This window comes from Kribbella sp. NPDC048837 (genome assembly GCF_055586945.1).
The window spans coordinates 452,117-507,829 of record NZ_JBVJHF010000003.1 but is presented as its reverse complement, the minus strand read 5'-3'; the positions used below and the strand labels follow the sequence as shown (position 1 = coordinate 507,829).

At 69.6% G+C, this 55,713-nt stretch carries 54 protein-coding genes and 1 riboswitch (1 of these 55 running past the window's edge); of the genes, 35 read left to right on the top strand and 19 right to left on the bottom strand.

What is annotated here, in order from left to right; translation table 11 throughout:
* The first annotated feature begins 695 nt into the window (after positions 1–695).
* A complete protein-coding gene (locus ACZ6O0_RS18030; protein ID WP_465766037.1) occupies positions 696–1,490 on the top strand; it encodes a DinB family protein in 795 nt (264 codons plus the stop codon).
* A 250-nt stretch (positions 1,491–1,740) separates the two neighbouring features.
* Complete coding sequence (locus ACZ6O0_RS18025) at positions 1,741–2,685, top strand: phosphotransferase family protein (protein ID WP_465766036.1); 945 nt, start codon at positions 1,741–1,743, stop codon at positions 2,683–2,685.
* Positions 2,686–2,866: 181 nt separating this feature from the next.
* Here ACZ6O0_RS18025 and ACZ6O0_RS18020 read toward each other — a convergent pair whose 3' ends face one another.
* Entirely contained in the window at positions 2,867–3,481 is a 615-nt protein-coding gene (locus ACZ6O0_RS18020; RefSeq protein ID WP_465766035.1) for a GNAT family N-acetyltransferase, read from the bottom strand.
* 88 nt (positions 3,482–3,569) lie between these two features.
* On the opposite strand from ACZ6O0_RS18020, the gene ACZ6O0_RS18015 reads away from it, so the two are divergent.
* Together ACZ6O0_RS18015 and ACZ6O0_RS18010 are read left to right on the top strand one after the other, a co-directional pair.
* Positions 3,570–3,836 carry a hypothetical protein gene (locus tag ACZ6O0_RS18015; RefSeq protein ID WP_465766034.1) on the top strand — a complete coding sequence of 89 codons (267 nt, stop codon included), beginning with the start codon at positions 3,570–3,572 and terminating at the stop codon, positions 3,834–3,836.
* On the top strand, positions 3,833–4,600 hold the full coding sequence (locus ACZ6O0_RS18010) for a class I SAM-dependent methyltransferase (protein WP_465766033.1): 768 nt from the start codon (positions 3,833–3,835) through the stop codon (positions 4,598–4,600). The genes ACZ6O0_RS18015 and ACZ6O0_RS18010 overlap by 4 nt, the downstream gene beginning before the upstream one ends.
* Here ACZ6O0_RS18010 and ACZ6O0_RS18005 read toward each other — a convergent pair.
* Both ACZ6O0_RS18005 and ACZ6O0_RS18000 read right to left on the bottom strand, forming a co-directional pair.
* On the bottom strand, positions 4,589–5,779 hold the full coding sequence (locus tag ACZ6O0_RS18005) for an RNA polymerase sigma factor (RefSeq protein ID WP_465766032.1): 1,191 nt from the start codon (positions 5,777–5,779) through the stop codon (positions 4,589–4,591). The two genes, ACZ6O0_RS18010 and ACZ6O0_RS18005, sit on opposite strands and share 12 nt — an antisense overlap.
* Complete coding sequence (locus tag ACZ6O0_RS18000; protein WP_465766031.1) at positions 5,779–6,147, bottom strand: YciI family protein; 369 nt, start codon at positions 6,145–6,147, stop codon at positions 5,779–5,781. Before ACZ6O0_RS18000 ends, ACZ6O0_RS18005 begins: the two co-directional genes overlap by 1 nt.
* 374 nt (positions 6,148–6,521) lie before the next feature.
* Between ACZ6O0_RS18000 and ACZ6O0_RS17995 the strand changes: the two genes are divergently transcribed.
* The 11 genes from ACZ6O0_RS17995 (at position 6,522) to ACZ6O0_RS17945 (ending at position 16,816) form a co-directional block, all read left to right on the top strand.
* On the top strand, positions 6,522–7,118 hold the full coding sequence (locus ACZ6O0_RS17995; protein WP_465766030.1) for a CDP-alcohol phosphatidyltransferase family protein: 597 nt from the start codon (positions 6,522–6,524) through the stop codon (positions 7,116–7,118).
* A 4-nt stretch (positions 7,119–7,122) separates the two neighbouring features.
* Entirely contained in the window at positions 7,123–7,968 is an 846-nt protein-coding gene (locus tag ACZ6O0_RS17990) for a DUF881 domain-containing protein (RefSeq protein WP_465766029.1), read from the top strand.
* A complete protein-coding gene (locus ACZ6O0_RS17985) occupies positions 7,965–8,297 on the top strand; it encodes a small basic family protein (protein ID WP_132188286.1) in 333 nt (110 codons plus the stop codon). The genes ACZ6O0_RS17990 and ACZ6O0_RS17985 overlap by 4 nt, the downstream gene beginning before the upstream one ends.
* Before the next feature lies 1 nt (position 8,298).
* A complete protein-coding gene (locus ACZ6O0_RS17980) occupies positions 8,299–9,297 on the top strand; it encodes a DUF881 domain-containing protein (RefSeq protein WP_465766028.1) in 999 nt (332 codons plus the stop codon).
* 30 nt (positions 9,298–9,327) lie between these two features.
* Positions 9,328–9,708, top strand: coding sequence for a glycine cleavage system protein GcvH (gene gcvH, locus ACZ6O0_RS17975; protein WP_465680077.1), 381 nt, complete (start codon positions 9,328–9,330; stop codon positions 9,706–9,708).
* Positions 9,709–9,854: 146 nt separating this feature from the next.
* The gene (locus tag ACZ6O0_RS17970; RefSeq protein WP_465766027.1) at positions 9,855–10,391 is read left to right on the top strand and encodes an FHA domain-containing protein; all 537 of its coding nucleotides are present in this window, start codon (positions 9,855–9,857) and stop codon (positions 10,389–10,391) included.
* Positions 10,378–11,061, top strand: a complete 684-nt coding sequence (gene ftsR / locus ACZ6O0_RS17965; RefSeq protein WP_465766026.1) for a transcriptional regulator FtsR — start codon at positions 10,378–10,380, stop codon at positions 11,059–11,061. The genes ACZ6O0_RS17970 and ftsR overlap by 14 nt, the downstream gene beginning before the upstream one ends.
* 48 nt (positions 11,062–11,109) lie before the next feature.
* On the top strand, positions 11,110–11,604 hold the full coding sequence (locus ACZ6O0_RS17960; protein WP_465766025.1) for a bifunctional nuclease family protein: 495 nt from the start codon (positions 11,110–11,112) through the stop codon (positions 11,602–11,604).
* Positions 11,605–11,812: 208 nt separating this feature from the next.
* Positions 11,813–12,427, top strand: a complete 615-nt coding sequence (locus ACZ6O0_RS17955; protein WP_465766024.1) for a MerR family transcriptional regulator — start codon at positions 11,813–11,815, stop codon at positions 12,425–12,427.
* 77 nt (positions 12,428–12,504) lie between these two features.
* Positions 12,505–12,594, top strand: a riboswitch (glycine riboswitch).
* Between the two features lie 71 nt (positions 12,595–12,665).
* Positions 12,666–15,497 carry an aminomethyl-transferring glycine dehydrogenase gene (gene gcvP / locus ACZ6O0_RS17950; RefSeq protein WP_465766023.1) on the top strand — a complete coding sequence of 944 codons (2,832 nt, stop codon included), beginning with the start codon at positions 12,666–12,668 and terminating at the stop codon, positions 15,495–15,497.
* A complete protein-coding gene (locus ACZ6O0_RS17945; protein WP_465766022.1) occupies positions 15,494–16,816 on the top strand; it encodes a serine hydrolase domain-containing protein in 1,323 nt (440 codons plus the stop codon). Before gcvP ends, ACZ6O0_RS17945 begins: the two co-directional genes overlap by 4 nt.
* Here the strand turns inward: ACZ6O0_RS17945 and ACZ6O0_RS17940 are convergent.
* Positions 16,790–17,530, bottom strand: a complete 741-nt coding sequence (locus ACZ6O0_RS17940) for a hypothetical protein (protein WP_465766021.1) — start codon at positions 17,528–17,530, stop codon at positions 16,790–16,792. The two genes, ACZ6O0_RS17945 and ACZ6O0_RS17940, sit on opposite strands and share 27 nt — an antisense overlap.
* Before the next feature lie 176 nt (positions 17,531–17,706).
* Between ACZ6O0_RS17940 and ACZ6O0_RS17935 the strand changes: the two genes are divergently transcribed.
* From ACZ6O0_RS17935 to ACZ6O0_RS17915, 5 genes are all read left to right on the top strand, one after another.
* Entirely contained in the window at positions 17,707–19,200 is a 1,494-nt protein-coding gene (locus tag ACZ6O0_RS17935; RefSeq protein WP_465766020.1) for a pyridoxal phosphate-dependent decarboxylase family protein, read from the top strand.
* Between the two features lie 62 nt (positions 19,201–19,262).
* The gene (locus tag ACZ6O0_RS17930; RefSeq protein WP_465766019.1) at positions 19,263–20,816 is read left to right on the top strand and encodes an IucA/IucC family protein; all 1,554 of its coding nucleotides are present in this window, start codon (positions 19,263–19,265) and stop codon (positions 20,814–20,816) included.
* A 17-nt stretch (positions 20,817–20,833) separates the two neighbouring features.
* Positions 20,834–21,358 carry a GNAT family N-acetyltransferase gene (locus tag ACZ6O0_RS17925; RefSeq protein ID WP_465766018.1) on the top strand — a complete coding sequence of 175 codons (525 nt, stop codon included), beginning with the start codon at positions 20,834–20,836 and terminating at the stop codon, positions 21,356–21,358.
* Position 21,359: 1 nt separating this feature from the next.
* On the top strand, positions 21,360–22,640 hold the full coding sequence (locus tag ACZ6O0_RS17920; protein ID WP_465766017.1) for a lysine N(6)-hydroxylase/L-ornithine N(5)-oxygenase family protein: 1,281 nt from the start codon (positions 21,360–21,362) through the stop codon (positions 22,638–22,640).
* Entirely contained in the window at positions 22,637–24,355 is a 1,719-nt protein-coding gene (locus ACZ6O0_RS17915; protein WP_465766016.1) for an IucA/IucC family protein, read from the top strand. Before ACZ6O0_RS17920 ends, ACZ6O0_RS17915 begins: the two co-directional genes overlap by 4 nt.
* Here the strand turns inward: ACZ6O0_RS17915 and ACZ6O0_RS17910 are convergent.
* Positions 24,352–25,743, bottom strand: coding sequence for an amidase (locus tag ACZ6O0_RS17910; RefSeq protein ID WP_465766015.1), 1,392 nt, complete (start codon positions 25,741–25,743; stop codon positions 24,352–24,354). The two genes, ACZ6O0_RS17915 and ACZ6O0_RS17910, sit on opposite strands and share 4 nt — an antisense overlap.
* Positions 25,744–25,819: 76 nt before the next feature.
* The gene (locus tag ACZ6O0_RS17905; RefSeq protein WP_165553780.1) at positions 25,820–25,975 is read right to left on the bottom strand and encodes a hypothetical protein; all 156 of its coding nucleotides are present in this window, start codon (positions 25,973–25,975) and stop codon (positions 25,820–25,822) included.
* 412 nt (positions 25,976–26,387) lie between these two features.
* Here ACZ6O0_RS17905 and ACZ6O0_RS17900 point away from each other — a divergent pair, with 412 nt between their 5' ends.
* On the top strand, positions 26,388–27,287 hold the full coding sequence (locus ACZ6O0_RS17900; RefSeq protein WP_465766014.1) for a Mom family adenine methylcarbamoylation protein: 900 nt from the start codon (positions 26,388–26,390) through the stop codon (positions 27,285–27,287).
* 9 nt (positions 27,288–27,296) lie between these two features.
* Here the strand turns inward: ACZ6O0_RS17900 and ACZ6O0_RS17895 are convergent, their stop codons facing one another.
* The 3 genes from ACZ6O0_RS17895 to ACZ6O0_RS17885 all read right to left on the bottom strand — a co-directional run bounded on the left by ACZ6O0_RS17895 (position 27,297) and on the right by ACZ6O0_RS17885 (position 32,232).
* Positions 27,297–28,799: a PfkB family carbohydrate kinase gene (locus tag ACZ6O0_RS17895; RefSeq protein ID WP_465766013.1), complete on the bottom strand. Its 1,503-nt coding sequence runs from the start codon at positions 28,797–28,799 to the stop codon at positions 27,297–27,299.
* A 4-nt stretch (positions 28,800–28,803) separates the two neighbouring features.
* Positions 28,804–30,342, bottom strand: a complete 1,539-nt coding sequence (locus ACZ6O0_RS17890; RefSeq protein ID WP_465766012.1) for a PfkB family carbohydrate kinase — start codon at positions 30,340–30,342, stop codon at positions 28,804–28,806.
* 75 nt (positions 30,343–30,417) lie between these two features.
* Complete coding sequence (locus tag ACZ6O0_RS17885; RefSeq protein WP_465766426.1) at positions 30,418–32,232, bottom strand: SCO7613 C-terminal domain-containing membrane protein; 1,815 nt, start codon at positions 32,230–32,232, stop codon at positions 30,418–30,420.
* Positions 32,233–32,618: 386 nt separating this feature from the next.
* Between ACZ6O0_RS17885 and ACZ6O0_RS17880 the strand changes: the two genes are divergently transcribed.
* Together ACZ6O0_RS17880 and ACZ6O0_RS17875 are read left to right on the top strand one after the other, a co-directional pair.
* Positions 32,619–33,281, top strand: coding sequence for a class I SAM-dependent methyltransferase (locus ACZ6O0_RS17880; protein ID WP_465766011.1), 663 nt, complete (start codon positions 32,619–32,621; stop codon positions 33,279–33,281).
* 162 nt (positions 33,282–33,443) lie between these two features.
* Positions 33,444–33,863 (top strand): DUF805 domain-containing protein, encoded by a 420-nt coding sequence (locus tag ACZ6O0_RS17875; protein WP_465766010.1) that lies wholly within the window; start codon positions 33,444–33,446, stop codon positions 33,861–33,863.
* A 57-nt stretch (positions 33,864–33,920) separates the two neighbouring features.
* Here ACZ6O0_RS17875 and ACZ6O0_RS17870 read toward each other — a convergent pair whose 3' ends face one another.
* The gene (locus tag ACZ6O0_RS17870; RefSeq protein WP_465766009.1) at positions 33,921–35,330 is read right to left on the bottom strand and encodes a metallopeptidase TldD-related protein; all 1,410 of its coding nucleotides are present in this window, start codon (positions 35,328–35,330) and stop codon (positions 33,921–33,923) included.
* Positions 35,327–36,838 carry a TldD/PmbA family protein gene (locus ACZ6O0_RS17865; protein ID WP_465766008.1) on the bottom strand — a complete coding sequence of 504 codons (1,512 nt, stop codon included), beginning with the start codon at positions 36,836–36,838 and terminating at the stop codon, positions 35,327–35,329. Before ACZ6O0_RS17865 ends, ACZ6O0_RS17870 begins: the two co-directional genes overlap by 4 nt.
* A gap of 148 nt (positions 36,839–36,986) precedes the next feature.
* On the opposite strand from ACZ6O0_RS17865, the gene ACZ6O0_RS17860 reads away from it, so the two are divergent.
* From ACZ6O0_RS17860 to ACZ6O0_RS17850, 3 genes are read left to right on the top strand one after another with little or no spacing between them, the layout of a single operon-like run.
* Positions 36,987–37,496 (top strand): RNA polymerase sigma factor, encoded by a 510-nt coding sequence (locus tag ACZ6O0_RS17860; RefSeq protein WP_465766007.1) that lies wholly within the window; start codon positions 36,987–36,989, stop codon positions 37,494–37,496.
* Positions 37,493–38,149 (top strand): hypothetical protein, encoded by a 657-nt coding sequence (locus ACZ6O0_RS17855; RefSeq protein ID WP_465766006.1) that lies wholly within the window; start codon positions 37,493–37,495, stop codon positions 38,147–38,149. The genes ACZ6O0_RS17860 and ACZ6O0_RS17855 overlap by 4 nt, the downstream gene beginning before the upstream one ends.
* Positions 38,150–38,198: 49 nt before the next feature.
* Positions 38,199–38,852, top strand: coding sequence for a hypothetical protein (locus tag ACZ6O0_RS17850; RefSeq protein ID WP_465766005.1), 654 nt, complete (start codon positions 38,199–38,201; stop codon positions 38,850–38,852).
* Here the strand turns inward: ACZ6O0_RS17850 and ACZ6O0_RS17845 are convergent.
* Together ACZ6O0_RS17845 and ACZ6O0_RS17840 are read right to left on the bottom strand one after the other, a co-directional pair.
* Positions 38,849–39,550, bottom strand: a complete 702-nt coding sequence (locus tag ACZ6O0_RS17845) for a nucleotidyltransferase domain-containing protein (RefSeq protein WP_465766004.1) — start codon at positions 39,548–39,550, stop codon at positions 38,849–38,851. The genes ACZ6O0_RS17850 and ACZ6O0_RS17845 overlap by 4 nt on opposite strands.
* Complete coding sequence (locus ACZ6O0_RS17840; protein ID WP_465766003.1) at positions 39,550–40,413, bottom strand: alpha/beta hydrolase; 864 nt, start codon at positions 40,411–40,413, stop codon at positions 39,550–39,552. Before ACZ6O0_RS17840 ends, ACZ6O0_RS17845 begins: the two co-directional genes overlap by 1 nt.
* Before the next feature lie 183 nt (positions 40,414–40,596).
* Between ACZ6O0_RS17840 and ACZ6O0_RS17835 the strand changes: the two genes are divergently transcribed.
* From ACZ6O0_RS17835 to ACZ6O0_RS17815, 5 genes are read left to right on the top strand one after another with little or no spacing between them, the layout of a single operon-like run.
* A complete protein-coding gene (locus ACZ6O0_RS17835) occupies positions 40,597–41,526 on the top strand; it encodes an ABC transporter permease (RefSeq protein ID WP_465766002.1) in 930 nt (309 codons plus the stop codon).
* Positions 41,526–42,524 carry an ABC transporter permease gene (locus ACZ6O0_RS17830; protein WP_465766001.1) on the top strand — a complete coding sequence of 333 codons (999 nt, stop codon included), beginning with the start codon at positions 41,526–41,528 and terminating at the stop codon, positions 42,522–42,524. The genes ACZ6O0_RS17835 and ACZ6O0_RS17830 overlap by 1 nt, the downstream gene beginning before the upstream one ends.
* On the top strand, positions 42,517–43,512 hold the full coding sequence (locus ACZ6O0_RS17825; protein ID WP_465766000.1) for an ABC transporter ATP-binding protein: 996 nt from the start codon (positions 42,517–42,519) through the stop codon (positions 43,510–43,512). Before ACZ6O0_RS17830 ends, ACZ6O0_RS17825 begins: the two co-directional genes overlap by 8 nt.
* Complete coding sequence (locus tag ACZ6O0_RS17820) at positions 43,505–44,479, top strand: ABC transporter ATP-binding protein (protein WP_465765999.1); 975 nt, start codon at positions 43,505–43,507, stop codon at positions 44,477–44,479. The genes ACZ6O0_RS17825 and ACZ6O0_RS17820 overlap by 8 nt, the downstream gene beginning before the upstream one ends.
* A 9-nt stretch (positions 44,480–44,488) precedes the next feature.
* A complete protein-coding gene (locus ACZ6O0_RS17815; protein ID WP_465765998.1) occupies positions 44,489–46,162 on the top strand; it encodes an ABC transporter substrate-binding protein in 1,674 nt (557 codons plus the stop codon).
* 1 nt (position 46,163) lies between these two features.
* Here the strand turns inward: ACZ6O0_RS17815 and ACZ6O0_RS17810 are convergent, their stop codons facing one another.
* A complete protein-coding gene (locus ACZ6O0_RS17810; RefSeq protein ID WP_465765997.1) occupies positions 46,164–46,661 on the bottom strand; it encodes a phosphatase domain-containing protein in 498 nt (165 codons plus the stop codon).
* Positions 46,654–47,199 carry a GNAT family N-acetyltransferase gene (locus tag ACZ6O0_RS17805; protein ID WP_465765996.1) on the bottom strand — a complete coding sequence of 182 codons (546 nt, stop codon included), beginning with the start codon at positions 47,197–47,199 and terminating at the stop codon, positions 46,654–46,656. Before ACZ6O0_RS17805 ends, ACZ6O0_RS17810 begins: the two co-directional genes overlap by 8 nt.
* A gap of 106 nt (positions 47,200–47,305) precedes the next feature.
* On the opposite strand from ACZ6O0_RS17805, the gene ACZ6O0_RS17800 reads away from it, so the two are divergent.
* Together ACZ6O0_RS17800 and ACZ6O0_RS17795 are read left to right on the top strand one after the other, a co-directional pair.
* Positions 47,306–48,433: a metallophosphoesterase family protein gene (locus ACZ6O0_RS17800; RefSeq protein ID WP_465765995.1), complete on the top strand. Its 1,128-nt coding sequence runs from the start codon at positions 47,306–47,308 to the stop codon at positions 48,431–48,433.
* On the top strand, positions 48,430–51,180 hold the full coding sequence (locus ACZ6O0_RS17795; RefSeq protein WP_465765994.1) for an AAA family ATPase: 2,751 nt from the start codon (positions 48,430–48,432) through the stop codon (positions 51,178–51,180). Before ACZ6O0_RS17800 ends, ACZ6O0_RS17795 begins: the two co-directional genes overlap by 4 nt.
* Here the strand turns inward: ACZ6O0_RS17795 and fdhD are convergent.
* Positions 51,164–51,997, bottom strand: a complete 834-nt coding sequence (fdhD, locus tag ACZ6O0_RS17790) for a formate dehydrogenase accessory sulfurtransferase FdhD (protein ID WP_465765993.1) — start codon at positions 51,995–51,997, stop codon at positions 51,164–51,166. The two genes, ACZ6O0_RS17795 and fdhD, sit on opposite strands and share 17 nt — an antisense overlap.
* Before the next feature lie 19 nt (positions 51,998–52,016).
* Positions 52,017–52,991 (bottom strand): phosphotransferase family protein, encoded by a 975-nt coding sequence (locus tag ACZ6O0_RS17785; protein ID WP_465765992.1) that lies wholly within the window; start codon positions 52,989–52,991, stop codon positions 52,017–52,019.
* Positions 52,992–53,047: 56 nt separating this feature from the next.
* Between ACZ6O0_RS17785 and ACZ6O0_RS17780 the strand changes: the two genes are divergently transcribed.
* Positions 53,048–53,659 (top strand): trimeric intracellular cation channel family protein, encoded by a 612-nt coding sequence (locus ACZ6O0_RS17780; protein ID WP_465765991.1) that lies wholly within the window; start codon positions 53,048–53,050, stop codon positions 53,657–53,659.
* On the opposite strand, the gene ACZ6O0_RS17775 is transcribed toward ACZ6O0_RS17780, so the two are convergent.
* Together ACZ6O0_RS17775 and ACZ6O0_RS17770 are read right to left on the bottom strand one after the other, a co-directional pair.
* Entirely contained in the window at positions 53,642–54,370 is a 729-nt protein-coding gene (locus ACZ6O0_RS17775) for a MerR family transcriptional regulator (RefSeq protein ID WP_465765990.1), read from the bottom strand. The genes ACZ6O0_RS17780 and ACZ6O0_RS17775 overlap by 18 nt on opposite strands.
* Before the next feature lie 39 nt (positions 54,371–54,409).
* A complete protein-coding gene (locus tag ACZ6O0_RS17770; RefSeq protein WP_465765989.1) occupies positions 54,410–55,609 on the bottom strand; it encodes an MFS transporter in 1,200 nt (399 codons plus the stop codon).
* Between the two features lie 48 nt (positions 55,610–55,657).
* Here ACZ6O0_RS17770 and ACZ6O0_RS17765 point away from each other — a divergent pair, with 48 nt between their 5' ends.
* Positions 55,658–55,713, top strand: the beginning of a protein-coding gene (locus ACZ6O0_RS17765; RefSeq protein WP_465765988.1) for a ferrochelatase. Its footprint extends 1,024 nt past the window's final position; only the first 56 of its 1,080 coding nucleotides appear in the window; its start codon is at positions 55,658–55,660; the stop codon falls past the right edge of the window.

Below are 55,713 nucleotides of genomic sequence, written 5' to 3'. Positions count from 1 at the left end.
CCCACACGTCCCGCGGACCCCCGCCGACTACCACGTGCGCGGACGCCACCACCGACACGTCCCGCGGACCCCCGCCGACTACCACGTGCGCGGACGCCACCACCGACACGTCCCGCGGACCCCCGCCGAGCACCACGTGCGCGGACGCCACCACCGACACGTCCCGCGGACCCCCGCCGAGCACCACGTGCGCGGACGCCACCGACCGCACGTGCCGCGGCCCCACCCACCCGAGAACCAGGTGCCGCGGTCCCGCCGCCGCACCCCGGCAGCAGCAGCCCCCACCCGCACACAACCCCCCCGAGCCACGCTGCGCCTAGGCGGCACCGGATCCCACAAACCGTTGGAGCGGTGCGTCGGCGGTCTGGGGGTGCTGCGGGTGGGTTGGCCTGAGGTGGGTCTCAGGTGGTGGGTGGCGGGGTGGGGCTGGGGGTTGGGCTTCCGGGGTGCGGGCAGGTGCCGCCGGGGTGCGGGCGGTCGACCGCAGCACGTGGTTCTGGGGTGGGTGGTGTTGGGCGGGTGGGTCTGAGGTGGGTCTCGGATGGTGGTGTGCGGGTGCGGAGGCTGCGTTCGGGGCTGTCCGCGGCGCGTGTGCTCAGGTGGGATCCGCGGCACGTGGTGCCTGGTGCAGCCGCAGAGCGAGTTGTGGGGTGGCGTGGGCGGGAAGTGTCGGTGGTGGGGGTGAGAATGGCGCGATGGATGAAGCTGCGCAGTATGGGCCGCATCGGTGGTCGGCTGGGTATCACGCGGACGGGAACAACGACCGGTTCCGGGGTGCGGCGTTCGTGGTCTCGGATCTGCGGGGGACGAAGTTCGTGGACTGCGATCTGACCGGGGCGCGGATCGTCGACGGGTGTCTGGTGGATGTCGACATCTCCGGGTGGGTGAGCAACCTGGTGGTGAACGGGGTCGACGTGACGGAGTACGTCGAAAGTGAGCTGGATCGGCGGCATCCGGAGCGGGTGCAGCTGCGGGGGATAGGGAGTGCTGACGACTTCCGGGCGATGTGGGGGACGGTTGAGGGGCTGTGGTCGGGGCTGACGGCTCGGGCTGAGCGACTGCCTGAGGCGGTGCGGAATGAGCGGGTCAACGACGAGTGGTCGTTCGTCGAGACGCTGCGGCATCTCGTGTTCATCACCGACTCATGGGTGAGCCGCACGATTCTCGACGAGCCGAATCCGTTCCACCGGCTTGCGCTGCCGCAGACCGCCTACCGGCCGGCGGATGCCGCGGCGCTCGGCATGGAGCTCGACGCACAGCCGACGTACGCCGAGGTGCAGGCGGCGCGGACAGAAAGAGTGGCAGTGGTACGGCGTGTTCTCGACGGACTGGCCGACGCCGAGCTCGGCCGGCCCTGCCTGCGATCACCCGCGCCCGGCTATCCCGAGGAAGCGCGGCCCGTCGGCGAATGCCTCGGCGTGCTCATGGAAGAGGAATGCGAGCACTACCGCTTCGCTGCCCGTGACCTCACCGTCCTGGAAGCCCGCTAGTAGACACCGGAGGGTTCCGCGCGGCCGACCCGGCACTCGACCTGGTTTCAGTCCGGCATCTCCTGGACGCGACCCAGCGCAACGTCGTGCGCGCAAGATTGAACCCCGGTGAGGTGCAGTGGCGGCGCCGCTCGCCTGCTCCATCGCGGACCGTTCCAGATGGTGACGGCCATCCAGCAGCCGGGTCCCTGCATCTGGCGGGTTAGAAAACCCGTATCGCCGCAGGTCCCTGACGAATAGCCTCGCGCTCATGACCGACGGCGACTGGAGGGATGGCGGGTTCAGGCAGCGTCGGCCCTCCGCGGAGACTCTCGCCTGGGTTGCGGCGTCGATGGGTCGGGGCAGTCGCGTCGTTGGCTATCGCCGATTGACCGGTGGCGTCTGCTCCGCCGTGAATCGGCTGACTGTCGAGCGACGTGGAATGCGAACGTTCGTCGTACTGCGGCAGTACCCGGGCGGGCTCGGCCTGCAGGGGAGCTTGGAGAAGGAGATCGCCAACCTTGGTGTGGTGGCGGGAAGCGGGCTCCCGGTTCCGGGCATCCTGGCTACTGATGTTGCTGGTGCTTCGACAGGGGGCGCGCCATCGTTGCTGATGACACGCTTGCAGGGGCATGTGCACCTCAATCCGGCGGAACCTCGGTCGTGGATGACGAGGATCGCGGAGATTGCCGTCTTGCTGCATTCCCTCGATCTCCCCGCGAAGACGTTCAGACCTTGGACGGATTCCTGGATCGCTCCTCTGGACGGGTTTCAGGTGCCGGTCGACGCACAGAAGCCGGCTGTGTGGAAGGCGGCGTTCGGTGTCATGGCGGCGCCGCCGCCAAAGGACACTGCCGTCTTTCTGCACTGCGATCTCCTGCCTGTCAACATGCTGTGGTCGCGCGGGAGGATTACCGGACTGACCGACTGGAACTCCATCCATCGGGGGCCGCGCGCGATTGACGTCGGGCACTGCCGGCGATACTTGGCGGCGCTCTACTCGCCCGAGTGGTCGGAGCAGCTTCGGTCGCTCTATGAGTCGATCGCCGGGGTGACTCTCGATCCGTGGTGGGACCTGTATGCCCTGCTGCACTATGACGACAGCGGGCCGAAGTGGATCCGTGGTCAGGTCGCTGGGCGCCGTCCCGTCGATGTGCCCGGCATGACTTCCCGGGTCGAGGTCGCTATCGAGACAGCGCTACGGCGCCTCGGATGACTGCGGGTTCCCTGCTGGTCGCCCTTCCGATTCTGGCATGCCGCACAGACCCCTGCACGACGGCCGGAAGCGCGCTCGCGGAAGCCCGGAAGCGCGCGCGGGGGCGCGGAGCGCGCGAGCGGGGGCGCGGGCGCAGAGGCGCGCACGAGCGGTAGCCCGGAAGCGCGCGAGCGGGAGGGGGCTAGCGGAAGTCGATGCGCATTACGGTGCGGCGGAGGGTGGGGTGGGTGACCTGGCGGAAGCCGGCCTCTTCGAAGGCCTGGTGTGGGCCGACGTGGAGCTCGCCCCACGTGATGGTTTTGCCGGGTTGGGTGAACATCGGGTAGGCCTCGAGGGCCCGGGCGCCGCGGCTGCGGGCGTGGTCGACGGTGGCGCGGGCGAGCAGGTAGCTGAGGCCGCGGCCGCGGTAGCCCTTGCGGACGACCATGCAGGTGACGGCCCAGACGCTGTCGTCGTCCTTGTCCTCGGAGCGGTCGGTCCACGGTACGCGCGACGTCCGGAGCTTCACGTACGCCGTGCGTGGTTCGACCGCAACCCAGCCCGCCGGTTCGCCGTCGACGTACGCGATCACTCCGCTCGTGGACGGCGAGTCCGGGGTCCCGCACGCGGTCTGGTCCTGCAGCATCCCCATCCGCTCGTCCAGGGTCGAGACGGTCCAGATCCACCCGCGGATCTTGTACCGCTGGCACTGGCACTGCCCGGCATCGACGGTCCCGAAGATCTTCTGGATGTCCTCCCATGACGCCTCGTTCGCCGGCGCGAACGTCACCTGGGTGTCCTCGATCACCTGCCTCATGCCCGCAGATTAACCCCGGTTCCGGACGATCCCCGTCCGGAACAAAATCCCGAGGCCCGCGCGACGCACCCCGACTAGGTTGGGTCGCATGCATCGCAGCCGCGTGTCCACGTTCCTGATCGACGTACGCCGCGATGACACGGACCGAGCCGCCACCTTCTGGGCCGAGGCCCTGGGCGTGCGCACGTCGTCGCCGGAGGTCGAGCGCCTCCAAGGCCTGGGCGCCGTCGAGGTCTCCAGCTGGCAGGGCTGCCACACTCTCCGAGCGCCCGGCGGTCATCTCCTCTGCGTCATCCCGGTCCACAGCTACCCGGCCGACTTCACCGAACACGCGACCACCTGGGGGATCGGATGACGGATCTTGCACGCACGTTCCAGCACGAAGCGGTGGCGGAGGCGTACCAGCACCGGCCGCCGTACCCGGACGAGGTCTTCGGCCGGCTCGAGGCCCTGATCACCGACGAGCCGCGGCGGGTGCTCGACATCGGCGCCGGTGAGGGCGCGATCGCTCGGCCGCTCGCGTCCCGGGTCGAGCGCGTCGACGCGATCGACATCTCACCGGCGATGGTCGACGCGGGGAAGCGCCGGCCCGGCGGCGACCAGGAGAACATCCGCTGGCAGGTGAGCAGCATCGAGACGGCCGAGCTGGACGGGCCGTACGCGCTCGTCACCGCCGGCGCCAGCATCCACTGGATGCCGTGGGAGGAGACGTTCGCCCGGATCGTCCCGCACCTGGCACCGGCCGCGCAGCTCGTCGTGATCGAGCACGGTCCGGTGGACGAGCCGTGGTGGGACGAGCTCGTCACGGTCATCGAGCGCCACTCCCGCAAGCAGAACCACGATCCGAAGTTCAGTGTGGTGGACGCGATCCGCGAGCGCGGTCTGCTCGATCTGACCGGTACGGCGAGGACCGCGCCGGTGACGTACCGCCAGCGGGTCGCCGACTACATCGAGCAGTTCCACTCGACGTCGAGCCTGGCCCGGGACCTGATGCCCGCTGCCGAGGCCGCCGAGTTCGATGCGGGTGTCGAGGCGGCCGTGCGGCCTTACGCGCAGGACGGCGTACTCGAGCTGCAGATCCAGGCCGAGCTCAGCTGGGGCCGACCGCTAAGTCTCTAGCGCGTCGGCGCGGGACTGGAGGTAGCGCTGCTCCGGCGCGCTCTCTGTCAGCCGTGCCGCGAGCCGATAGGCATCACGAGCGGCCTCATGATCGCCGGACAGCTCGAGCAGGTGCGCGCGTACGGCGGCCAGCCGGTGGTGATCCGTCAACGCGGGATCGACGTCGTCGAGCAGCGCCAGCCCGGCCGCCGGACCATGCACCATGGCGACCGCGACGATCCGGTTGAGCGTGACCATCGGACCGGGCGCGGTCGACTCGAGCAGTTCGTACAGCATCAGGATCTCGCGCCAGTCGGTGTCCTCGGCCCGCTGCGCCTCGTCGTGGACCGCGGCGATCGCGGCCTGCAGCTGGTACGCGCCGACCGGTGCCGACCTGAGCGTCGACGCGATCAACTCGGTGCCCTCGGCAATCGCCTGCGCGTCCCACAACGTCCGGTCCTGCTCCGGCAACGGCACCAGTGCACCGTCGGCCGTCGTCCGCGCGGGCCGACGGGCGTCCGTCAGCAACATCAGCGCGAGCAACCCGGCGACCTCGCCCTCAGCCGGCAACTCCGAGTGCAGCTGCCGGGTGAGCCGGATCGCTTCCGTGCTCAGCTCGACCCGATGCAGCGACGAGCCGGACGACGCCGTGTAGCCCTCGTTGAAGATCAGATACAGCACATGCAGTACGGCGGCCAGCCGCTCGGGCTGCTCGGCCGCCGGTGGCAACGCGAACCGTGCCCCCCGCAACTTCGCCTTCGCCCGGCTGATCCGCTGCCCGATCGTTGCCTCCGGCACCAGAAAGGCCCGGGCGATCTCGCTCGTGGTCAGTCCGCCGACGGCCCGCAGGGTGAGCGCGACCTGCGACTGGGAGGTGAGCGACGGATGACAGCAGAGCATCAGCAGCGTCAGCGAGTCGTCGACCGAGGACGCGGGCTCCGGCTCCGGAGCGGCGGCGATCGTCTCCTCCCGCCGTTGCCTGGCCGCCTCGCTGCGTAGCACCTCGATCCGCCGCCGCGACGCGACCGTGATCAGCCAGCTCCGCGGATTGTCCGGTACGCCGTCGCCCGGCCACTGCAGAGACGCGGCCAGCAGCGCCTCCTGGACGGCGTCCTCGCACGCGTCGAAGTCGCCGTACCGGCGGACCAGCGCGCTGAGCACCTGCGGCGCCTGCTCCCGCAGCAGCTCGTCGAGCTGCATCAGGTGTACGCCGACAAGTCGCGGACCGGTCGTACTTCGACGACGCTGAACGGAGCCTCCGGGATCTGCGCGACGATCTCGACCGCCCGGTCCATCGAGTCGCAGTCGAGCAGGTAGAACCCGGCCAGCTGCTCCTTGACCTCGGCGAACGGACCGTCGGTCGTCATCGGCCGGCCGTCACGAACGAGCACTTGCTTGGTCAGCCCGGGATCGTCCAGCGACTCCGACGCGACCAGCTCCCCGCGTGCGTCGAGTGCCTCGTGCAGCGCGGCGTACCCGGCCATGCCCTCCTTCTTCTGCTCGTCGGTCAGCGAGTCCCACACCGCCCGTGACTCCGGGTTGCCGTAGATCAGCACCAGGAACTTCATCGCCACCCCTCCCGTTCAACAACCTAAGGTCGTGTCTGATGGTCCCGCGCCTACTGCGCGGCACTCTGCACGGCACCTCGCCGCACTGGCGCAAAGGCCACGATGCTCCGCATCGAGACCTTCGCTCCAGCACGCCGATGCACCGCACCGAGCACCTGCTCGCTACGGCGCGGGACCATCAGACACGACCTAGCATCACCCTTGCGTATCGATCGGGTCACCGGTTCGTCGCGGGCGTAGCGGGAACGGGGACGGCGCGTTCAGGTATCAGGGGGAAGGCCGGGCCTGCCCCGGGATGGCCGGGGGTAAACGTGTCGACGTGCCCAAGTACAGTTACGACCGGTATTTCAGGGTGAGAGAGAGGGAGGGGTCGCGTGCCGGAGCTGGAAGTGTCCGACCGGGTGCTCACGATCCCGAACGCGCTCAGCTTCCTCCGGTTGCTGGGAGTGCCGCTGTTCCTCTGGCTGATCCTCGGCCCGCAGGAGGACGGCTGGGCGCTGCTGGTGCTGGCCGTCTCCGGGTTCACCGACTGGGCGGACGGCCAGATCGCCCGCCGGATGAACCAGACCACCCGGCTCGGTCAGATGCTCGACCCGGTCGCGGACCGGCTGTACATCTTCGCCACCGTGATCGGCCTTGCGCTGCGCGACATCATCCCATGGTGGCTGGCGATCGCGCTGCCGCTGCGTGACCTGCTGCTCACGTTCACCCTGCCGGCGCTGCACCGCCGCGGCTTCAACGCGCTGCCGGTGCACTTCCTCGGCAAGTCGGCCACGTTCTGCCTGCTGTACGCGTTTCCGCTGCTCCTGCTCGGCGACGGCGACAGCACCCTCAACCTGCTGGCCCGCGTGTTCGGCTGGGCGTTCGCGATCTGGGGGACCGGGCTGTACTACTGGGCCGGCGCTCTGTACTTCGCCCAGCTGCGCCACCTCGTCCAGACGGTGAAACCGATCAACGACCCGGCCGGGTAGACCCGTGACTCAGTCTGCTCCACCGAAGGAAGGCCCGCCGAAGCGACGCGTCGACGCATCGATGTCGCTGCTGAACAATCTGATGGCGCACCCCCTCGACGAGGGGTACGCCGTCGCCGCCCGGACCCGCCCGAAGACCGGCGGAAAGCCGTTCCGGTCCCGGCACCGGGTGATGCTGGTGGCGGCCACGCTCGTCCTGGGCTTCCTGCTCGCGGTCGCCGCCGCGCAGAACTACCGCAGCGCGCCCGCGGCGGAGAAGCAGCGCGACGAGCTGATCACCCGGATCAACCAGGCCGACTCCCGGCTGAACGGCCTGCGCACCCAGCAGACCCAGCTGGCCGACGAGGTACGCCGGTTGCAGGCGAGCGGACTGAGCAACACCAGTTCGGGCGCGACGCTGCAGCAGCAGCTGGACGACCTCGAGCTGCGCACCGGCGCGATCGCGGTCACCGGCCCCGGCCTCAAGGCGGTGGTCGACGACGCGAAGGACGCCGACAAAGAGGGCCGGCTGCTCGACGTCGACCTCCAGCAGCTGGTCAACGGTCTGTGGACCGCGGGCGCGGAGGCGATCTCGGTGAACGGTCACCGGCTCACCTCGCTGACCGCGATCCGGGGCGCGGGCAGTGCCATCACGGTCGACTACAGTTCGCTGACCCCGCCGTACACAGTGCTCGCGATCGGGGACACCGCGACCATGCCGGCCCGGTTCGCGCAGAGCTCGGGCGGCCAGTGGGTGCAGTACCTGGTCAGCAATTTCGATGTCCGGATGACGATCACGACGGAGGATTCCGTGCTGGTGCCGGCCGATGCGACCATCGCGTTGCGCTACGCGAAGGTGGGACCGAGATGATCGCCGTACTCGGGCTGGTGATCGGCGTGGTGCTCGGCCTGCTGGTCGCGCCCGACGTCCCGGAGTGGGCCCAGCCGTACCTGCCGATCGCCGTCGTCGCCGCCCTCGACGCGGTGTTCGGGGCGCTGCGGGCGTTCCTGGACGGGATCTTCGACGACAAGGTGTTCGTCGTCTCGTTCGTGTCGAACGTCCTGATCGCGGCGCTGATCGTCTACCTGGGTGACCAGCTGGGCGTCGGCTCGCAGCTGTCCACCGGCGTGGTCGTCGTCCTGGGGATCCGGATCTTCACCAACATGGCCGCCATCCGCCGCCACATCTTCAGGGCCTGACATGAGCGACGACAAACCCGATCCGAAGCCCGACCCGGTCGACCCGGTCGAGCCGCAGCCATCCGACTCGCAGCCGGCCGAGCCGCGGCCGGTCGAGCGAGCGGTCGACCTGCAGCCGTCCGACGCGCAGCCGGTCGAGCGAGCGGTCGAGCCGAAAGCGGCCGAGTCCGAGCCGCCAGCGGCCGAGTCGGAGCCGAAAGCGGCCGAGTCGGAGCCGCCGCAGCCGGACGAGCCGACGCCGATGCCGCGGCCGAAGAAGCCGCGGACGCCGAACCTGGCGTTGCGCCGGCTCAAGGCGGGGTTCAAGCCGTCCCGCGGCCAGGCCATCGTCGCCGTCGTGCTCGCGCTGGTCGCCTGCATGGCCGTCGTCCAGGTCCGGGTGAACCGGGCCGACGACGGCTACCAGAACGCCCGCCGCGAGGACCTGATCGCGATCCTCGACGGCCTCGGCCAGAACACCCGCCGGCTGGAGAGCGAGATCGCCGAGCTGGAGGAGCGGAAGAACTCGCTGTCCTCCAGCGCCGACAAGGCCCAGACCGCCCGCGAGCAGGCCGAGGCCCAGGTCCGGGTGCTCGGCATCCTGGCCGGCACGCTGCCCGCGCAGGGACCCGGCGTCCGGATCACGCTGAACGACCCCGAGGGCAAGATGACGTCGAGCAACCTGCTGGACGCGATCGAGGAACTGCGCGACGCCGGTGCCGAGGCGATCCAGATCAACGGGTCCGCCCGGGTGGTCGCGAGTACGGACTTCGTCGACGACGCGCCGGGGATCCGGATCGACGGTCAGAAGGTGAATTCGCCGTACGTTGTCGAGGCGATCGGGGAGTCGCACAACCTCGCCGAGGCGGCGAACTTCCCGGGCGGTCTGGTCAGCGAGGTGACCGGTCCGCAGGTGGGTGGTACGGCCGAGGTGACCGAGCTCGACTCGGTCCAGATCACCGCCTTGCACGCGCCGGAGGAGCATCGCTACGCTCGCCCGGCGCCCAGCCCGACCAAGTAGGCCAGCCGTTCCAGTAGAAAGAGGACCGAGGTGTACCCCGAAGACCTGAAGTACACGGCCGAGCACGAGTGGGTGAAGGCCGGCGAGGGCCCGGTGCGGGTCGGTATCACCGACTTCGCGCAGGACGCGCTCGGTGACATCGTGTACGTGCAGCTGCCCGAGGTCGGCAGCGCGGTGCGGGCCGGCGACGCCTGTGGCGAGCTGGAGTCCACCAAGAGCGTCAGCGACCTGTTCGCGCCGGTCAACGGCACCGTGACCGCCGTCAACGAGGCGCTCGCCGACCAGCCGGACCTGGTCAACAGCGACCCGTACGGCGAGGGCTGGCTGCTCGACATCGAGCTCGAGGACACCGCCGAGGTGGAGGCGCTGATGGACGCCGAGACCTACCAGGGACAGCTCGACCAGAGCTGAGGAGTGGGCGGCTTGTCCGCTCCTGATAGGTTGGCCGGACCTCAACCGCTGGTCGAGGGTTGAGGTCCGCGAATCCGCGTCCACACTTGTTCATACGGGGTCTACGAAAACGTCGCCGGACCGCCGGCGATCGGGAGGATCACAGCATGCCGTTCTGCAACCAGTGCGGGCACGAGAACTCCGAGGGCAGCCGGTTCTGCTCGCAGTGCGGAGCGATGCTCCCTGGCGCGGACCGCCCGGCGGCAGCCCCGGCGACGCCGCCGGCGACTCCTGGTGTCACCGACACCGCGATGCTGACCCCGATCGGCGTCGAGCCCGAGCCCGAGCGCACCGGTGAGCCGCTGTCGCCCGACGACGAGGCCGCGGTCGGCGCGCTTCCGGCCGGGTCGGCCCTGCTGATCGTCCAGCGCGGCCCGAACGCGGGCAGCCGGTTCCTGCTCGACGTCGACGTGGTCACCGCGGGCCGGCACCCGGACAGCGACATCTTCCTCGACGACGTGACGGTGTCCCGCCGGCACGCCGAGTTCCGCCGCGACGCGTACGGCGTGAAGGTCCGCGACGTCGGCAGCCTGAACGGCACGTACGTGAACCGCGACCGGATCGACGAGGTCCAGCTGACCAACGGCGACGAGGTCCAGATCGGCAAGTACCGGTTGGTGTACTACGCCAGTGGCCAAGCCTGATCCGACCGCCGAGGGCCGCGGCATCGGAGCGGTGCTGCAGCTGCTGCAGGCCGAGTTCGCCGACGTCACCATCTCCAAGATCCGCTTCCTCGAGGCCGAGGGACTGGTGACGCCGGCCCGGACCGCCTCCGGCTACCGCAAATTCAGCGCCGCGGACGTCGAGCGGTTGCGCTACGTGCTGACCGCGCAACGCGACCAGTACCTGCCGCTGAAGGTGATCAAGGAGCATCTCGGTGCGATCGACCGCGGTCTGCGCCCGGCGGCCGGTGGTCCACCGGTCGCCCCGAGCTCGTTGCCGCAGACCCCGGGACAGCCGGTCGCCGAGGACTTCGGTGCCGACGGCATCGAGCTGCGGCTGACCCGGGCGGAGCTCCGCGCCGCCGCGGAGATCTCGGCCGAGCTGCTGGACCAGTTGGAGAGCCACGGCCTGGTGGTGGCCCGTGGCAACCACTACGACGGTGACGCGATCGTCGTCGCGCGGGTGGCCGCCGAGTTCGCGCCGTACGGGATCGAGCCGCGGCACCTGCGGCTGTTCCGGACGGCGGCCGATCGCGAGGCCGGCCTGATCGAGCAGGTCACCGGACCCCGCCGGACCGAACAGACCGAGGAGCTGGCCGCACTGGCGGTCCGGTTGCACACCGCGCTGGTCCGTTCCCGGCTGCCTCGCTAGCCACCCCGAGGGCCTACCGGTCCCGGCACCTCGGAGTAGGCTGAAGGGGTGCGCGAAGTCGACGTGGTCGGAGTCCGGGTAGAGATGCCCTCGAGTCAGCCGATCGTGCTGCTCCGGGAGGTCGGCGGAGAGCGGTACCTGCCGATCTGGATCGGCGCGGCCGAGGCGAGTGCGATCGCGTTCGCCCAGCAGGGCATGGAGCCGCCCCGGCCGCTCACCCACGACCTGTTCGCCGAGACCATCCGCGTGCTCGGGCACACGCTCAGCCAGGTCCGGATCGTGAACCTGACCGACGGTGTGTTCGAGGCGATCCTGGTGTTCGACGACAAGACCGAGATCTCGGCGCGGCCGTCGGACTCGATCGCCCTCGCGCTGCGCACCGGCACCCCGGTGTTCTGCACCGAGGAGATTCTGGCCGAGGCCGGCATCCCGGTTCCGGACAGTGAGGACGCCGGCGCCGACGAGGTGGAGGAGGAAGAGGAGGTCGAGCGCTTCCGCGAGTTCCTCGACCAGGTGACTCCGGAGGATTTCGACAAGAGCTGACACCCCGTAGGCAGGGCGGGGACGCCCGGCGGACCGGAGTGGTACAAGACCAGATAGGTAACGATTCGGGCGGCGGTCGCGACACGCTCTCCGCTCGGTGCGGTTGTCGTTGACCCTCCCAGGTCGGCGGCTTACCTTGAAGGAGTCGTGGGGTGTTGTCACTCCACGGATGTGACCCGTTCCAGTCGGTACCCAGGGAGGCTCAGGCGTGACACGCACCGGCGACACGGATCTGACGGCGCAGTCGACGTCCGAAGCACACGCCGAGGCGGCCGCTACCGCCGGCGTGCAGGGTCTGCTCTTCGACGACGACCTGCGGCCGATGCCGGAGGACGTCGGGTTCCGCGGTCCGACGGCGTGCGCCGCGGCCGGGATCACCTACCGTCAGCTCGACTACTGGGCCCGCACCGGTCTGGTCTCGCCGTCCGTCCGCCCGGCGACGGGCTCCGGCACGCAGCGGTTGTACGGGTTCCGCGACGTTCTCTTGCTGAAAGTGATCAAGCGGCTGCTCGACGCCGGGATCTCGCTGCAGCAGATCCGGACCGCGATCGCGCATCTGAGCAAGCGGGGCATCGACGACCTGACCCAGATCACGCTGATGAGCGACGGTGCCTCGGTGTACATGTGCACCTCGCCGGACGAGGTGATCGACCTGCTGGCCGGCGGCCAGGGGGTGTTCGGGATCGCCCTCGGCGGTGTCTGGCGCGAGGTCGAGGGTTCGCTGTCCGAGCTGCCGACCGAGCGCGCCGACGGTCACGAGGACGCCGACGGTCACGCGAACGACGAGCTCGCCGCCCGTCGCCGCGCCCGTATGACCGGCTGACCTCCGACTGGCGGCTGACCTCCGGCTGGCTGCCGACCGAACTGTTCGGGGATTCCTGGTAGCCTCGGTGCAGCCGTACACAGCACTCGGGAGAGACCCGTGCAACCGGGCGCCGAAGGGGCAATTCCTCCCCGGAACCTCTCAGGCCCATGGACCGAGTGCCACAGGCGACTCTGGAGCGCGCAGCGCGTGACAGAGGGGGAGGCGACCGGAAGCACGTCAGCAACGGAGCCTCTTGATGACCGAACTCTCTGCAATCTTCGCCGACCGACACATCGGGCCGCGCCCGGACGAGGTCGCCCGCATGGTCCAGCTCCTCGGGTACGACGACGTCGACGCGCTGGTGGACGCCGCGGTCCCCGCGTCGATCCGGTCCGCCGAGGCGCTCCGGCTGCCCGAACCGGCCTCCGAGGTGGACGCGCTGCACGAGCTGCGTCAGCTCGCCGCCCGGAACACCGTCGCCACCTCGATGATCGGCCAGGGGTACTACGGCACCTTCACACCGAGCGTGATCGTCCGGCGCCTGGTCGAGAACCCGGCCTGGTACACGGCCTACACGCCGTACCAGCCGGAGATCTCGCAGGGCCGCCTCGAGGCACTGCTGAACTTCCAGACCGCGGTCTCCGACCTGACCGGTCTGCCGACCGCGAACGCGTCGCTGCTCGACGAGGGCACCGCGGCCGCCGAGGCGATGACGCTGGCCCATCGGTCGAACAAGAAGAGCAAGTCCGACCGCTTCCTGGTCGACGCCGACTGCTTCGCGCAGACCATCGCGGTGGTCCGGACCCGGGCCGAGGCGCTCGGCATCGAGGTCGTCGTCGCCGACACCACCGACGGCCTACCCGAGGGTGACTTCTTCGGCTTCCTGGTGCAGTACCCGGGCTCCGGTGGCGTCGTCCGTGACCTCAAGCCGCTGATCGCCGCCGCGCACGAGCGCGACACCCTGGTCGCGGTCGCCTCCGACCTGCTCGCGCTGACGTTGCTCGAGGCACCGGGGGAGGCCGGCGCCGACATCGTGATCGGGTCCTCCCAGCGCTTCGGCGTACCGCTGTTCTACGGCGGTCCGCACGCCGGCTTCATGTCCGTGCGTTCCGGTCTGGAGCGGTCGTTGCCCGGTCGCCTGGTCGGGGTCTCGGTCGACGCCGACGGCGCCCCGGCGTACCGGCTGGCGCTGCAGACCCGGGAGCAGCACATCCGTCGCGAGAAGGCGACCTCCAACATCTGTACGGCGCAGGTCCTGCTGGCCGTGGTCGCGTCGATGTACGCCGTCTACCACGGGCCGGACGGGCTGCGGGCGATCGCCGAGCGGGTCCACGGGTACGCCGGCAAGCTCGCCGCGTCGCTGCGCGCGGGTGGTGTCGAGGTCGTGCACGGCGACTTCTTCGACACCGTGCTCGCCCGGGTCCCCGGCCAGGCCGCGGACGTGGTCGACGCCGCCCGGCAGAACGGCATCTGGCTGCGGCAGGTCGACGCGGACCACGTCGGCATCTCCTGCGACGAGAAGACCGACGTCGTCGCGCTGACCCGGGTCTGCGATGCCTTCGGCGTCCGGTACGACGGTTCGCTCGAGGCGCCCGCTGTCGCGGTGCCGCGGACCACGGACTACCTGACGCACCCGGTGTTCAACACGCACCGCTCCGAGACCGCCATGCTGCGGTACCTGCGCAAGCTGTCCGACTACGACTACGCGCTGGACCGCGGGATGATCCCGCTCGGGTCCTGCACGATGAAGCTGAACGCGACCACCGAGATGGAGCCGGTCACCTGGCCGGAGTTCGCCGACCTGCACCCGTTCGCGCCGATCGAGGACGCCGCCGGGTACGTGAAGCTGATCGGTCAGTTGGAGCGCTGGCTGGCCGAAGTGACCGGGTACGCGAAGGTCTCGATCCAGCCGAACGCGGGCTCGCAGGGTGAGCTGGCCGGCCTGCTCGCGATCCGCGGGTACCACCACGCGCAGGGCGACTTCGAGCGGAACGTCTGCCTGATCCCGGCGAGCGCGCACGGCACGAACGCCGCCTCCGCGGTGATGGCCGGCATGAAGGTGGTCGTTGTCAAGGGCAACGACGACGGCACGATCGACCTGGACGACCTGCGGGCGAAGGCGTCCGAGCACGCCGGCAGGCTCGCGGCGATCATGATCACCTACCCGTCCACCCACGGGGTGTACGAGGAGAGCGTCACCGAGGTCTGCCGGATCGTCCACGACCACGGCGGTCAGGTGTACGTCGACGGCGCGAACCTGAACGCCCTGCTCGGTCTGGCCAAGCCGGGCGAGTTCGGCGGCGACGTCAGCCACCTGAACCTGCACAAGACCTTCTGCATCCCGCACGGTGGCGGTGGCCCGGGTGTCGGTCCGGTGGCCGTGGCCGCGCACCTGGCTCCGTACCTGCCGAACCACCCGCTGCTGGACCAGGCCGGTCCGGAGTCCGGGGTCGGCCCGATCAGCGCGGCGCCGTTCGGTTCGGCCGGGGTGCTGGCGATCTCGTGGGCGTACATCCGGATGATGGGTGCCGAGGGTCTGACGGCTGCCACGAAGGCCGCCGTCCTGACCGCGAACTATGTGGCGAAGCGGCTCGAGGGCGCGTTCCCGGTGCTCTACACCGGCGAGAACGGCCTGGTCGCGCACGAGTGCATCCTGGATCTGCGGCCGATGACCAAGGAGACCGGGATCAGCGTCGACGACGTCGCGAAGCGGCTGATCGACTACGGGTTCCACGCGCCGACGATGTCGTTCCCGGTCGCGGGCACGCTGATGGTGGAGCCGACCGAGTCCGAGGACCTCGGTGAGCTCGACCGGTTCTGCGACGCGATGATCGCGATCCGGCACGAGATCGACCGGGTCGCGGCGGGGGAGTGGCCGGCCGCCGACAACCCGCTGGTTAACGCGCCGCACACCGCCGAGTCGGTGATCAACGACAAGTGGGAGCACGCCTACACTCGCGAGGAGGCGGCGTTCCCGCGCTCGGTCGACCGGACCTCGAAGTACTGGCCCCCGGTCCGGCGTATCGACGGAGCCTACGGCGACCGCAACCTCATCTGCTCCTGCCCATCCCCGGAGGCCTTTGAGTGACCCTGGTTCGACCCGATACCGCCGCCGCGCTCCTCACCGGGATCGCGGCGGCGCAGAGCGAAGGAAAGTTGCCGTCGGTGAACGCCGGCGTGGTCCGGGACGGTGCGCTGGTCTGGACCGGGTCGCGGGGACAGTTCGCCACTGCCGACGGTGGTGCACCGGGGCCGGACGTGCAGTACCGGATCGGGTCGATCACGAAGACGCTGACCGCTGTGTTGGTGATGCAGTGCCGCGACGACGGGTTGCTCGCGCTGAACGATGCCGTGGGCAAGCATCTGCCGGGGATCGCGTTCGGTGACCGGACGATCCGGCACCTGCTGGCGCACAGCGGCGGGATGAACGCCGAGCCCGAGGGCCCGTGGTGGGAGCGGAACCCCGGTGTCACGTTCGACCAGTTGGCGGCGGCGATGGACGAGTCGCAGGCGGTCGGTCCGGCCGACCGTCGCCACCACTACTCGAACCTCGGGTACGGGCTGCTCGGTGAGGTCGTGGCCCGGTTGCGCGGCGCGTCCTGGCTGGAGCTGGTGCAGGAGCGGATCCTCGATCCGCTCGAGATGCGTCGTACGACGTACTTCCCGTCGGGCCCGTCGGCGCAAGGGTTCTCCGTGCACCCGTTCAGCGGTCAACTGGTGGAGGAACCGGCGTACGACGCGGGGGCGATGGCGCCGGCCGGGCAGTTGTGGAGCACGATCGAGGACCTGGCGAAGTACGCGATGTTCTGGATCGACCCGATCTACGAGGTGCTGCACCGGGACACGGTCGAGGAGATGGCGGCGCCGGTGGCCGCGGATCCACGGGAAGGACTGACCGCGTCGTACGGTCTGGGCCTGCGGCTGATCGCCGACGATCCGCACCTGCTCGTGGGCCACACCGGCTCGATGCCCGGCTTCCTGGCCGGCCTGTTCGTCGACCGCGCCCGCCGCCTCGGCGCCGTCACCCTCGGCAACGCCACCTTCGGCAGAGTCGCCTCACTGCCCCCTGACCTGATCGAAACGCTGGCCACCTACGAGCCCAGCCTTCCGCCGGAGTGGCTCCCAGAGGCGCCCCTGGCCCAAGGTTCGGAGCTCCTCGGCCATTGGTACTGGGGTAACACACCCCTCACCATGTCCGTCTCCGCCGGCATCCTCCAGCTCACCGGCGGCCTCACCACCCGCTTCTCCCCACTGGGCCCGGATCTGTACCAAGGCCGCGACGGCTACCTCGCCGGCGAGAAACTCCGCGTCGTCCGCAACGGCCCCACCATCACCCACCTCAACGTCGCCACCTTCGTGCTGACGAGAACGCCGTACGGGCTAGGAGATGATCTCGACCAGACGTAAGCCTTCGGTCGGACCGGTGACGGACAGCTCCGCGACCTGGCCGATCCCTTTGACGTAGTACTTGTTGTCCAGCACGTCCGGTTCGAGCGCGGTCGTCTCCGCCGTCCGGAGGGCGTGCCGGAACGTGCCGAGCGGGACGGTCACCGTGGCGTTGCGGCCGACGACCCAGAAGATGTCCTCGGCGTGGCCGGCGTACCACTCCTGGCGGAACTTGCGGCCGAGTTGTGGATGAGCCTGCATGAAGACACCGGGCTGCGCGCCGTCGACGCCCGCGTGGAAGCTGCCCTCGCGGCTGACGACACGACCGCGGCTGTCCAGTTCGGCAGTGTCCTCACCGAAGTACCAGACGTTGCCGCAGCGGTCCTGGGCGTAGTAGTCGCTGGTCCGCTCCTGGAGCACGTTGTCCAGATAGAGGCGGTCCTCGACGACTCGGGTCCGGACGCCCGCGATCACCCTGGTCCGAGATGTCGTGACGACCAGATCGAGGGCCTTCTCGCCGTCCTTGACGCCGGTGGAGACCAGCGTGCGGCCGGGCTTGAGCGGGAACCACGGGTTGGTCACGTTCGGCGAGAAGTCGGCGGGATCGATCTTCGGGTGGTACTGACTGCCTGGACCGAACACCGGGAGTCTGCACGTCGACGGGTGCGCGGAGCTTGTGGTGGGGATGGCGCCGACGAGCAGGGCGGCGACGGCGAGCAGGACGACGGACTTCATGGGCTGTGCTCCTCTCGTTCATCGTTCAGCGTGCGACCGAGGGGCTGAACGAGGCCTGAACGGGTGAGGCTCGCCACTCCGGGGGTGGCCGAGTTGACACGATGAGTCAGCGGGACAAAAGTTAGGGCTGCCTTAGTAAGGCTTGCCTTACTCGACAACATCTCCTGGGAGTCTGGATGTCGCAGCCCGCGCGTCTGACCGCGCTGCCCGCACCCGTTCGCGACCCGTTCGCCGCACGGTGGCCGCTCGCCTCGACGGTGCCGGACCGTGCGCGTGGACCGTTGCCGCACGGTTCGCCGGTGGAGGTGCTGCGGCGTACGGCGGAAGTCCTGGGCGAGCCGCGGGTTCCGTCGACCGGGGTCGGGGAGTCCGCGGCGCTGGACCTGATCGCCGGGCTGCTCGAGGAGAACGGGATCGACCTGAGCCACCCGCACGCGGCCGCGCACCTGCAGCCGCCGGTCCTGCAGGTCGCTGTGGACGCGGACGCGCTGGCGTCGGCGAGCAACGCGTCGATGGACACCTACGACTCCGGTCCCGCGACGCTCGCGATCGAGCAGTGGGTGGTGAAGGCGCTGGCCGGCCTGGCCGGGTTCGGTCCGGCGGCGGACGGCGTACTCACGCCCGGCGGCTCGATCTCGAACCTGCTCGCCGTACTGATCGCCCGCGACGCCGCGGCCGCTTCCGCGGGGATCGACGTACGGCGGCACGGCCTGCAGGGACTGGATCACCCGGTGGTGTTCTGCTCCGAGCTCGCCCACTTCTCGGTCCAGCGAGCCTGTGCCGCCCTCGGGCTCGGTGAGGAGGCCGCGATCACGATCGCCTCCGACGAGAACTTCCGGATGCGCACCGACGTACTCGCCGACGAGCTGGCCAGACCCGGCCGGACGCCGGTCGCGGTGATCGCCACGGCCGGTACGACGGACTTCGGGTCGGTGGATCCGATCGCGCCGATCGCCGAGCTGGCCCGGCGGTACGGCGCCTGGGTACACGTCGACGCGGCGTACGGGTTCGGGGCGCTGTTCTCGGACCGGCTCGCGCCGCTGCTGGCGGACCTGCCGCACGCGGACTCGGTCACGCTGGACCTGCACAAGATCGGCTGGCAGCCGGCCGCGACCAGCGTGCTGCTGGTGGCCGACCGGAACCGGTTCTCCGCCTTCGACCGCTCGGTCGACTACCTGAACCCGGCCGACGACATCGACTCCGGGCTGGACGGTCTGCTCGGCCGGAGCCTGCAGACCACCCGCCGTCCGGATGCGGTCAAGGTCGCCACCACACTGACGGCATACGGGCGGGCCGGACTGGGCACGATGCTCGACACCTGCCACGAGCTCGCGCATGCCGCCGCGGCCCGGGTCGTTGCCGACAGCAACCTCGAGTTGCTGGCGCCGGTGACCCTGACCACGGTGGTGTTCCGGGTCGCCGGGCAGGGGCTGGAGCCGGTTGCTTCGGACGCGCTCCAGGGTGAGGTCCGGCGCCGGTTGCTGACCTCCGGACGGGTGCTGATCGGCCGGACGAAGGTCCCGGCCCGCGGCGGCCGCCCGGCGGCGGTCGCGTTGAAGCTGACGCTGCTGAACCCGAATGCCACCGCGACGGACATCGAGGATCTGCTCGATCAGGTCGTCGCCACCGGCCTGGACGTGCTGGCGGAGAGTGGCGAAGGAGCGGCGTGACATCTCTCGCAATTACGGCTCATCTCAACGCGATCCTGCGCTGCTATACCCGTGAGACTGCAGTGCCTGTTGCTCTGGGTCCGTTGAGCTTCCAGGTCGGCGACCTCACGGTGACGGCGCGGGTCGAGCACGCGTCACGGACCGGCCTGCATCAGTTCACCGACGTACGAGTGGACGGTGTGGAGCCGGCGCCGGAGGAGCTGGTGCGGCTCCTGTCCGCGGACGCGGATCCGGCGGAGGTCGACGACCTGGCGGCGCGGACCGCGGAGTCGGTGCGCAACGTCTCGCTGTTCTGGGACCAGGCCGATGGCGAGCGGGGGCCGGGGCGCTTTCTCGAGGTCGAGCAGGCGTTGCTGCTCGGGCACCTGAATCATCCCGCGCCGAAGAGCCGGGACGGACTGAGCGGTGACGAGCTGGCGGCCTACTCGCCGGAGCTCGGTGGCCGCTTCGCAGTGCACTGGTTCGAAGCCGACGCCGAACTGGTGTCGTCGGACCAGGTGGCCGGTGCGCCCTCGCTGCAGGGACTGGACGCTGTGCAGCTGATGGGCGCGTTGGCCGGCATCACTCCGTCTGCCGGCCGCGTGCTGATCCCGGCGCACCCGTGGCAGGCGGCGTCCGTGCTGCAGCGTCCGCGGGTGGCCGCGCTCGTCAAGGAGGGCCGGGTGAAGGCTCTCGGTCCGCAGGGCACTCAGTGGTACCCGACGTCGAGTCTGCGGACCGTCTTCCACCCGGAGATGTCAGTGATGCTCAAGCTGTCGCTCGGCCTGCGCATCACCAACTCCCGGCGCGAGTCGACGCCGACCGAGCTGCGCCGCGGGCTGGAGATCAACCGGCTGCTCGACGCCGCGTACAACGCCGGTACGGCGACCTCCCACCCGCGATTCACCATCGTCCGCGACCCGGCCTGGGTTGCTCTTGACGAGGGTGGACCAACATTGACGGGTCTTGACGTTGCTGTCCGAGAAGCGCCGGCAGACGTCAACAGTTATGCCTGTTTGGCCGGTCTGGTCGCACCGCGTCCGGGGGGCGTCAGCCGTCTGAGTGCGTACGCCGCGGAGGACCCGGCCGGCTGGGTGGCGGCGTACATCGACAACGTGCTGATCCCGATGCTGCATCTGTACGCCGAGACCGGCATCGGGCTCGAGGCCCACCAGCAGAACACGCTCGTCCGGCTGGACGGGCTCGGGCGGATCAAGGGCGGCGCGTATCGCGACAACCAGGGGTACTACCTGGCTTCGTCGTACCTGCGCGGTCTGCTGGCCGTGACCGGTCTGCAGGACTCGACGCTGGCTGTTGTCGATGATCCGATTGTCGACGATCGACTGACCTACTACCTGCTGCACAACCAAGCGCTGGCCGTTGTCGGCTGCCTGGCTGTGGACGGGGTTGCGGACGAGTCCCAGCTACTGCAAGTGGTACGTGACCGGCTGACCCTGGCGCTGCCCTTGCTGAAGGCGGCCGGGCCGGACGGCGATCGGCTCGCGCGGCGCTGGCTCGAGGCGGAGACGCTGCCGTGCAAGGCCAACATGATGACCCGGCTGCGCGGCATCGACGAGGTCGTCGCACCGCTGGACGCGCAGTCGGTCTACCTCGACATCCCGAACCCGCTGCGATGAGGTGTGACATCAGGCCGATGCTTCACCTGGACAACGGCTTCGACCTCCGCCCGGCCGGTGCCGAGGATGCCGCCAGGATCGCGTTGTGGATGGCGCAGCCGCACATCCGGCAGTGGTGGCACCAGGACTGGTCGGTGGAGCGCTGGGCCCAGGAGATCAGTCGGCAGGCGGCGGGGGAGCACTCCGTCCCGTGCGTGGCCGCGGTCGACGCCGAGGACTTCGGGTACGTCGAGCTGTACCGCGTGCGGCACGACCGGCTGGCGGAGTACTACCCCTCTGACGAGCACGACTGGGGAGTGCACGTCGCCATCGGGGACATCACCCGGGTCGGCCGCGGACTCGGGCGCGGGCTGCTCCGGGCTCTCGCGGAGGCGTTGCTGCGAGCCGATCCGGCCTGTCAGCGGGTCGTGGCCGAGCCGGACATCGAGAACACCCCGTCCGTCCGCGCGTTCGGCGCGGCGGGCTTCGCGCAGCAAGGGGAGCTACAGCTGCCCGACAAGACAGCACTACTGATGGTTCGCACTCGGACCGTGGAGGCATGACATGTACGACGTGATCGCGATCGGCTGTGGCCCGTTCAACCTCGGACTGGCCGCGCTGGCCTCCGGTGTGGACGACGTACAACTGGCTGTGCTGGACAGCCGGCCGGAGTTCGCCTGGCACCGTGGGCTGATGTTCGACGACGCGATGCTGCAGGTGTCGTTCCTGGCGGACCTGGTCAGCCTGGTGGAGCCGGCGCATCCGTTGTCGTTCCTGTCGTACCTGCGGGACAACGACCGCTTGTACCAGTTCTATGTGAGGGAGAAGTTCCATCCGACGCGGCGTGAGTACGAGACGTACCTGCGGTGGTGTGCGGCGCAGCTGGACTCGCTGCACTTCGGTCACCACGTTCGGGAGGCTGTCTGGAACGGGTCGTGCTTCGAGCTGACCGTAGAGCGTGGCGAGGCTGTCGAGACGTTCGAGGCGCGGCATCTGGTGGTCGGCGTGGGCACTGAGCCTGCTGTACCGGCCGCATTGGCAGGGCTGCCCGAGGAGCGGTTCCTGCACTCGGCGGACTACCTGTTCCGGCGGGAGGACCTGCTGCGGACAGGTCGGGTCACGGTCGTCGGGTCCGGTCAGTCCGGTGCTGAGTGCGCTCTGGACCTGCTGCGAGCCAACGTCGACGGTGGGCCCGCGGTGTCGTGGCTGACCCGGACTTCGGCGTACACGCCGCTGGACTACTCGAAGCTCGTGCTGGAGATGACGACACCGTCGTACGTCGACTACTTCCACGCACTGGACGAGCCGGCCCGCGACAAGCTGGTCAAGGACCAGTGGCGGCACTACAAGGGCATCTCGTCGGACACGCTCGACGACATCCACGACGTTCTCTACCAACGCGATCTGAGTGCTGCGCCCGTTGCACCGGTGGAGTTGCAGGTTGGTGTGGCCGTGGTGTCCGCGGTGGCTCGTGCAGACGGCATTGAGCTGACGCTGCAACATGCTGACAGCGGCCGGACGTTCCAGCACGTCACTGACGCAGTGGTCGCTGCTACTGGCTACCGCAACCGGCCACTGCCGTTCCTGGCGTCGTTGGAGGATCGGATCCGGCGTGACGCCGCCGGGCGCTGGGTGATCAACCGGGACCACAGCGCTCTCGCTGACGATGAGCTGGCCGGGCGCATCTTCGTGGCAAACGCCGATCTGCACAGCCATGGTGTCGCTGCGCCGGACCTGGGCATCGGGGCGATTCGCAATGCGACCATCCTGAACAGCGTGGCCGGGCGTGAGGTGTTCCGGTTGCCCAAGTCCACGGCCTTCACGACGTTCGCCATTCCCGGATGAACGAGTGGACCAGGTGTTCGTCAGAGCTGCTGGCGAAGCTGATCTCGCAGTTCTGCACGGAGAACCTGCTGCAGCCGGTGGACAATCGGCTGGATCTGGGTGGTGTGTCGTACACGTTCGAGGCGACGCGTGGTGGGTTCGGCAGCTGGCGGGTCGCTCCTGAGTCGATCCGCCGTACTACTGCCGGGATCCTGGGCAACGACGAGAGCGAGGTGGCGACGGACCCGATCCAGTTCTTCGTCGAGGCAGCCGGCGTACTCGGCCTCGACGGGTCGACGGTGGCCGGGTATGTCGCGGAGCTGACCAGCACGCTGGCGGCCGACGTACGCATGGCTTCCAGTGCTGTGCCGGCTTCTGAGTTGTTGGAGTTGCACCACAGCCGCTTGGAAGGGCATCTGACCGGGCATCCGTTGCTCGTGGCCAACAAGGGCCGGTTGGGGTTCTCCGCGGAGGACAGTCTGCGGTACGCGCCGGAGGCACGGACTCCGCTGCGTTTGGTGTGGCTCGCCGTACGGCGTGGGCTGGCGGAGTTCCGCGGTACGCCGGACTTGTCGGAGCACTCGGTGGTCGGGCGTGAGCTGGGTCCGTCGGTGTTGGAGACGTTCCGGGATCAACTGGTGGATCCGGACTCCTATGTGTGGCTCCCGTGTCATCCGTGGCAGTTGGACCACGTCGTACGAACGCAGTGGGCGCGCGAGCTCGCCACCGGGGAGATCGTCGTACTGGGGGAGGGGCCGGACGAGTACCTGCCCACGCAGTCGATCCGGACGATGGTGAACATCTCCTCGCCACTGCGCTACCAGGTGAAGCTGCCGTTGAAGATCCTCAACACGTCGGTCTACCGCGGCATCCCCGAACACTGCACTCTCGCGGCGCCGATGATCACGCAGTGGCTCCGCGGCCTCTGGTACCGCGACGAGGTCTTCGGCCGCCTAGGTACTGAGCTCCTGGGTGAGGTTGCCTCCGTCACCGTTCGCCACCCGCAACTCTCCACCGCTCCCGGAATCCCTTACCAGTGGACGGAAACCCTCGGCTGCATCTGGCGCGATCCCGTCGACCCGCGCCTCCGCCCCGGCGAAACCGTCTGGCCACTGGCCGCCGTTCTCCACCCCGGTCTCGCCTCCGAGATGATCACCCGCTCCGGCACCGACGCCCGCACCTGGATCAGCCACCTCCTGGCCTCCCTCCTCCGCCCGCTCCTCCACCTCATGCACCACTACGGCATCACCGTGAACCCCCATGGCGAGAACCTCGCCATCATCTGCACCCCCGAAGGCCTCCCGTCCCGCCTCGTCATCAAAGACCTGGTCGACGACATCAACATCTCCACCGCCCCCGTCCCCGCCCGGGGCCTGGAACCCGACTCCCACGCCCGAGTCCTCCCCCGCAAGCCCTGGCCCATCCTCCGCCAATACCTCGTAGACGCCCTCCTCCTAGGCGTCCTCAACCCCCTGTCCGCCCTCACCCTCATCCCCGAAGAAACCTTCTGGGGCCTAACCCGAGGCGAAATAGACCTCTACGCCGACTCCCACCCCGAGTACGCCGACCGCCTCGCCGCCACCGCCCTCCTAGGTCCAACCTTCGCCCGCTACCCCCTCAACGGCTACCGCCTAACCCTCGGCTACGCAGACCTAGACACCCGCCCACCCATCCCCACCACCGGCACCATCCCCAACCCGCTGTCGAATGTGCAGCCGATCTCACCCACTGCCTAGACGGTCGGTGGTCCGTGGCGCCAGAGGTGGATGTCTTCGTCTATGGATATGCCTAGGGAGAGGAGGTCGGCTTCGTGTTCGGGGAGGGTGGCTAGGGAGAGGCCTACGGGGAGGCCTCGGGGGTCTTTGCCGGCGGGGACGTTGAGGGCGGGGAAGTCGGCGATGGACCAGGGGACGGAGAGGCGGATGCGGGGGCCTTTGGGTGGACGGGTGTGGTCGATGAGGGGCGGGGCGGCGTCGATGGTGGGGTGGGCCAGGGCGTCGAGGCGGTGGGTGGTCATGATCTCGCGCCAGTCGTGGGTCCACTGGGCGCGCAGGCGGAGGGCTTCGGCGTACCGTTCGGCGCTGATGCGTTCGCCTTTGCGGACGCGTTCGCGGACCTGAGGTGTGTAGAGGTGGCTGTGCGGGACGAGGGCGTCGTGGATCTGGTGGGCTTCGCTCTCGTTGACGGTGTCGAAGACGCCGGTGGACTTCTCCAGGACGGCCTTGGTGTTGGGCGGGTTGTCGATCTCGATCAGCTGGGCGCCGCGGGCGACGAGGAGGTCGAGGGCGTCGCGGCAGACGGTGGCGATGCGGTCGTCGACCTGCTGCCAGGACATCTCTGTCGGCAGGCCGATCCGGACACCGCTCAGGTCGGTCGGGGCTTTCAGCGGGTACGGCGGAATCGGCTCGACCCGCGTCGCCGGGTCGCGGGCGTCCGGTCCGGCCAGCACCCGCATCAGGATCGAGATGTCGAGCATCCGCCGCGCCATCGGCCCGGCCACGTCGAACGACGGACTCAGCGGGATCACGCCGTACCGGGAGATCCGACCGCGGGCGCTGCGGAGGGTCGAGACCCCGCACGCGGCGGCCGGGATGCGGAGCGAACCGCCGGTGTCGGTGCCGGTGGCGATCGGCACCATCCGGCCGGCCAGTGCGGCCGCTGATCCGCCGGACGATCCACCGGGGGTACGGCGTAGGTCCCAAGGGTTGGCCGTCGGCGTCGACGCCGTACCGTAGGCGAACTCGTGGGTCGTGGTCTTGCCGAGCAGCCCGGCCCCCGCGGCCGACAGGCGCTCCCAGACGGCCGCGTCCTCGGCCGGGACGTAGTTGGCCAGCACCTGACTGCCCGCGGTCGTGAGCACGCCCTTGGTCAGGAACACGTCCTTGAGCGCGACGGGTACGCCGGCCAGCGGGCCGACCGGCTCGCCCGTGGCCCGGGCCTGGTCGACGCGGTCGGCGGCCTCCAGCGCGAGATCGGGCGTACGCGTGACGAATGCGCGAATCGTTGATTCGGACAGGTCGATGCGGCGCAGGCAATCCTCGACGAGTTCACGCGCGGAGAGTTTGCGCTGCCGCAATAACGGCAGCACCTCGGTCAGGCTGAGATCCGCGGCGGAGTCACTCACGAATGCGAGCCTACGAAAAATACCCGCCCGGGGAGTCCCGGGCGGGTGTCGAGAGGTGCCGGCGCAGCGCTGCGGCCTAGCGCCCCATGGCGGTTGCGACGTTGTAGAGGCCGAAGCAGAAGACCATGACCACCCCGAAGAGCAGAATGAACAGAATCTGTTTCCAGAAGGAGATCAGGAGCACCGCACTGGCCAGCACGACGACGGTCGCGACGAATTCGTTGGGAGGCATGGCGTTTCCTCTTTCCTTCGATTCACTTCCCTTGAGTTCTTGTCTTTCGCCGCTCACTGGTTAGAGTTGGGCGGCGGCTCGGCGTTACTGGTTACGCTCTCAGTGAACGCCGCGACAATCGGTTGTCAATCCAGATAAATTGGCACGGCTATCTATGTCCGGACATGATTTTGGCACGGCCGTGCCGGGCGTTGGCAGGCGGCGGCGATACGCTGGCGGCTTTTCGCGTATCGCTTTCGCCAGTTGGCAGCATCGGCCTGCCAATTGGCAGTCGGCGGGCCAACGCGCCGCCAAAACTCGTTTGATTGGACGTTGCGGCGTCGCGGCAACCGTCCGCTAACATTTCGGTGTGGTGATCAGCGCCGTCGGCCCGGCGGTCCCCGCGGTCGTCCCACCGCCTCCCGTTCCAGCAGTGCCAGCACCCGCAGCCAGGCTCACGCTCGATGATTGCCGTGGGCACGCTCCGGGGTTCGCCGAACTGCTGGCCGATGCTGCCCGCCGGTACGAGATCTCGCCGCGGGCGCTGAGCGTCCGCGTCCTGCTGCACCTGCCGCGGCTGGCCCGCTACAACGGGACCGTCGGCCGGGCCCAGATCCTCGCCGAGGTGAAGCGCAACGCGGCCCGGCTGCAACGTGACCAGCGGAGTATCGAACATCTCATTCCGCAGCACGAATTCGGGCTGTACGACTTACGTTTCGTGCGGCTCCGGAACAGTGAGGCGGATCCGATCTTCAGCCGTCTGCATTACCTGCGCAGCGCCCGGCGCGGATCACTCAACTTTGCCCTGGTCGATCCGGTGAGTCAGCGCCCGGTGACCCTTTGCAGTGTTTCTTCGCTGGAATGGCGACAGGTCGGGCGGCAACTCCAGACCCAATTCGGCGTACCGTTCGGCGCGGCCTGGGACGTCTCCCGGGTGTATTCCTTCGACGTCGCGCCGCCGAATGCGATCTCGTATCTGCTGGCGAAGGTCCGGCAGGTGATGCGCCAAGAGATTCCCGATGCGGAACTGCTCACCACGGCGGTCGATCCGAATCTCGGGTTCGTCGGCTCGAGTTATCGGGCCGCCAACTGGCAGCAGTGGATGTCGATCGAGGCGCGCCCGTATCTGTACGTCGACGGCCTCTATGCCAGCCCCCGCCAGCTCCGCACCCGTTTCGGCGGCGCGAATCTCACCGAGCTCCGGCTGGCACACCCGGACGGCCGCTTCGAGAAGAGCCGGGCGACGCTCCTGGACTCGGTGATCTACTGCTGCCGCCTGCGCGGGGAGACCGAGGCGGTTCCGCTCGAGGACCAGCGCCGACTGCGCCGGTGAAGACCCACCTCAGCGGCTGCTGCGCAAGGTGATCTCCCGCTCGACGCGTTCCCACGTCGGTGTGGGCGGCGTCGAGCCTGAACGGTAGTCCTCGGCGAAGCTGGTCATCGCCATGCTGATCCAGTCGATCACCGCGTCGGTCACGGGTTTCCGGTCGGCGACCTTGAGTGCGAGCGCGGCGCAGAAGACGTCGCGCGTGATCGACGACTCCTTCAGGTTGGCGGTCGGGGGAGTCGAGATCGGCCGGACGGATCCGCGTTGATAGATCGCCCCGTCGTGGTTCTCCAGGACGCAGAGCGCCTTGACGCCCTGGTCGAGGAGCTCCTGGCTGAGCAGTTGCGGGTCGTACCGCGCCTCCGGGGAGCGGGGGAACTTCGCCAGTTCCCAGAGGTGTGCGACGAGGTAGTCGATCTGACTCAGGTGCTCGATGGACACGACACCGTCGGGATAGGGCTGCCCGGACGTCACGATGATGGTCGGCGATCGCTCACGGGCGGATCGTGCGATGTCCAGCGTGTGGTACAGAACGCGCTTGGGGATCTCGAAGGTGACCATCAGGACATCGCAGTCCGCGATCGCGGCGGCGTGCTCCACCAGGTGCGCGACGTCGAGCTGGGCGGTGCTGCGCCAGGCGGCGGCGTTGCTCTCCCCGCGAGGCCGCTCGTGAATGCCGGTTTGTCCCGTTCGCTTCCCGGGGATCCGTTGCAGCCGGCTCGTGTCGACACCCGCGGTATCGAGGTGGTCGACGATCTCTTGGGCGTCGGGATCACCGGCGACGGCGGCGATGAGGCAGACATCGAGTCCCATCCGGGCTGCCGCCACCGCCTGACTGAGGCCCTTGCCGCCGGGTGCTCGGACATAGCTGCTCGCCAGCGTCGACGTCTCGACCTCGGGAATCTGTTCGACGCGCCAGATGTGATCGATCGCCACACCACCGACCACGACGACCTTCCGCCGGGCCGGCGCCGTGACACTCCGCGGCGGGGGAGCGGTGACGGCAGCCGCCGAGGCTCTGGCCGTCGGCGGATCCACGAGGAGATTCGCAAGCTTCTTGAAGGCCTGAGGCTCGAGCGTGCCACGGAGATAGCGGTCGCTGGGCCGCGGCGGGGCGGTCACGCCCAGACTCGCGTGCAACCGGGTCCAATGGTCCCGGAGCGCTCTCCGACGCGTCCCCAACGCGCTGCTGCGGAGATTGCGGAGTACCTGGTCCGGAATCTGCGCCTTCGCATACGTCTCGCTGTGGATGCCCAGCCCCAGTGCGACGTCGACGACCAGCTGGTCCGTCAGATCGGGCAGCGTCTGAACAGCTTCGGTGATGACCTCGAGCGCGGTGACCTCGAGAGCGTCCACGGACACCGCCCGGCGGGTGACACTCGGGAGAGCGAGCAGCGGTGCGGCGCGTTTGTCCTCGGACAACCGGTTGGCGCTGAGGCCGGCACCTTTCCTGCAGTGTTCGAAGATCGACACGAGGTACGAAGGATCCGGTGAGCCTGGCGGCAACTGGTCGACCATCGCGCTATCCGACCCCGCTGTCCACCGAGTACGGCGAACGGGCCAGCAGGGCGTCGATGCGCTGACGGTCGGGCATCGAGTTGGACACCGGGAAGTCGGCGGACGCGCACGACATCGCGGCGGCGGCCCACAGGGCCACGTCAGGGGTGAACTTCCGGTTCCTTTCGATCAGCCGTGCGGCCAGGGCCGCGCAGAAGGCGTCGCGGGCGGCCGAAGACTCCTTGTAGATCGAAGGGAACGACGGGACGCCGAGGACGTCGTGTGCAGGCCCTGAGTAGATGGTGCAGCCGCCGTTCACGAGCATGCAGAGCGCTTCGACACCGAAGGCGAGGAGGTTTCGCGCGACCGGGTCCGGGTCGAAGGGGCCCTGGCCCGCGGGGGTGAAGGGCTCGAGCTCCCACGGGTGGGCGACCATGTAATCGATGCGGGGAAAGGTGTCTCTGGAGATGCGTTCGTCGACGTACGGCTGACCCGGCGTGACGATCACCAGCGGGCGGTTGTCGGGGTCGCGATGGACGAGGGCGAGCGTCTGCTGCATCGTTTCCCGCGGGACCTCGAAGGTCATCAACAAGGCGTCACACCCGGCGAGCTGGTCATGGCGGTCGTCCATGTCCTCCGTGGACAGGAAGACCTCTTTCTCGTTCCGCCAGTTGACCGCGATGCTGTCGCCGAGCTCCCGCTCGAACACCCCGGTGAACGGCGTACGGCGTCCGTGCACCAGCTTGACCAGCGAGGTGTCGACGCCCTCGTCCTCCAGGTACTGCAGGATCTCTTCGCCGAAGCGGTCGTCGGTCACCGCGGCGATCAACGAGGTCTGCAGGCCGAGGCGCGCGGCGGCGACCGCCTGGTTCAAACCTTTGCCACCGGGGGAGAGGTCGAAGCCGTAGGCCTCGCTGGAGGTCTCCGGCGCGGGCAGTGCCTTCGTCCGGAACGTTGCGTCCATGACGGCGCCGCCGACGACGATGACGCGGCCGGCCGGGGTGGTATCCGCGGCCGGGGTGGCATCGAGCATGACCACGGTCTTCGAGCCGACGGAGTAGATGTCTCGGCGGATCAGCTGGTTGGCCAGCTCTCGCAGGACGACGGGCTCGGTGGTGCCGCGGAGGGCGCGGTCACTGGGAGCTTCGCCGGGTTGCTGGCCCAGGGCCTGGTGGAGGCGGTGCCAGTGGTTGAGCAGGGTTTCGCGGCGACGGCCCAGGGACGTGCTGTACAGGGAGTGGGCGATGCGGTCGTCGATGCCGGCGCGGGCGTAGGTCTCGGCGTGCAGACCGAGGGCGAGGATGGCGTCAGCTACCAACTGTTGGGTGCCGTGGAGGTCGTCCCGGACGCAGGTGGCTACCAGGTCCAGGGCTGCGGAGGCGGGGTCCAGTTCGTGGACGGTGGCGAAGCGGCGGGTCGCGGCTAGTTCGACGAGGGGGGCGGCGATGCCGGAGCGGCTGGCGTGGAGGCGGGCGATGGTGAGGCCGTCGTGGGTGCGGAGCTTCTCGAGCACGCTGGCGAGCAGCAGCACGTCCGCCGTCTGCTTGTCGCTGCGATTCGTCATCCGGCCCCCGGGTCGTGATTCTCCTCGAACCAAGTATGCGGACCCGGGGGCCACGGGGGAAACCGGGAGAGCGCGTCACCGCAACGCCGACAGCCAGCGGGCGGCTTGTTTGGCTTGGGTGAGGCGGCGTTCGTAGGTGGCGCCGACAGTGAGCAGGATGGCGCCGGCGAGGCCGAGCGTGATCCAGCGGGGGATCAGCGGGGCGACCTGGACGAACTGCCAGACGGCGACCTTGGCGAGCACGGCGGCGCCGATCACGAAGGGGGCCTGGAGCCCGCGCTGGGTGCCGACCAGGATGATGGCGAGCGCGGCGGCGACGACCAGGGTGACACGGATCCAATTGTCGTTGCTGTCAGCAAGCAATGTCGACGGGACCAGGCCGAGCAGCAGGCCGGGGCCGAGGTAGACCCAGCTCGATTCGTTGCGCCACGCAAGGATGCCGATACCGAGCAGGATGAGCGCGGGCGGAACCGTGAACCACTCGACCGTGGTGGTGCCGGACGCCAGGACGAAGGCGGTGTTGGCGATGATCAGCAGCAGTCCGGCCACCAGCAGGCCCGCCCGCCGGGCCGGGTTCATGCCGTACGCAACCAACGGGGCGGCGGCGATCGTGAGGACGACGCCGGTCGCGGGGTCGGCGTCGACCATCACCGCCATGACCACGGCGAGCAGTACGGCGAACGCCGCCGTCGGAATCAGCATCCGCTCCAACGGCTGACCGACGTACCGGCAGGTGAGGGCGATGCCGGCCGCACCGACGAGGGCGAGGCTGACCGCGCCGGCCCACAGGCCGATGTACTCGTCGACCGCGAACAGCACGATGGCGAACTGGGCGCCGAGCGATGCCACTCCTGCGGCCGGTACGGCGTCCACGACCTTGCGCAGCGCCGCGAAGACGGCCAGTGCGGCGACGATCGCGGCGAAGTAGCCGAGTTGCCGGATGTCCTCGGTCAGCAGGCAGAAGATGAGGTCGACCGCGGCGACGGTGATGGTGGAGACGTGCAGGACCAGCGCGAGCCGGCCGGTACGGCGGGCCACGAGCACCTCGGTGATCCCGAGCGCCGTGGCGACGCCCGTGGTCAGCCAGCGGCCGGGACCGGGGAGTTGCGGAAGGCAAGTGGCGACGGCGAAGCCGGCCGCTGCCGCGCAGACGGCTTCACCGAGCCCCCACTGGACCGAGGCGGGAAGCGGGCGCCTGCGCAGGATGACGAGACCGGTCGCGGCGGCGACGCAGACGACAGCGGCCGTGGCGACCGTCTTCGAGAGGTCGGGCACCGGGGCGATCAGCGACGAGTAGGTGGCCAGCAGACCGGCGAGGGTCCGCGTCATGCCGGCGACGAGGATGCCGCAGAAGACCACGGCCGAAGTGATGGCTCCGGTACGGCGGACGATCGTGGTGCCCTTGGCCGACAGGATCAGCGTGATCACGACCTGCGCCAGCAGGGCCGCGAGCAGCACGGGCAAGCTGGTCCGGTCGACCAGGACCAGCGGCAGCGGGAGCTGACCGGCGATGACGGTGGTGACACCGTACGTGACGACCTTCGGTGCGAGCCGGGTCATCAGCAGGTTGATCAGGGCAAGGGATCCGAAGACGATCGCGCTGTAGGTGAACCAGTCGACGGCTTCCAGGGAGCCGAGGCTGAGGGCGCGGGCGCCGTACAGGTCGACGGTGAGCAGGCCGCAGCCGAGGATCGCGAGCGCCTCGGCGGTGCCGGCGAGGGAACGCCGGCTGGCGGGGACGGAGCCGGCGAACGCGAGGGCAGCGAGGGTGCCGATGATGCCGGCCTGGAGCGCGACCGGGAGGCTGTCCCAGTTGACCGCGAGGAAGGTGACGGTGGCGGCGAGGAGAAGGAGGACGCCCAGACTCAGCAATGTGGCCTGCGGACTCAGGTGGTGCGTCTTGTGGGCGGGTTTAGGCGGTCTGGGCGGCTGCGGGACGGGCTGAGGTTTGTCCAGTGATGGGTACGGCGGACGCACACCAGTAGTCCGCGCGGCAACAGGTGGTGCCTGAACCCCTCTGGGCGGCGGCGGTGGGTACGCGGGTGCCACCGGAGGCGGGGGAGCCACGATGGGAGCTGGGGCGGGCTCGATGGTGAGGTGCAACGGGCTGTGACACGTAGGGCAGGTGATCGCGGCGGTAGGCATCGAGTCCTCCTAGGTTCACCTCACTATCGCGACGAGGAACGGGTAACCGCGTGAGTACGTCTACTCATTTCTGACGTAGGCTGCTGCGGTCAGCTTGTCGTCCAGACCCGCTGACGACCACGGGGAGCACCATGAACACTGGACATGTCGAGCTCGCGCGAGCTCAGCAGGAACGCTGGCAGACGGCGTACGCACAGCATCCGCAACTGCACGGATCGGAGCCGTCGGCCGCGGCGCGATGGGCGGCCGGGGCATTCGGTGCCGCGGGCATCGATGACGTGCTGGAGCTCGGTGCCGGGCACGGGCGGGACGCGCTCTTCCTGGCCAGACAGGGATTCAGCGTGCACGCCACCGACTTCAGCGAGTCGGCGCTGGATCAGCTGCGGCTGGAAGCACAGCGTGAGGGTCTCGACGACCGCGTCACGGCAGCGCTGCACGACGTCCGCGATCCGTTGCCGCCGGCCGACGCCACCGTCAACGCCGTGTTCGCGAATCTCCTGCTGAACATGGCGTTCTCCCGCGCCGAGCTGCGCTCCCTGGTCGCCGAGATCCACCGTGTCCTCTGCCCCGGCGGGCTTTTCGTGTATGCCGTCTGGTCGGCGGAGGACGCGTGTTCGGGTCATTGGCAGCAACTCGAGGACGGGCTGTCCGTGCACGACGGCTTCGTCGGGCGGTTCTTCGACGAGCAGCTGGTGACCGAGCTCGCCGATCAGTGGGACTTCGACGGCGCGACGCCGTACGACGAGGGCCGGCGCCGGCTGTGGCGGGTCGCGCTCACGAAGCCCGAAAGCTGAAGCCGGCTCTAGCTGCCGGGATTCCGAAAGGGTGAAGTTGGCTCTGGTTCCGGCGCGGCAGATTGCGGTGTGGTCACCAAAGCGAAAAGTTGCATTGACGAACCCCGACCGGTTCCGACAGGCTCTGTCCGCGTCACACCTTCGACCATCGGAGAAACAGCAATGCAGTGGTACATCGACGTTCTCAAGAAGTACGCCGTGTTCAGTGGCCGAGCCCGGCGCAAAGAGTACTGGATGTTCGTACTCTTCAACGTGATCGTGTCCATCATCCTGAGCATCGTGGACCGGATCATCGGCACGGACTACGCCAACGGGAGCAGCGGCGTCCTCTCGACGATCTACAGCCTGGCTGTCCTGCTGCCGTCGATCGGTGTGGGTATCCGCCGCATGCACGACACGAACCGCAGCGGCTGGTGGATCCTGATCAACCTGGTTCCCTGCATCGGCTGGATCTGGTTCATCGTTCTGGCGGCCCAGGAGGGCACCGTCGGCGACAACCAGCACGGCCCGGACCCGAAGGCGGCCGAGCGGTTCGGCCAGCCGGGTGCCGGTCCGGCCGAGCCGGGCTACCCGACCGTCTGATCGCAGACGCGCAGAACGCCCCGCGAACCCACCGAGGGTTCGCGGGGCGTTCCGCGTTCAGCTGGCCTGGCTGACGCTGGACATGTTGAAGTCCGGCACCAGCAGCGGGGGAGTCGCGGTCCGGGAGAAGTCGTCGCCCCACTCCCGCGAGAACGACGGGACCGTGGCGCCGGCGGCGGTGAAGCGGTCGAGCAGGTCGACCGGGCTCTCGTTGAAGCGGAAGTTGTTCACGGCACCGGTCACCTCGCCGTTCTCGACCAGGTAGACGCCGTCGCGGGTCAGCCCGGTGAGCAGCAGCGTCTGCGGGTCGACCATCCGGATGTACCACAGGCAGGTGAGCAACAGGCCGTGCTCGAGCCCGGCCACGAGGTCGTCGGTCGATCCGGAGGCGCCGTCGACCGACAGCACGTAGTTGTCGACGGCCGGGGTCGCGGTCTGTGCGCCGATCAGCGAGGCGGTGTGCCGGCTGGTCATCAGGTTCTCCAGCTTGCCGCCGCGGATCCAGTCCGTCGGCGTCAGCGTGAGTCCGTTGTCGAAGACGCTCGACGATCCGCCGGACGATCGAGCGACTGCGAACGGGAACGTTTCGAGCCCTGGCAACTTCGGGTCGGACAGCAGGTTCACCGGCTGCGACGACAGCGCGTCACCGATCCGGGTGCCGCCTCCGGCCTTCGAGAAGACGGTCCGCCCCTCGAAGGCCTCCCGCCCGTCGAGGTACCAGTACAGGTACGTCATCAGGTCCGCCACGGCCGCCGGTGGGAGCACCGTCGCGTGCCGGCCCGGCTCGACCGAGACGGACCGTGAGGCCCAGCCGAGACGCCGGGTGAGCTCGGCGTCGAGCGCGAGCGCGTCGATGTCGGTGAAGTCGCGGGTGGCCGCGCCGACCCAGGCCGACTGGCTCAGGTCACCGGACTTGCCGGTCGCGGTGACGTGACCGCGGGGGAGCGCCTGCCGCAATCGCAGTCCGGTGGACGAACCGACGTACAGCGTGACGACCTCGTGGTCGGCGAAGCCGTACAGCCAACGGCTCTCCTTCGACGCCTTCTGCAGTGTCTCGCCGAGCGCCGGGGCGAACGACGAGTAGATGCTGACCGACGTCTCGTCCGGCTCGGCGTCCCAGTCCGCGCCGACGGTGCCGTCGACGAGCGTACGGGCGTCCTCCGCCGGGCTGGACGCCCGCGCGGTCGCGATCGCGGCGGACACCACGTCACGCAGCGAGTCGTCCGTCACCGACGAGCGGCCGACCACTCCGGCCGCCGTACCCTCGCCGGCTCCGACGGTGGCGATCACGGTCACGCTGGAGCCGCGCATCGCGCCGTTGGTGGTGAGGGTGTTGTTCGCCCAGCGCAGGTTGGCGCTGGAGGTCTCCGCGACGATCACGACGCAGCCGTCGGCGCCGCCGGCCGCGGCCAGGGTGAGTCCCCGCTCGATGGTGTCCTGCGGGGTGAGCTGAATGGCGGTCGTCACCGGCCTGCCTCCTGCGTGGTGTTGAGAATGCGGACGCTGCGGAACAGGGCGGACGGGCAGCCGTGGCTGACCGCACCCGACTGGGCGGGCTGGGCCTTGCCGCAGTTCAGCGCGCCGCCGAGGACGTAGGTCTGCGGGCCGCCGACCGCTTCCATCGAGCCCCAGAAATCCGTGGTGGTGGCCTGGTATGCCACGTCGCGCAGCTGGCCGTCGAGCTTGCCGTCGGTGATCTTGTAGAACCGCTGCCCGGTGAACTGGAAGTTGTACCGCTGCATGTCGATCGACCAGGACTTGTCGCCGACGATGTAGATGCCGTTCTTCACCCGGCTGATCAGCTCCTCGGTGGACGGGCCGCCGGCCGCGGGCTGCAGGGACACGTTGGCCATCCGCTGGATGGGGATGTGACCGGACGAATCGGCGTACGCGCAGCCGTTGGAGCGCGGCGTACCGAGCAGGTCCTCGTTCACCTTGGCCATCCGGCGGTCGACCTGGTAGCCGACCAGTACGCCGTCCTTGACCAGGTCCCACTGCTGACCGGCCACACCCTCGTCGTCGTACCCGATGGTGGACAGGCCGTGCTCGGCGGTGCGGTCACCGGTGACGTGCATGACCGGCGAGCCGTACTTCAGGGTGCCGAGCTTGTCCGTGGTGGCGAAGCTGGTGCCGGCGTAGTTCGCCTCGTAGCCGAGGGCGCGGTCCAGCTCGGTGGCGTGGCCGATCGACTCGTGGATGGTCAGCCAGAGGTTGGACGGGTCGATCACCAGGTCGTACGCGCCCGGCTCGACGCTCGGCGCGGCCATCTTCTCGGCCAGCCAGCCGGGGATCCGGGCGAGCTCCTCGTCCCAGTTCCAGCCGGTGCCGGTCATGTACTCCCAGCCGCGGCCGGCCGGCGGCGCGACGCTGGACATGGAGTCGAACCGGTCCTCGGCGACCGCGTGGGCGGTGATGTCCGGACCGATCCGGACCCGCTGCTGGGTGTACGACGTCCCGTCGGAATTCGCGTAGAACTTGCACTCGTGGATGGTGGCGACCCGGACGCTCACGTGCGCGACACCCTCGGCCTTGAGCAGCCGGTCGCTGTAGTCGGTGAGCAGCCCGACCTTCTCGGCGCGCGGCACGCTGAACGGGTCGATCTCATACGACGACACCCAGGTGACGTCGTCGTACACCGGCTCGTCGGCGAGCTCGATCGGCTCGGCGTTGATCGGCCGGGACACCTGGGCCATGTTCACCGCCTGCTCGGCGACCTGGACCGCCTGGTCCTCGGTGAGCGCGACGCCGGCGGCGAAACCCCAGGTCCCGTCGTGGATGACGCGGACCGCGAGACCGAGGTCCTCGTCGTCCTTGGCGCTCTCCAGCACGCTGTCACGCAGGGCGATGGACTCGGACCGGATCCGCTCCAGCCGGAACTCGGCGAAGGTGGCACCGAGGTCGCGGGCGCGCTGCAGCGCGGCCTGGGCGAGCTCGTGACGGGGCAGGGCGAGGAAGGACGCATCGACTTCTGGCACGGTGTCGACCTTATACACGGAACCCCGCAAAGCCCGGCGGTGTAAGCACAATGACAGGAAACCGCCTCGCTCCGGTCGGCGGGCGGGGGAAAGCAGTTGACAGGAGGCGTGGATCAGCCAGGGCGATGAGGCGGAGATCCTGGCTCGGGTGCGCGGTGGGGAGTCGGCCGCGTACGGCGAGCTGGTGCTGTTGCACGCCCAGGTCGCGAAGCGTACGGCGGTGTTCCTGGGCGCGGGCGCGGATGCGGACGACGTGGTGCAGGAGGCGTTCGTCAAGGCCTACCGGGCGCTCGGGAGCTTCCGCGCCGGTTCGGCGTTCCGGCCGTGGTTCCTGCGGATCGTCGCCAACGAGACCCGGAACGTCGTGCGGTCGCGCGGCCGGCGATCCCGTCGTGAGGAGCTGGCCGCCCCGCTGGACGTCGTACTGGATCCGGCGGAGCAGGCGGTGTCACTGGAGCGGCGGACCGAGCTGCTGGCCGCCGTACGGGCGCTGCCGGACCCCATGCGTCTCGTTGTGACCTGTCGCTACCTGTTGGACCTGGACGAGCAGGAGACGGCCGTGGTGCTCGGCTGGCCTCGGGGGACGGTCAAGTCCCGGCTGCATCGGGCACTGGGCCGGCTACGGGACGCGCTACCGGACAAGGAGGTGCAGCGATGAACTTGGACGACGAACTGCGAGTCCTTGGACGTTCTGCCGTCGTACCTCCGGTCGACGAGGAGCTGACCGCCGCAGTGCTCACGCGGGTCGCGGATCTGCCCGTCCGGCGGCGGCTGCGGGACAGATGGCGTGCGTTCCTGGCCGGCTTCCTGATTCTGCTCGCCGGTGTGGCTCTGACACCACCGGTCCGCGCGACCGTCGCGGAGTGGCTGCGGATCGGGGGAGTGCAGGCCCAGCCGGTCGGCACCGGTCCGAGCACCGCGCCTCCGGTGCCCGGAGTCACCGGGCGTCTGTCGCTGGAGGAGGCGGAGCGGACCGCCGGGTTCAAGCCTGCTCTGCCGCGGGACCTGGGCGCCCCGGTCGGTGTGGAGGCGTCCAAGGGGTTCGTGGCGATGAGCTGGGACGGCGTGCGGCTGGAGCAGTTCCAGTCGGAGGTGTCGCCGCTGTACTTCAAGAAGTACTACCAGAGCCTGGAGTTCGTGCCGGACCTCGACGCGTTCTGGTTCAAGACGCCGCACGAGCTCGTGCTGGCTGATCAGCGAGTGGTCCGCATTGCCGGGCCAACGCTCGTCTGGGTGCGCGGAGGGGTCACCTTCCGGCTGGAAGTGGCCGACAAGGCCCGTGCGGTCGAGCTGGCGCGCGGAACCTTCTAGCCGGTCGCGGTGTATCCGGGGTGAGTCCTCGTCTTCAGGGAGAGCCACCATGGTCCGCCGTACGCTCACACTGCTCGCCGCCCTGTTCGCCGTCCTCGCCCTCGGCACCACCCCCGCGCACGCGGGCGGTCCGACCAGCGTCCTGCTCAGCGCGCCACCGCACGTCCTCGCCGTCGGCTACCAGGATCCTGCGTACGGCGAACTCCAGCGGGTGACCGAGAACGGCGGATCAACCAGCGCCGGGAGCTCGGGCGACGTCGAAGAGCACGCCTCGGGTCACTTCGTCCGCGCCACGTGGCTGATCCACGACATGTCGGTCTGGCGGATCGACATCATCTACCCGGACGCTCCCGGCGGGCCCTGGATCGCGACCACCGAGTCGCTGACGACCGGCAGCATGCCCGAGACGCCGACGTGGCACAAAGCCGCCGATCCGGCCGGCTTGGCGAAGCTCCTCGGCTCCCTCAAGCTCCTGGACGGCCAGACCTTCGACGGTGGCCCCACGACCCTCGACTTCGTCCCCGCTCCGGCCACCGAGCCCACGCAGGCGCCGGCCCCGGCGCAGGCTCAGGTCGACTCGACCGGCTTCTTCACCGGCTGGCGCTGGACCATCCCCGGCTTCCTCGTCGGCGCGGTAGCGGCTGTACTCGCCATCCGCCTGATCCCGAAACGCCGCTGGGACCTGGTGGACGTCGAGCCCTAGACGTCGGCCGCCAGTTCGAAGCCGTCGAAGAGTCTCCCGCCGTACGCGGCGAGGATGTCGTCCACGGCCTCGGCCAGATTGTCGCCGTCCGCTCTGACCCCGTCCATCAGCGCCTGGGCGTGAGTCGTCCCGTGCGTGGAGTCGTAGGCGACGACCTCTCGCAGAAGACCCTTGCCGGTGCCGGACCACTGGCCGGCGCCGGTGAGGAGGAGACGGGCGGCGTCCTGCCAGAGGACCGAGGCGATCGCCGTACGTTCGTTGCCTGAGGCGTCGGACAGGTCGTCCAGGAGGTTGGTGATCGTGTAGCGGAGGAGATCCCGCTCGGTGGTGGTCAAGGGCTTGGGCCCGGCTGCCACCTCGGCCGAGCACGCCTCCTGCAATCGCGCTCCGGAGCCGTCGGTGTCCAGGAGGACGAGGGACTCGCCGACGAGCCGCATCATGGTCGGCTGACGACGGTCCTGGTCCTTGGCGCTGAAGTGAGCCAGCGACTTCTCGGTGTGCACGAACAGCTCCACCGGCCACCCGCCGTACTCCAACGACTTCCGCATCGGGGCGGGCCGGCCGTCCAGCAGCACGGTGATGTCCAGGTCGGACGTCGGTGAGGCGTTGCCGCGCGCCACGCTTCCGCCGAGCCACGCCGCGCGTGCGGCGGGGAACTGCTCGGTCACGAGTCGCAGGGCGATGTCTTTCGGCTCCATCAGGTCAGTTTCAGCCAGTGCAACAGGTCGCGATAGGCATTTTCCGGCTGGATGTGGCCGCCGCGGTACGGCATCCGTTCGGCGTGAGCGATCTCGGCCGCGAGGATGTCGGCGTACTTGTGCGCACGCTCGTCGGCCGAGCCGTACCAGATGCTGACCGGGACCCGGATGTCGCCGAGCTGGAAGCCCCAGTCGGTGGCGAACGCGACATGGTCGTCGGTCCAGCCGTCGTGGCTGGTGACGAAGGTGGCGGTGAGCCGCGCCATCGCCGCGGGATCGTCCCGGGCCGGGGGAGCCGGCGGGGCGGGGGAGTGCGGGTCGGGCGGGAACTCCGGCCCACCGGCGTCGACGCGCGCCATGATCTGCCGGGCGGTGTCCTCGAGCAGCGGCCGGATGTGCTGCTCGCCACGTGCCGCCAGCCAGGACGTGCGGTTGCGTCGCGGGTCGTCCTTCTCGTCGTCCTCGGTCGGCTCAGGCCCGTCCACGATCGGCGGCGCGTTGCTCCCAATCACAGCGCACCGGGTCACGCGGTCGGGGATGAGTGCGGCACACGCGAGAGCATGCGGTCCGCCGCCGGATCCGCCGGTGACGGCGAAGCGGTCCCAACCGAGGGAATCCGCCAGCGCCACGGCGTCCGCCACCACAGAAGCCACCGTCCGACCCGGCTGCCGCGTCGAGCCGCCGTACCCGGGCCGGTCCGGCATCACCATCCACAGACCCGATCCCTCGATCGCGCGGACGGCGTCCGGCCGTTTCCACCGGGTGCTCGGCGTCCCGCCGAACGACATCACCGGCGGACCGCCGACGCTGCCGTAGACGGAGTACCGCACCGCTCGCTCGCCGACCCGCACCTCGCCATCCACGAGCGGAGCGTAACCGGGCCTGAACAGCTATCCGAATGTGGAGTTCCCGAGTCGGGATTCTCGGGATTCGAGATGACTCCAGCGTGGTGGGAGGATGCGGCCTTAGTGTCCCGTGAGCGCTGCAGCGCTCACGGAACGCTGACGTTTGTCGGCTGCGTCATTCGAACCCTGTCGGGAGTGCTTGTGAGTTCCTCGGTCGCCGGGACCGTTTCGCCGACCCGGCAGGCGTTGCGCCGGCTACGGCGGGATCGCAGTGCGCGGGTGGGCGCCGTACTGGTCACCCTGCTGATCCTCATCGCGGTGGCCGCGCCGTTGCTGGTGAAACTGTCGGGACAGGACGCGTACACGTACCACATCGACCTGCTCGATCCGGCCCGTGGCAACGCCCCGAAGGGCGCCCTCGGCGGTGTCAGCGCCGACCACTGGTTCGGCGTCGAGCCGTTGACCGGCCGCGATCTGTTCTCGATCACGGTGCTCGGCCTGCGGACGTCGCTGTTCATCGCGATCGTGGTCACGCTGATCACGACCGTCGTCGGCACGCTGGTCGGCATCAGCGCGGCCTACTTCGGCGGCTGGTACGACGCGATCGCGTCCCGGCTGCTCGACTTCCTCTTCGGCTTCCCGCAGCTCGTCTTCATGATTGCCCTGGGCATCATTATCCCGGCCCGCTTCCCGCGCTGGCTGCTGCTGATCCTGGTCCTCAGCGTGTTCGGCTGGGCCGGCCTGGCCCGGCTGATCCGCAACCAGGCGAAGTCCCTGGTCGCCCGCGAGTTCGTCGAGGCGGCCCGCAGCGTCGGCTCGTCCGGCTGGCACGTGATCACCCGCGAACTGCTGCCGAACCTGCTCGGCCCGGTCCTCGTCATCGCGACGCTGGCCATCCCGGGCTACATCGGCGCCGAGGCCGCGCTGTCCTTCCTCGGCGTTGGCGTACCACCGCCGACACCCAGCCTCGGCCGGTCCATCTCCGACTCGATCGCCTGGGTCTACACCGGCGCGGATCCGTGGTTCCTGGTCTTCCCCGGCACCATGCTCTTCGTCGCCGTCCTCGGCTTCACGCTGCTCGGCGACGGGGTCCGCGACGCGTTCGACGTCCGGCTGCGGAGGACGAGCTGATGCCCGACCTCGCCTGGTTCGTGACCCGCCGCCTGTTCGCGGCCCTGCTGGTGATGCTCGCGCTCAGCCTCGCCGTCTACCTGATCTTCTACGCGATCCCCGCCGACCCGGCCCACCTGGCCTGCGGCAAGCCCTGTACGCCGGACCGCCTCGAGCAGGCCCGGCACTTCATGCAGCTGGATCAGAGCACGCTGCAGCAGTACCTGAACTTCCTCAAGGGCGTCTTCGCCGGCCGCACGTTCGGCGACGGGGCGGCGGCCGTGCATTGCAACGCACCGTGCTTCGGCTACTCGTTCCCGCTGGCGCGGCCGGTCACCACGCTGATCCTCGACCGGCTGCCGGTCACCGCGTCGATCGCGATCGGCGCCGCCATCCTCTGGCTGATCTTCGGGGTGTCGCTCGGCGTGATCGCCGCGCTCAACCGCGGCCGGTTCCTCGACCGGTTCGCCGTCGGGATCGCGCTGATCGGGGTGTCCACGCCGTCGTTCCTGCTCGGCCTGCTGGCGATCCTGGTCTTCGGGTTCTGGCTGAACATGGTCCCGGTCAACGGCTACGTCCCGCTGACCGAGAGCCCGGTCGACTGGGCCTGGCACCTGATCACGCCGTGGCTCGTGCTCGCGGTCCTGCAGGCGGCGGCGTACATCCGGCTGACCCGGGCGCAGATGCTCGAGGAGCTCAACCTCGACTACATCACCACCGCCCGGGCGAAGGGTGCCGGTGAGCGGCGGGTGGTGATGACGCACGGACTGCGCGGCGTCATGGTGCCGATCATCACGCTCTTCGGCCTCGACCTCGGTGCTCTGCTCGGCGGCGCGATCCTGACCGAGAAGGTGTTCAGCATGCAGGGCCTCGGCGACTTGCTGATCAGCGCGGTCGCCCAGCTGGACGTGGCCGTGGTCGTCGGCGTGACGCTGTTCTCGGCCTTCCTGATCATCCTGGCGAACCTGGTGGTGGACATAGTGCACGGTGTGCTCGACCCGAGGGTGAGCCATGGCTGAGCCGGTGCTGGAAGTGCACGACCTGCACGTCACCTTCACGACCGAGGGCGGCCTCGTCCCGGCCGTCGACGGGATCGACTTCTCGGTCGCGCCCGGCGAGACGCTCGCGATCGTCGGTGAGTCCGGCTCCGGCAAGAGCGTCAGCTCGGCGGCCGTGATGGGCATCCTGCCGTCGAACGCCGAGATCACCGGAGAGGTGCTGCTCGACGGCCGCGAGCTCATCGGCCTGCCGAACGACGAGCTCCGCAAGGTCCGCGGCAACGACATCGCCCTGGTCTTCCAGGACGCGCTGTCCGCCCTGAATCCGTACTACAGCGTCGGCTGGCAGGTCGCCGAGGCGTACCGGCTGCACCACGACGTCTCGAAGAAGGTGGCGCGTCTGCGCGCGGTCGAGATGCTGGACAAGGTCGGCATCCCGGACGCGGCCCGCCGGGTCGACAGTTACCCGCACGAGTTCTCCGGGGGAATGCGGCAGCGGGTCGTGATTGCTATGGCTCTGGTGAACGACCCCAGAGTGCTGATCGCGGACGAGCCGACGACCGCACTCGACGTGACCGTGCAGGCACAGATCATGCGTTTGCTGGCCGACGTCCAGGCGGAGTTCGGTACGGCGCTCGTCCTGATCTCGCACGACCTCGGAGTGGTCGCGGAGGTCGCCGACGACGTCCTGGTGATGTACGCCGGGCGCGCGGCCGAGCGGGGCACGGTCCGGGACCTGTTCTCCCGGGCGGCCCATCCGTACAGCCTGGGGCTGCTCGGTGCCATGCCGCGGGTCGACGTACCGCCGAAGCCGCGGCTGACCACGATCCCCGGCAGCCCGCCGTCACCCGGGTCGATCACCACCGGCTGCCCGTTCCAGCCGCGCTGCGCCTACACACACCTGGTCGGTGAACGCTGCATCACCGAGCGTCCCGAGCTCACCCCGCGCCCCGGCGAGGGTGATCACGAAGCCGCCTGCCACCTGGGCCGGAGGCCGGCCGATGTCTGACGAACTGCTCCACCTCAAGAACGTGAAGAAGTACTTCGGTCTGCGCGGTGTGCCGTGGCGCGAGACCCAGGCGGTCCGCGCGGTCGACGGCGTGAGCTTCGTCGTCCGCAAGGGCGAGACGGTCGGCCTGGTGGGCGAGTCCGGCTCCGGCAAGTCCACGCTGGCCCGGGTGGCGACCCGGCTGCTGGACCCGACCCAGGGCCGGGTCGAGATCGGTGGTGCCGACGTCACGACGGTCCGCGGCCGCAGGCTCCGGCCGGTCCGGCGGAAGATCCAGATGGTCTTCCAGGACCCGCAGGCGTCGCTGAACCCGCGGCAGTCCGTCGGCACCATCCTGAGTACGCCGTTCCGCGCGCAGGGGATCAAGCCGACCCGGGCGCAGCTCGTCGAGCTGCTCGAGCAGGTGGGGCTGGCCGAGCAGCACCTGGAGCGCTACCCCCACGAGTTCTCCGGTGGTCAGCGGCAGCGGATCGGGATCGCCCGAGCGCTGTCGGTGAAGCCGGAGCTGCTGGTCTGCGACGAGCCGGTGTCCGCGCTGGACGTGTCCGTCCAGGCCCAGGTGCTGAACCTGCTCGCCGACCTCCGCGACGAGCTCGGCCTGTCGTATGTGCTCGTCGCTCACGACCTGGCCGTCGTACGGCAGGTGGCCAACCGGCTGGCCGTGATGTACCTCGGCACGATCGTCGAGGAGGGACCGGCCGACCAGGTGTACTCGGCGCCGGCCCATCCGTACACGAAGGCGCTGCTGTCCGCGGTCCCGGTGCCTGAGCCGGGCGTGGTCCGCGAGCGGATCGTGCTGACCGGCGATGTGCCCACGCCGATCGCGCCGCCGTCGGGCTGCCCGTTCCGGACCCGGTGTTACAAGGCCGAGGACGTGTGTGCCACCGAGCGACCGGTCCTCGAGCCGGTCCACGGCAGCGCCGAGCACCGGGCCGCCTGCTACTTCCCTGAGCCCCCCACCTCCTGAGAGGACACAATGAAACACCTAACCCGAGCGGTCGCGGTTGCGGCCGCGTTGGTGCTGGCGGCGGCCGCCTGCAACGCCAACGACAAGTCCACTGCCGGCAGTGGCAGCACGGCGGCCGCGGAGCAGGGCGGCACCTTCCATGTGCTCAGCACGAGCAAGGAGATCAGCCTCGACCCGGCCAAGAGCCAGAACCTGGGCACCAGTTCGATCCACCTGGTGCTGCGCGGCCTGACCTCGTGGAAGACCGACCCGGGCAAGGCGGCCGAGCTGGTCCCCGACCTGGCCACCGACACCGGTCAGGTCAGCGACGGCGGCAAGACCTGGACCTACAAGCTGAAGCCGGGCCTGAAGTACGCCGACGGGTCGACGATCGTTGCCGCTGACATCAAGTACGGCATCGAGCGGTCGTTCGCGCCGGAGCTGTCCGGCGGCCTCGGCTACCACAAGTCGCTGCTGGTCGGCGGCGACAAGTACCAGGGCCCGTACAAGGGCGGCGAGCTGGCCTCGATCGAGACGCCGGACGACACCACAATCGTCTTCAAGCTGAACAAGCCGTACGGCGACTGGCCGTGGATCGTCAGCATGCCGGCCTTCTCGCCGGTGCCGAAGAAGGCCGACACCGACCCGGCACACTACGGCGAGAAGCCGATGGCCAGCGGCCCGTACCAGGTCGAGTCGTACACCCCGGGCTCGAAGCTCGTGCTGGTCCGCAACCCGAACTGGGACAAGTCGACCGACCAGGCCCGGACCGGTCTGCCGGACTCGATCGTCACCGACATGGGCCTGCAGCCCGACGTGGTCAACCAGCGGCTGATCGCCGACTCCGGCGACGACCAGTTCTCCGCCGCCACCGGCGTCTCGGTGCCGGCCGCGCTGATCCCGACGATCACCGGCAACCCGGCGGTCAAGGCCCGGGTGGCGACGTCGCCGGCCGGCGCTCTGCAGTACCTGGCGATGAACACCAAGCGCCCGGCGCTGGCCAACGTCGAGGTCCGCAAGGCGATCCAGTACGCCGTCGACAAGCAGGCCGTCCAGGTCGCCGAGGGCGGTCCGGAGTACGGCGGTGAGATCGCGACGACCCTGATCACGCCGGGGATCGACGGCTACACGAAGTACGACCTGTACCAGGCGCCGCCGGCCGGCGACCCGGAGAAGGCCAAGCAGATGCTCGCGGCCGCGGGCGTCAGCAACCTCAACCTGGTGCTGGCCGCCGACAACACGACCGGTCTCGGCGTGGCGCAGGCGATCCAGCAAGGCCTGAAGCGGGCCGGGATCACGGTCACCATCAAGCCGCTCGACTCCGAGCCGCTGACCGACCTGATTACGGGGAACAAGCCGGACTTCGACCTGACCGTGTCGAGCTGGCTGCCGGACTTCCCGAGCGCGATCGGCAACATCCAGCCGCTGTTCGCCTCGTCGGAGATCGGCAACGGCGGGTACAACATCTCGCGCTACTCCAACCCGGCGGTGGACTCGGCGATCGCCGCGGCCACGGCCGAGTCGGACCGGACCAAGGCGGCCGGGATGTGGGGCGCGGTGGACCAGCAGATCATGGCCGACGCGCCGATCGTCCCGCTGATCTACGCCCGCAACGCGTTCCTGCACGGGTCGAAGGTGCAGAACTTCTACCTGCCGCCGTACCCGCCGTACCCGAACGTGCTGATCGTCGGTCTGAGCAAGTAACTCAGGTCCGTCCGTCGGATTCCTGAGCTTCGAAGAGGGTCGGCTGGGTCTCGTCATCGAGTCCCCAGTCGGCCCTCATCACCGTGTAGCCGGCCTTCTCCGCGGCCGCGCAGACCTTGACGTCGTCGTCGACCAGGACGGCGACCGGGCGCTCCTCGGCGAGGCGCTTCAGCCGGCCGAGCTTCATCAGCACCGACGGGCGGCGGTCGGTGTTGCCGCGCATGTACACCTTGCCGTCGGGGAAGCCGTTGGCCTCCAGCCACTTCAGCGTGTCCCGGCGCAGTCGCTCGGGCCGGCCGGTCAGGTAGACGATCTCGTGGTCGGCCGCCAGCGTCGTCGCGACCGCCAGCCCCTCGTCCAGGACCGCGTCCTCCTTCGCGTGCGCGAAGAACGAGTCCCAGTCCTTCGGCCGCTTCGCCAGGAAGTGGATCCGCTTGCTGGTGTCGGACAGCGTGGCGTCGATGTCGAGTACGGCGTACGGCCGTGGATCGTCAGGCACGTCGTCCAGCTTCCCAGGTCCGCCGGTCGACGGCGTACTCGACCTCGCCGAACTCGGTGCCGGGCAGCGGATCGTCGAAGTGCTCGTGGAAGATCCGGACGAACCGCAGCCCCGAGTGCCGCATCACCGCGCGGGACCGGTGGTTGACCGCCATGGTGTCGGCGATCACCCGCTCCATCCCGAGCTCGCCGAAGGCCTTGCCGATCAGGGCTCGTGTTCCCTCGGTCGCGTAGCCCTTGCCCCATGCGGCCCGCTTGAGCCGGTACCCGACGTCCGCGGTCGTGGCGTCGGCGGTCGGCTGCAGCCCGAACCAGCCGATGAACGCACCGTCCGACGTCTGCTCGGCGGCGAACGTGCCGAGCCCCGGATGCGTCTCGTAGACCTTGAGGATGGCCGGCAGGACGACGTTCTCGATCTCCTCGCGCGGCGTCGGCTTCCCGGTCAGGAACCGCATCACCTCGGGATCCGAGTCCAGCCCGACCAGTAACTCCCCATCGGTCGGCGCGAACCGCCGCAACCGCAACCGTTCCGTCTCCACGCTCCTGACCCTCTCATCCGGCGGTGTCCGGAGTGTGGGCGGTGTGCGGGTGCTGGGTGTGTTGGTTGGGCGGTTGTCGGCAGGGCAGGTTAGCGTTCTCAGCGCGATGGACGAGTCGATCACGTTTCTGCACAGTTCGGACTGGCAGCTGGGGATGCTGCGCCGGTTCCTGGGCCCGGACGGCCAGGCCCGGTGGGGGCAGGCCCGGCTGGATGCTGTCGCGCGGATCGGCGAGGTCGCCGAGGCCACGTCCGCGGCGTTCGTGGTCGTCACCGGCGACGTGTTCGAGCACAACCAGGTCGAGCGGCAGACCATCCTGCGGGCCTGTGAGGCGCTGAAGCGGATCCCGGTTCCGGTCGTCCTGCTGCCCGGCAACCACGACGCGCTCGAGCCCGGTTCGCTGTGGACCTCGAGTCAGTGGCAGGCGCACGCACCCTCCCACGTGACCGTTCTGACCGGCACCACGCCGCTCGAGATCGTGCCGGGGGTGGAGATCGTCGGCGCGCCCTGGCGGTCCCGCCGGCCGATGTCCGACCCGGCCGCACCGGGGTACGCCGAGCTGACGCCGGCCGGGCCCGGGACGACCAGGATCCTGCTCGCGCACGGCCAGCTGACCAGTCTCTCCGGCGGGATGTCCGACGTACCGACGATCGATCAGGCGGCGCTGGAGGCGGCGGTCGCGGACGGACGGCTGCAGTACGTCGGACTCGGCGACCGGCACTCGACGACGCGCGTGACCGATCGGATCTGGTTCTCCGGGACGCAGGAGGTCACCTCGCCCGAGGAGGACGCTCCGGGCAACGTGCTCAAGGTGACGATCGGCGGCGGCATCGCTGTCGAGCCGGTGCGCGTCGGCGCCTGGCACATGGTCGACCATCGGGTCGAGCTGTTCGACGAGGAGTCGCTGCGGGCGCTGGAGGACTGGTTCGCGGAGCTGCCGGAGAAGGAGCGGACCTACGTCCGGCTCGCCGGTGACGGATCGCTTCCGCTTCCACTGCTGAGTCAGCTGGACGCGATGATCGACGCACAGGGCGAGGTGTTCGCGAGCGTCGAGCGGTGGACGAAGTTCTGGACCGTCCGGCCGGCTCCGGACGCCGCGGACCTGGACGCGTTGCAGCTGAGTGGTCCGGCCCGGGCCGCGATGGAGGAGTTGCGGCAGGCGCTGGCCGGTGGAGATGAAGGCGCGGGCGCCGCGTTGTCGTTGATGCATCGCTTGGCGCAGGACGCGGGATGAGGCTGCACAGCTTGGCGCTGCGGGACTTCCGTGGCGTCAAAGACCGCATTGTCCGGCTCCCCGCGCTCGGCACCACCGTGGTGGTCGGCGACAACGAGGTCGGCAAGTCCAGCCTGGTCGAGGCGTTCGGGCTGATCTTCGACCTGCCCGACGACTCCAAGTCGACCCGGATCCGCGACATCCAGCCGGTCGGCCAGGACGTCGGCCCGGAGGTGACCGTCGAGCTGACACTGGGCGGCCGCGAGCTCACCTACACCAAACGCTGGCTGAAGAACCGCTCCACCGAGCTGGCCGTGGTCGAGCCCGACGGCCGCCGCCGGTCGTGGACCGGCCGCGAGGCGCACAACGAGGCCGAGCGGCTCTTCCACGCGAACGTCGACCCGGTGCTGTGGCAGACCCTGATGGTCAGCCAGGGCCAGTCGTTGGTGCTGCCAACGCCGGCCGACGCGGAGCCGCTGATCACCGCGGTGACGGCCGAGTCCGGGACACCGGTCGACGGCGCGTCGATGCCGCTGGTGTCCGCGGTCGAGCACGAGTACCTGCGCTACTGGACCCGTGGCGGCCGCGCGACCGGTGACTTCGCGAAGTCCGAGAAGGCCGTCGTCGCCGCCGAGCTCGCCGCGGCCCAGGCGCTGAAGGCGATGGAGGAGGTCCAGCAGGACATCCGCCGCGCCGAGCGGCTGACGCTGGACCTCGAGGACGTCACGGGCCGGCTGACCGAGCACCTCACCTCGGTCGAGGCACTGCGCGAACGCAAGAAGGCGACCGACGAGATCCTGCTCCGCCGCGACTCGGTCCGGCACCGCGCCGAGACGGCCCGCGCCCGGCTGGAGAACCACACCCGGACCCGGGTCGAGCGGGAGCGCCTGCTCGACGAGGCCGAGCGGTTCACGAAGACCGATGCGGAGCTGGCCGATCGCCGGACCGATGCGGAGCTGGTCGCCAAGACGGCGGCCGAGATGGTGCAGGCGGCCGAGGCCGCGCTGGCGGAGGTCGTCGAGCTCAAGGACCTCCGGCGGACCGATGTGCAGGAAGCAGAGCGCCGGGTCTCCGAGCTGATGGATCGCGCCGAGCTCGACCGGCTGCTCGGTCAGCAGGCCGAGCTGGTCGACGTCCGCGCGCGGATCGCCGCGGCCGGCACGATCCTGGACCGGATCAAGGTCGACGACGCGCTCGTCGCCGCGTTGGAGGACGCTCGCGCCGCGGTCGTCGAGGCCCGCGCGGCGCTGGCGGCCGGCGTACCGCAGGTGTCGGTACGGCGACTTGGCGCGGAGCCGGTCGAGTTGTCGGGGACCGGGCTGGACGGCGAGGTGCCGGCCGAGCTGGGTTTCGACGAGTCGACCGAGGTGCTGGTCGCCGGTGAGCTAGTGGTCGGCGTGCCCGGGCAGGTCGAGGTGACCGTCCGGGCCGGTGGCGAGGCGGCGACCCTGCGCTCGCGGGTCGACGACGCCGTACGGCGTGAGAAGGATCTGCTGAAGAAGGCCGGCGTCAAGGACGTCGCGGCCGCGCGGGAGTTGCTGCGGAAGGCCGACACGGCGTCGGCCGAGTTGCACGAAGCCCGGCGGACCGAGCGGTCGCTGACGGCGGGCGGCGATCCGGGGGAGCGGATCGCCGTACTGACCGCGCGGCTCGGTGATGAGGACGAGGCCGAGGAGTCCAGCGGGAAGCAGGCCGCGGTCGAGGGTGTCCCTGGGCAGATGTCGCTGTTCGAGGAGTTCGTGTCGCCGCACGACACGCTGTTCGACGACTTCGAGATGCCGGCTTCGGAGCCCGGGGATCTGGCCGGCGCGCAGCGGCAGCTGGAGGACGCGCGGGACGGGCTGGCGGAGGCCGAGCGATTGCTGGCGGATGCGGAGTTCGCGGCGGCGCAGGCGCGGAAGGCCGCGGACGAGGACCGGTCCGAGGCGCAGCAGGCCCGGGCGCGGTCGGAGCTCGCGGGGGAGCGGTTGGCCGCCGCGGTCGAGGCTTTGGAGGCGGCCCGGGCTGTTCTCGACGACGAGGCGGTGGCCGCGGCCGAGGTCGAGGCGACGACCGAGGTCGAGGCCGTGCTCGAGGAGCTGACCGGCGTCCAGGAGCAGGTGGACGCGGCCGGGGCCGATCAGGTTGCGGGCGAGCTGGCCGACGCGTTGGCGGTTGCGACCCGGCTGCAGGGTGAGCGGGACACGTTGCGCGATGCGTTGCGGACGACCGAAGGCCGGCTGGAGCAGTCCGGGCGGGACGGTCTGGCGACGCGGCGCGATGTGGCCGACCTGGAGCTGGACGCCGTACGCGCGGAGCACGACGGACTGCGGCGCCGGGCCGAAGCGGCTCGGCGGGTGCACGAGACGCTCAGCCGGCACCGGGCCGAGGCACAGACGAAGTACTCCGAACCGCTGCAGAGCCGGATCGAGTCACTCGGGCGCAGCGTCTACGGGCCGTCGTTCCGGATCTGGCTGGACGACGACCTGGCCGTCGCGGAACGCGAGCTGGACGGCGTCCGGCTGCCCGTCGAGGCATTGTCGACCGGTGCGCAGGAGCAGCTCGCGATCATCACCCGCCTCGCGATCAGCCACCTGGTCAGCACCGGCGACGGCAGCGTCCCGGTGATCTTCGACGACGCCCTCGGCTGGTCCGACAAGGCCCGCCTCCGCGACATGGGCGCCCTCCTCGGCCGCGCCGGCGACCACGGCCAGATCATCATCCTCACCTGCATGCCCGACCGCTACGAATACGTCCCCAAAGCCACCTTCATCAAGCTGGACGGATGATGCGCTCGGGGGCGCTGTAGACGACGCAGCGGTTGGTTCGGGTGAAGCCGGCGAGGGTGATGTTGGAGCGGCGGGCGAGGTCTACGGCGAGGCTGGAGGGGGCGCCTACCGCGACGATCATGCCGATGCCGGCGGCGACGGCCTTCTGGATGATTTCGTAGCCGGCTCGGCCGCTGACGGCGAGGACCAGGCCTTTGCGGGTGTGGTGGTTGAGGACGGTCCAGCCGACGACCTTGTCGACGGCGTTGTGGCGGCCGACGTCCTCTTTCACGACGATCTTGTGGCCGTCGGCGGTGAACAGGCCGGCCGCGTGCAGGCCGCCGGTCCGGCTGAACGTGGGCTGGGCTTCGCGGAGGAGGTCCGGCAGGCGGCGTACGACGTCGACCGAGACCTCGACGGGGTCGACCGGGTCGTAGTTCCGCTCGGCGAGTTCGTCGAGGCTTTGCTGGCCGCAGACACCGCAGGCCGCGGACGTGACGCCGTACCGCTGGGGTGGTTCGCGGTCGGGCGGGCCGTCGAAGGTGACCGTGACGGTGTTGAACTGCTGCTCCCGCGTCAGCTTCACGTCCGTGCAGTAGGCGACCGAACGGATCGCGTCCGGGCGGACCGCGAATCCCTCACCGAGGCAGAACCCGGCGGCCAGCTCGAAGTCGGATCCCGGTGTCCGCATCGTCACCACCAACGGCTCGGGCGGCCTGCCCGGCCACTCCAGCCGGAGCTCCAGCGGCTCCTCGGTGACGACGACGTCCTCACGCCGCGACGTCCGATCACCGTCCAGCACCTCGACCTTGAACCTCGTGGTGGGGCCTTTGCTCATACCTCCACCGTAGGCGTTCTCACCAGCCGCGGCGTGCGGCGAGCCAGTCGAGGAAGGTCCACGCGAACAGCCGCTGATGCTCCCGCAGCGCGGGCGTACACCCCGGCGGTGGCGGCGCGTCGGCGTTGCGCAACATGTACGCCGCCACTGCCGCGTTGTAGCAGTCGAGATGATCGGCCGGTACGTCGGCGGTCAACGGGCTGCTGCGGATCGCGGCGGCCGTGTCGATGCCGTGGTGCTGCGCAATGGGAAGCAGCCCGACCCAGTCCATCCAGCGCGGCCCGAGCGCGAGCCAGTTCCAGTCGACCGTCCAGCACGTGCGGTCGGCGTCGATGATCAGGTTGTCCGGCCGCAGGTCCCCGTGCGCGGCCGCGTCACCGGCGAAGGCTTCCGGGGCCAACTGGACCAGGTCGGCCAGCTCAGGCAGGATCCGCCGTACCCACGGCTGCAGTCCGCTGGGCAGCGGCCGGTCACCCGCGATGATCTGCGCCGGCACGTCCAGCGGCGACTCGCCCTCCGCGAGCTCGCTCAGGAAGCTTCGCAGCCCGCCGAGCGGACTCGGGTCCAGCGCGTCCGCGATCCGCTCACAGGTCGCGGTTACCACCGCGAAGTCCTCGGCCGTCCATGGGGTGCCCGGCATCCGCCCGTCCACCCACTCCGACACCACCGCGAACCAGCTCTCCGCCTGTGCGGTGGTGATGATCGCGGGCACCTTGACGGCGGCCGGGAGCTGCGGCACGACCTCGGCCTCACGCTGGTACGCGCGGTGGGCGTGCATCGTGTCGTCCGCGGCCTTGACGAAGACCCGGCGGCCGTCGGCCAGCCGGACCGGCGCGGCGAACCCGCCGGTGAAGCCGGAGGCGACCGGAGCGGCCGCACCGGCGATCTCGGTGCCTAGGGCAACGGCCAGGGCCTCGTGGAGGTCTGCTGGGAGCGTGGTCCAGTCGGGTCGCAGGGAGGTCGCGGTGTAGTCGACGTCGGGCGCTCCGGTCATGTCCACAGACGATAGAGCCGACGGGGCGGCCGGCGCGCGTGGTTTAGCGTGCGGGTGTGAGTGGATCCGTGGTTCTGCTTGATCTGGTCGGCATCTTCGTGTTCGGGATCACCGGCGCGCTGGTCGGCGTACGCAAGAAGCTCGATGTGTTCGGCATCCTCGTGCTCGCGCTCGTCACCGGGCTCGGCGGCGGGTTCATCCGCGACGTGCTGCTCGGCGCGACCCCGCCGGCGGCGCTGCGGGACTGGCGCTATCTCGTGGTGCCGGTGGTGGCCGGGCTGCTCACGTTCTTCCTGCATCCCGGCATCGGCCGGGTGGAGCGGCTGGTGAACATCTTCGATGCGGCCGGCCTCGCGCTGTTCTGCGTGACCGGCGCGCTGAAGGCGATCGAGTACGGCCTGTCGCCGCTGCCGGCCGCCCTGATCGGCACGATCTCCGGCATCGGCGGCGGCGTGATCCGCGACATCCTCAGTGGCAGGGTGCCTGTGGTCCTCCGGGCCGAGATCTACGCCACGCCGGCCTTCCTCGGCGCCGGCATCGTGGTCGTCGCCGCGGCGCTGAAGTACCACGCGCTCTGGGTGCCGATCGCGGCGGCCGCGACCTGTTTCGCGATCCGGCTGCTCGCGATCCGCCGCGGCTGGAACGCGCCGCTACCCCGCAACCCGTGACGGCGCGGCCCAGCCGTTGATCACGGCAAGCAACTCCAGGTACCGCGGCCAGCGCGGGTCGGCCTCGGTACGCCGAAGCTCGATCAGCCGGCCACGGAACTCCGGGTCGGCCCACAGCGGCTCGCCCGCGGCGAGAGCGCGGTAGCCGACGGCCATTCGTCGTACCGACGCCCGGAAGGTCTCGTCCTGCGTCAGCGTCGCCAGCTCCAGCCACGCCTCGACCTGCCGTACGTCGGCATCGTCGGGGAGCACCGGGGTCAGGTTCTGCCGGACCGCCGCGAGCTCGGGCTCGGTGCCGAGGACAGCGGTCAGGAAGTCCGCGATCAGTGCGCGGCGCTCGTGGTCGGACTGCGCAGTGAGGTCGTGCATGAGTTCGAGCTCCTCCGGAGTGGAATGGCGCTGGGCGACCACCGACAGGACGGCCTGCCGCAACCGCAGGGTCCGGATCTGCACCGCCAGCGCCTGGGCGTGTGCGGTGACGACCTCGGCGAGCGTGCGCTCCTGCTCCAGCAGCGCCCGGACCGTCGGCAGATCGATGCCAAGGGCACGCAACGTCCGGATGAGCTCGAGCCGCGCCACCGCGTCATCGTCGTACCTGCGGTGACCGGCAGCGGTCCGCCGTGATGCCAGCAACCCTTGGTCGGAGTAGTACCGCACGGTTTTCACCGACACCCCGGCCAGTCGCGCGACCGCACCGATCGAGTGGTCCATGCCCACACCCTCACATCTCCCGTAAGAGGAGATACAAGCCTAGTTGTGCGCGAAGCGCGTCTTCGGCCGGGCGAACGTAGTGGCGACCGCGGCGACCAGAGCGCAGGCGATGCCGATCGAGAACGGGACCCAGTACGCCTTGGACGGTCCCCACAGATCGACGGCGTGACCGGAGGCCGCGTTGCCCGGGGCGACGCCGAGGAGGATGCCGGTGACCGTCCAGGTGATCGCCTCGGTGAGGCGCTGCGGCGGGACCCACTCCTCGACGCAGGCGGTGACGGCGACCATGGTCGGCGCGATGGTGGTGCCGCAGAAGAACAGCACCACCCCGAGCATCAGCACGCTGTTGACCCAGGGCAGCGGCGCCAGGGTGACGGCGAGCAGGATCGTGCCGAACAGCAGCCGCCGCTCGACCGGAGCACGCCAGTGCACCGAGCCGTACCAGAGACCCGCCAGCAGACTGCCGAACGCCCAGACGGCCAGTACGACGCCGGACAGTCCGGCCTGCCCCTTTTCGGTGGTGAACGCGATCGTGACCACCTCGGCGCCACCCAAGGTCGCGCCGAGTCCGACTCCGACCAAGCTGAGCAGCAGGACGGAGACCCAGGGGAGTGGCGCCTGCTCGGCACCGTTGGACTTCCCACGGCCGGGCGGATCGGAGGCGCCCAGCAACGCGAGCCATATCCCGCCGGCCAGACCCAGTACGCCGGCCGCGGACAGAGCGGCGTACGGACTGACCTGGGTGGCGAGCGCGGTGACGAGGACCGGACCGACGATGAAGACGACCTCGTCGCCGACCGCTTCGAGGGCGAACGCGGTCTGCAGCGCCCGGCCGCGGCCGAGCAGGTGCGTCCAGCGGGCCCGGACGAACGAGCCGACCTGCGGACGGGTGCCACCGGCAACGAACGAGAGGGCGTACAGCACCCAGGTAGCCGAGTCGGCACGCACCGCGACGAGCAGGGCCCCGAGCGCGACGGTGCAGAGAACCGAACCGATCAGCAGCAGCGTGCGCTGGCCGAAGCGGTCGACCAGCCGGCCCTGGATCGGGCCGGTCAGCGCGCCGGCGATCACGGCCACACCGGAGACCGCGCCGGCCAGGCCGTACGAGCCGCTCTCGCGGGCGATCAGGATGACGATGCCCAGCCCGATCATCGAGATCGGCATACGCCCGATGATCCCGGCAGTGAAGAACGCACTGGCACCGGGACGACGCATGAGGTGGACGTAGGGCTTGAGCATGAGGGACCGGCAACACCTTAGCTGTTGGCGGTCTGAGAAACTCGGAATATGCCGCTGCCCCAGTCGCCTGCCGCCGCGCCGTACGACGCGGTCCTGCTGTTGTC

Coding starts and splice junctions, on each gene's coding strand:
- ACZ6O0_RS18030 (WP_465766037.1), top strand. CDS start 696: ATGGATGAAGCTGCGCAGTATGGGCCGCATCGGTGGTCGGCTGGGTAT.
- ACZ6O0_RS18025 (WP_465766036.1), top strand. CDS start 1,741: ATGACCGACGGCGACTGGAGGGATGGCGGGTTCAGGCAGCGTCGGCCC.
- ACZ6O0_RS18020 (WP_465766035.1), bottom strand. CDS start 3,481: ATGAGGCAGGTGATCGAGGACACCCAGGTGACGTTCGCGCCGGCGAAC.
- ACZ6O0_RS18015 (WP_465766034.1), top strand. CDS start 3,570: ATGCATCGCAGCCGCGTGTCCACGTTCCTGATCGACGTACGCCGCGAT.
- ACZ6O0_RS18010 (WP_465766033.1), top strand. CDS start 3,833: ATGACGGATCTTGCACGCACGTTCCAGCACGAAGCGGTGGCGGAGGCG.
- ACZ6O0_RS18005 (WP_465766032.1), bottom strand. CDS start 5,779: ATGCAGCTCGACGAGCTGCTGCGGGAGCAGGCGCCGCAGGTGCTCAGC.
- ACZ6O0_RS18000 (WP_465766031.1), bottom strand. CDS start 6,147: ATGAAGTTCCTGGTGCTGATCTACGGCAACCCGGAGTCACGGGCGGTG.
- ACZ6O0_RS17985 (WP_132188286.1), top strand. CDS start 7,965: ATGATCGCCGTACTCGGGCTGGTGATCGGCGTGGTGCTCGGCCTGCTG.
- ACZ6O0_RS17980 (WP_465766028.1), top strand. CDS start 8,299: ATGAGCGACGACAAACCCGATCCGAAGCCCGACCCGGTCGACCCGGTC.
- ACZ6O0_RS17970 (WP_465766027.1), top strand. CDS start 9,855: ATGCCGTTCTGCAACCAGTGCGGGCACGAGAACTCCGAGGGCAGCCGG.
- gcvP (WP_465766023.1), top strand. CDS start 12,666: ATGACCGAACTCTCTGCAATCTTCGCCGACCGACACATCGGGCCGCGC.
- ACZ6O0_RS17940 (WP_465766021.1), bottom strand. CDS start 17,530: ATGAAGTCCGTCGTCCTGCTCGCCGTCGCCGCCCTGCTCGTCGGCGCC.
- ACZ6O0_RS17935 (WP_465766020.1), top strand. CDS start 17,707: ATGTCGCAGCCCGCGCGTCTGACCGCGCTGCCCGCACCCGTTCGCGAC.
- ACZ6O0_RS17925 (WP_465766018.1), top strand. CDS start 20,834: ATGCTTCACCTGGACAACGGCTTCGACCTCCGCCCGGCCGGTGCCGAG.
- ACZ6O0_RS17920 (WP_465766017.1), top strand. CDS start 21,360: ATGTACGACGTGATCGCGATCGGCTGTGGCCCGTTCAACCTCGGACTG.
- ACZ6O0_RS17915 (WP_465766016.1), top strand. CDS start 22,637: ATGAACGAGTGGACCAGGTGTTCGTCAGAGCTGCTGGCGAAGCTGATC.
- ACZ6O0_RS17905 (WP_165553780.1), bottom strand. CDS start 25,975: ATGCCTCCCAACGAATTCGTCGCGACCGTCGTCGTGCTGGCCAGTGCG.
- ACZ6O0_RS17895 (WP_465766013.1), bottom strand. CDS start 28,799: ATGGTCGACCAGTTGCCGCCAGGCTCACCGGATCCTTCGTACCTCGTG.
- ACZ6O0_RS17890 (WP_465766012.1), bottom strand. CDS start 30,342: ATGACGAATCGCAGCGACAAGCAGACGGCGGACGTGCTGCTGCTCGCC.
- ACZ6O0_RS17880 (WP_465766011.1), top strand. CDS start 32,619: ATGAACACTGGACATGTCGAGCTCGCGCGAGCTCAGCAGGAACGCTGG.
- ACZ6O0_RS17875 (WP_465766010.1), top strand. CDS start 33,444: ATGCAGTGGTACATCGACGTTCTCAAGAAGTACGCCGTGTTCAGTGGC.
- ACZ6O0_RS17855 (WP_465766006.1), top strand. CDS start 37,493: ATGAACTTGGACGACGAACTGCGAGTCCTTGGACGTTCTGCCGTCGTA.
- ACZ6O0_RS17850 (WP_465766005.1), top strand. CDS start 38,199: ATGGTCCGCCGTACGCTCACACTGCTCGCCGCCCTGTTCGCCGTCCTC.
- ACZ6O0_RS17845 (WP_465766004.1), bottom strand. CDS start 39,550: ATGGAGCCGAAAGACATCGCCCTGCGACTCGTGACCGAGCAGTTCCCC.
- ACZ6O0_RS17830 (WP_465766001.1), top strand. CDS start 41,526: ATGCCCGACCTCGCCTGGTTCGTGACCCGCCGCCTGTTCGCGGCCCTG.
- ACZ6O0_RS17825 (WP_465766000.1), top strand. CDS start 42,517: ATGGCTGAGCCGGTGCTGGAAGTGCACGACCTGCACGTCACCTTCACG.
- ACZ6O0_RS17820 (WP_465765999.1), top strand. CDS start 43,505: ATGTCTGACGAACTGCTCCACCTCAAGAACGTGAAGAAGTACTTCGGT.
- ACZ6O0_RS17815 (WP_465765998.1), top strand. CDS start 44,489: ATGAAACACCTAACCCGAGCGGTCGCGGTTGCGGCCGCGTTGGTGCTG.
- ACZ6O0_RS17800 (WP_465765995.1), top strand. CDS start 47,306: ATGGACGAGTCGATCACGTTTCTGCACAGTTCGGACTGGCAGCTGGGG.
- ACZ6O0_RS17795 (WP_465765994.1), top strand. CDS start 48,430: ATGAGGCTGCACAGCTTGGCGCTGCGGGACTTCCGTGGCGTCAAAGAC.
- fdhD (WP_465765993.1), bottom strand. CDS start 51,997: ATGAGCAAAGGCCCCACCACGAGGTTCAAGGTCGAGGTGCTGGACGGT.
- ACZ6O0_RS17785 (WP_465765992.1), bottom strand. CDS start 52,991: ATGACCGGAGCGCCCGACGTCGACTACACCGCGACCTCCCTGCGACCC.
- ACZ6O0_RS17775 (WP_465765990.1), bottom strand. CDS start 54,370: ATGGACCACTCGATCGGTGCGGTCGCGCGACTGGCCGGGGTGTCGGTG.
- ACZ6O0_RS17770 (WP_465765989.1), bottom strand. CDS start 55,609: ATGCTCAAGCCCTACGTCCACCTCATGCGTCGTCCCGGTGCCAGTGCG.